Here is a 57,671-nt window from a genome sequence, read left to right as displayed (position 1 = left end):
CAATTTTTACAACCAGGCGCAGGTTGCTTTCGATCATGCGCTTGCGGCCGGCAGGGTCGCCTTTTTGCGACAGGCGCGCGAAGTGCACTTCCTCTTCCGGCGAAAGCAGAGGCGAGAATCCTATCTCGTTGAGATACAGCTGGGTGGCATCGAGCGCCCGGCTGTAATCGATGTACTTGTGTTGCTTGAGTGAAGAGCCTGACTTGGCCCTCGTCCGAACCGAAGATACAGCAGGTTCGTCTGACACCACATCCGTTTCCAAAACGATGCCCGTCTCCATCAGGAGGACGTCATCGTCGATGTCAAACTCCGGCACTTCTTTACTGAGAGCCATTGTTATAGTCCTTTGCTGAGTTCGAACTCAGACTCGAGCGGCACCTATATCCTTGGCAGCGCTGGAGCCTGTCCCCTCTACATCACAGGAACAGACAAGGTACAACGGTCAACGACGTGGCAGGAACTGGAGTGGATCGACGGGTTTACCCTGGCGGCGAATCTCGAAATGCAGCTTCACCCGATCTGTGCCCGTGGACCCCATTTCAGCAATCGACTGCCCTGCCTTGACCTGCTGCCCCTCCCGAACCAACAGCCTGCGGTTATGACCGTAGGCACTGACGTAGGTGTCGCTGTGCTTGATGATGACCAGCTCGCCGTAGCCCCTCAAACCACTCCCGGCGTAAACCACCGCACCATCAGACGCAGCAAAAACAGGCTGTCCCAAATCACCGGCGATATCAATGCCTTTATTCAAACTACCGTTTGAAGCGAATTTTCCAATAACCACGCCGTTGGCAGGCCAAGTCCAGCCGCCCACCGCGCGCTCCGCGGCGGGCACGGTGGCAACCACCGGGGCGCTACTGGAGGCTGTCGGCGTGGCCGGTTTGCCGGGGCTAGCAGGTGCCGTGACGGTGCTCCCCACAGGCCGCCGGATGACCGTGGTCTTGCTCGACGACGAGGGGCTGGACACCACCGTGGTGGTGCCCGTAGCGCCGCTGCTGAAACGAATCGGTTGCCCCGGGCGAATGGTATAAGGCGCCGGGATACCGTTGCGGGCCGCCAGCTCCTTGTAGTCCCAGCCATAGCGGAAGGCGATGGAGAACAACGTATCACCAGGTTTGACGATGTACTGCCCAGAAGTCACCGCCGGCCGCTTGGGCACGGTGGTATTGCGGTCGACCACCCGCGCGCTGTTACTGCTGGTGCTTGAGCAACCCACCAGTATCGTGCCCATGGCCAGTGCAATCACCAGAAGCTTGAAACCCGAGCCGTCCTTGCGCTGCCGAATGACTGTGTGACCCACCCGCGCTCCCCTCATGGTGCCGAAAACGATATGAAGACAAGAAATGCAATAATGTTGCAATTATAACCAAGCCTGGCCGCATTGGCAGGACCGGTAAAAGGCTGCTGTGAAGCCCGGTACAAACTGTGCGCTAGCGCTTGGCCCCGCCAGATAGACAGGGCGATACGGCAGGAATTCGCCACCCGCGGAAAAATACCGCGTGGCTCTTACCCGCACAGCTCAGGCCAACGGACCGTTGAGCAGCGGTACGAAGCGCACGGCCCCCAGTACACGGCGGGAGAACCCATGCTCTTCACGCACGATCAGCATAAGTTGCTGAGTTTCGCCAGCCGGCCCCACGGGGATCACCAGGCGGCCGCCGGGTGCCAGTTGGTCAAGCAGCGCCTGCGGTACTTCCGGTGCCACGGCGGTAACGATGATGCCGTTGTACGGCGCCAGCGCCGGCCAACCCTCGCAACCGTCGCCCCAGCGGAACACCACGTTGCGCAGGTTCAACTCCACCAGGCGTTCCTTGGCCCGGTCCTGCAAAACCTTGATGCGCTCCACCGAGAACACCCGCTCGACCAGTTGCGCCAGGATCGCCGTTTGGTAGCCCGAACCGGTACCGATCTCCAGCACTTTGTCCAGCGGCCCGGCTTCGAGCAGCAGCTCGCTCATGTGGGCGACCATGAACGGTTGTGAAATGGTCTGGTTGTGGCCGATCGGCAGCGCCGTGTCTTCATAGGCACGGTGCGCCAGTGCCTCGTCGACGAACAGATGGCGTGGGGTACGACGGATCACGTCGAGCACCTTGGTATTCGAAACGCCCTCCTCGCACAGACGCTGGATCAGCCGCTCCCGCGTCCGCTGGGAAGTCATACCGATGCCTCGCCGCAGCATATCGTCCTCGCGCATCAGAGCAGGCCCTCCAGCCAACCGTCGAGCTGCTCGAAGGCATCACTGAAGGTGCGATCGAGCTGCAGCGGGGTGATCGATACGTAGCCTTGCATCACCGCGTGGAAGTCGGTGCCCGGGCCGCCATCCTCGGCATCGCCGGCAACGGCGATCCAGTAACCTTCCTTACCCCGCGGGTTGACCACCTTGGTCGGCGCCGCCGCCCGCGCCCGGTGACCCAGGCGGGTGAGCTGGATACCGCGAATGTGCTCCAGCGGCAGGTTGGGGATGTTGACGTTGAGCACGGTGCGGGGCGGCAACGCCAGGCGCGACTGCGCCTCGACCAGGCGGCGGGCGATGTAGGCAGCCGCCGGCAGGTTATCCGGCTGGCGCGACAACAGCGAAAACGCCAGCGAAGTTCCACCGAGGAAACGGCCCTCGAGCGCCGCCGCGACGGTGCCCGAATACAGCACGTCATCGCCCAGGTTGGCCCCGAGGTTGATCCCCGACACGACCATGTCCGGTGCCTGCGGCAACAGCCCATTGAGCCCCAAGTGCACGCAGTCGGTCGGCGTGCCGTTGAGGCTGATGAAGCCATTGGCCAGGGTTTGCGGGTGCAGGGGCCGGTCTAGCGTCAGCGAACTGCTGGCGCCACTCTTGTCTTGATCCGGGGCGATCACCACGCACTCGGCATAATCCGCCAGCGCAGCATGTAGCGCGGCGATGCCGGGAGCGGTAACACCGTCGTCGTTCGAAATCAGAATACGCATGGGCTGTCCGTCTGCCCTACCGACACCAGATCCACGACTTCGCGCACCACCACGGTGGCGAAGCATCCGGCCGGAAGGACGAATTCCAGTTGCAGGATATCAGGCTCCGGATAATGCCACGTCAGGCCGCCAATAGGGAGCCGCAGAATACGCCGTTCGTGATCCATCCCCGCCAGGGCCAACCACTGGCAAAGTGCCGGCTGCTGTGCGGCGATCACGCCCTCTAGTTCCGCGGTGTTGCCCGCAGCCGGCGAATCACCTGCCCCCCACAGTGGGCCGGTCGGATGCAGGTCAAGGATAGCTAGCCGAGGATCGGAACATTCCGACTCCCCTGCTGGAAAGAAGCTACGACTGGTGGTGAATGCCAACAGGTCGCCCACCTGCGCACGCGCCCAGCTACCCTCGGCCACACGGGCGGCCAGCACCTGGTTGAACAGGTAGCTGCGCCCGGCCGAGAGCAACCGCGAACGCACGTTACGCTGTTCGGGCAGGGCCTTGCGTGCAGCCCAATCGAGGGCGTCGTAGACGTTGCCGCCGGCGTGGCCGAAGCGCTGGGTGCCGAAATAGTTGGGCACGCCCTGCTGCTTCAGCTGTTCCAGGCGCGCATCGACGGCCTGGTGATCAGCGGCCAGGGCGGTGAGGCGCAGGGTAAAACCGTTGGCCGAATGCGCGCCGCGCTGCAACTTGCGCTGGTGGCGCAACTGTTTTAGCACGCGCAGGTTGGCGTCCTCGGCTCGCGACAGGTCTGGGTCGGCTTTACCCGGCAGGTGCAGGCTGAACCATTGCCGGGTCAGGGCCTGGCGGTCCTTCAGCCCGGCGTAGCTGATCGCCCGCACCGGCACACCCGCAGCGCGGGCCAGGCGGCGAGCGGCCTCTTCGGTGTTCAGGTCACGCTTCTCGACCCACAGCCACAGGTGTTCGCCCTGGCCGGACAGCGGGATATCCAACACTTCGTCGACTTGGAAGTCTTCAGCCACTGCCTTGAGGACGGCAGTGCCTAGCGGTTCGCCCGATGCGCGCGGGCCCAGCAGTTCCAGTTCGGTCATGCTGGCAGCAGCAGGGCTACCGCATGCACGGCGATACCCTCCTCACGGCCGGCGAAGCCCAGCTTCTCGGTGGTGGTGGCTTTGACGTTGACCTGGTCGAGTTCGACCTGCAGGTCTTCGGCAATCAGCTGGCGCATGGTCTCGATATGTGGGGCCATCTTCGGCGCCTGGGCGACGATGGTGGCGTCGACGTTACCGACCTTCCAGCCCTTGGCCTGGACAATGCTGAGCACATGGCGCAGTAACACACGGCTGTCTGCGCCCTTGAACTGCGGGTCGGTGTCGGGGAAGTGCTTGCCGATATCACCCAGCGCGGCCGCGCCAAGCAAAGCATCGCTCAGGGCGTGCAGCAGCACGTCGCCGTCGGAGTGGGCCAGGAGGCCGTATTTGTGGGGGATACGCACCCCGCCCAGGGTAATGAAATCACCGTCGCAGAAACGGTGCACATCGTAGCCGTGGCCAATACGCATAAAAAAACGCCCTGAATGAGTCAGGGCGTGATTCTACCTGCATTTGGAGCTGCAAGCTGCAAGCTGCAAGCCATAAGCAAAAGCGGACCGGCTTGCAGGCTGCTGTTACTTGACGTTTGCAGCTTGAGCCTCGCAGCTCTGCTTATACCCGCCCCAACGCCATCGCGTGATGGCGCAGGTGTTCCTCGATGAAGCTGGCGATGAAGTAGTAACTGTGGTCATAGCCAGGCTGCAGGCGCAGGGTCAGTTCATGCCCCCCTTTGCGTGCCGCCTGCTCCAGCGCTTCAGGCTTGAGCTGCTTCTCGAGGAAGTCGTCGCGGTCGCCTTGGTCCACCAGCAATGGCGGGCACTCTCCAGCCGGGGTCTCGGCCAGCAGCACGCTGGCATCCCACTCGCGCCAACGCGCACGGTCGTCACCCAGGTAGCGGCTGAAGGCCTTTTCACCCCACGGGCAATCCATCGGGTTGCTGATCGGCGAAAACGCCGACACCGATCGGTAGCGCCCTGGGTTGCGCAAGGCGCACACCAAGGCGCCATGCCCGCCCATGGAATGGCCGCTGATACTGCGCTCGGCCGACGCCGGGAAGTGCGCCTCGATCAGGGCAGGCAACTCCTCCACCACATAGTCATGCATGCGGTAGTGCTGAGCCCAGGGTTGCTGGGTGGCATTGAGGTAAAAGCCGGCACCCAGGCCGAAGTCCCAGGCACCATCGGGGTCGCCAGGCACCTGCTCGCCACGCGGGCTGGTGTCGGGGGCAACGATGATCAGGCCCAGCTCGGCGGCCAGGCGCTGGGCGCCGGCCTTCTGCATGAAGTTCTCGTCGGTGCAGGTGAGACCACTGAGCCAGTACAGCACCGGCAGCTTCTCGCCCTGCTCGGCCTGCGGTGGCAAATAGACCGCGAACACCATGTCGCAACCCAGCACCTTGGAGTGATGCCGGTAACGCTTGTGCCAGCCGCCGAAGCTTTTCTGGCAGGAGATGTTATCCAGGCTCATGGTTAACCTCAGAAGTGGATCACGCTGCGAATGCTCTTGCCTTCGTGCATCAGGTCGAAGGCTTTGTTGATGTCCTCCAGGCCCATGGTATGGGTGATGAAGGTATCCAGCGGGATCTCGCCGTTCTCGGCCATTTCCACATAGCTTGGCAGCTCGCTGCGGCCACGCACGCCACCGAACGCCGAACCGCGCCAGACGCGGCCAGTGACCAGCTGGAACGGACGGGTAGCGATTTCCTGGCCGGCACCGGCCACACCGATAATCACCGACTCACCCCAGCCCTTGTGGCAGCACTCCAGCGCCGCACGCATCAGTTGGACGTTGCCGATGCACTCGAAGGAGAAGTCCACGCCACCGTCGGTGAGGTCGACGATCACTTCCTGGATCGGGCGGTCGTAGTCTTTCGGGTTGATGCAGTCGGTGGCGCCCAGTTGGCGAGCGATCTCGAACTTGGCCGGGTTGATGTCGATGGCAATGATGCGCGAGGCCTTGGCCTTGACCGCACCGATCACCGCCGACAGGCCAATGCCGCCGAGGCCGAAGATAGCCACGGTGTCACCCGCTTTGACCTTGGCGGTGTTGAGCACCGCACCGATACCGGTGGTGACACCACAGCCCAGCAGGCAGACCTTTTCCAGCGGTGCTTCTTTCTGGATCTTGGCCACGGAGATTTCTGGCAGCACGGTGTACTCGGAGAAGGTCGAGGTACCCATGTAGTGGAACAGTTGCTGACCTTTGTAGGAGAAGCGCGTGGTGCCGTCCGGCATCAAGCCCTTGCCCTGGGTGGCACGGATGGCCTGGCACAGGTTGGTCTTGCCCGAGAGGCAGAACTTGCACTTGCCGCACTCCGGGGTATACAGCGGAATGACGTGATCGCCCACGGCAACCGAAGTCACACCCTCGCCCACCGCTTCGACGATCGCGCCACCTTCGTGACCGAGGATCGACGGGAAGATGCCTTCCGGGTCAGCGCCAGACAGGGTGTAAGCGTCGGTGTGGCAGACACCGCTGGCGACCACACGCAGCAGCACCTCGCCTGCCTTGGGCATGGCCACGTCGACTTCGACGATTTCCAGGGGTTTCTTGGCTTCGAAGGCTACGGCAGCACGGGACTTGATCATCAAAGGTCTCCAGACAGAGGGTCGATTCAGTCTGGCAGTGTAATTCACCGCCTTTTGATGAATAATCCGGCCAAAGACAAAACATTATTGCCATGCAGGGATAATCCATGAGTAGCCGGTGGGAAGGCATCGACGAATTCGTCGCCGTGGCTGAGTCGGGCCAGTTCACGGCAGCCGCCGAGCGCCTGGGCGTTTCGTCGTCGCACATCAGCCGGCAGGTCGCCCGGCTGGAAGAGCGGCTGCAAACGCGCCTGCTGTACCGCAGTACTCGCCGGGTGACCTTGAGCGAGGCTGGGCAGACGTTTCTGCAACATTGCCAGCGCCTACTGGATGGCCGCGAGGAAGCCTTGCGCGCCATGGGCGACCTGGCCAGCGAACCCAAGGGGCTGCTGCGCATGACCTGTGCGGTGGCCTATGGCGAGCGCTTCATCGTGCCGCTGGTAACGCGGTTCATGGCCTTGTACCCACAGTTACGGGTGGATGTGGAACTGAGCAACCACAGCCTAGACCTGGTGCACGAGGGGCTGGACCTGGCCATTCGCCTGGGCCGGCTGGCCGACTCTCGGCTGGTGGCCACTCGCCTGGCGCCTCGGCGCATGTACCTGTGTGCCTCACCGGCCTATCTGGAGCGTTATGGCCGGCCGCATAGCCTGTCGGAACTGACGCGGCACAATTGTCTGGTCGGCAGTTCCGACGTGTGGGCGCTGCAGCAGGACGGCCGCGAGATCAGCCAGCGGGTGCAGGGCAACTGGCGCTGTAACAGTGGCCAGGCAGTGCTGGATGCAGCGTTGCAGGGTATGGGCTTGTGCCAGTTGCCGGATTATTACGTGCTGGAGCACCTGAACAGCGGTGCATTGGTGTCGTTGCTGGAGGGGCATCAGCCGCCGAATACCGCGGTGTGGGCGCTGTATCCGCAACAGCGGCATTTGTCGCCGAAGGTGCGGCGGTTGGTGGATTACCTGAAGGACGGGTTGGCAGGGTTGCCGGAGTATTGTTGTGGCTGAAGGGGTGTGTCACCCGTACTGGCCTCTTCACGGGCAAGCCCGCTTCTACAGTGCTAATGCGAACAGGTGTAGGAGCGGGTTTACCCGCGAAGAGGCCGGCCCAGGAATGTGAAACTCAGCGGCGCCCGGCCCAACGTTGGCGCAACCATTCCAGGTCTTCCGGGCGGGTCACCTTGATGTTGTCGCTGCGCCCTTCAACTAGTTTTGGCGCCTGGCCAGACCATTCGATGGCCGAGGCTTCATCAGTTACCACGACATCCGATACCAGGCACTCGGCCAGCGCCCGGTGCAAGGCCCCCAGGCGGAACATCTGCGGCGTATAAGCCTGCCAGATGGTGCTGCGGTCTACGGTAGCGCTCACCCGGCCATTGCCGTCGGCCCGCTTGAGGGTATCGCGCGCCGGCACCGCCAGCAGGCCACCCACCGGGTCGTCCGCCAGCACCGATAACAGCTTGTCCAGGTCGCTACGTGCCAGGTTCGGTCGCGCGGCATCGTGCACCAGCACCCAATCGCTGTCCGCCGCCCCTTGGGCATGCAGCAACAACAAGGCATTGAGCACCGAGTCGGCACGCTCGCGGCCCCCTGTCGCGCGCTGGATGCGCGGGTCACTGGCACAGCGCAAGGCCGGCCAGTACGGGTCATCTTCAGCAATGCTAACCACCACGCCGTCAAGCGTCGGGTGGCCCAGAAAACAGTCGAGACTGTGCTCCAGAATGGTCTTGCCGGCCAGCTCCAGGTACTGCTTGGGGCGGTCGGCAGCCATGCGGGCACCAACGCCTGCGGCAGGAATCACGGCCCAGAAGGCCGGTAACGTTTCGATCATTTTTGTGGCAACTGGAAGAGGGTTTCGCCCTCTTTGACCATTCCCAATTCATGGCGAGCCCGTTCTTCAACGGTCTCCATGCCTTTTTTCAGTTCCAGCACTTCAGCATCCAGCACCCGGTTACGCTCGAGCAAACGCTCGTTTTCGGCATGCTGATCGGCAATCTGCTGCTTCAGCTCGGTCACTTGCGCCAGGCTGCCGTTACCCACCCACAGGCGGTACTGCAGGCCACCGAGCAGCAGGAGCAGGACGAGGAACAACCAATAAGGACTGCGCATCAAGGTATCCAGGTTAAAAAGACCGCCGCACACTGTTCAGTTCTGGGGTTCAGTGCTGGTATTCAGTTCGGGATCTCGAATAGCACGAAGCCTGGCCGAGGCCAGGCTTCGTCGACAGAAACCCGTTGGAACATAGGAAAATTCTGTACGAACGTTCCTACAGCTCCGGCTGCTGTCTTTTTACCATCTCTTGCTTAGCCGCGAAACTCGGCACGACCACGGTAAACCGCTTTGGCGCCCAGTTGCTCTTCGATGCGCAGCAGCTGGTTGTACTTGGAAACGCGGTCGGAACGGCACAGCGAGCCGGTCTTGATCTGGCCAGCAGCGGTACCCACGGCCAGGTCGGCAATGGTCGAGTCTTCGGTTTCACCGGAGCGGTGCGAGATCACTGCGGTGTAGCCAGCAGCCTTGGCCATCTGGATGGCTTCCAGGGTTTCGGTCAGCGAGCCGATCTGGTTGAACTTGATCAGGATCGAGTTACCGATGCCCTTCTCGATGCCTTCCTTGAGGATCTTGGTGTTGGTCACGAACAGGTCGTCGCCAACCAGCTGCACCTTTTCACCGATTTTGTCGGTGAGGATCTTCCAGCCAGCCCAGTCGGACTCGTCCAGGCCGTCTTCGATCGAGATGATCGGGAAGCGCTCGGTCAGGCCCTTCAGGTATTCGGCGAAACCTTCGGCGTCGAACGACTTGCCTTCGCCGGACAGGTTGTACTTGCCGTCTTCGTAAAATTCAGACGCGGCGCAGTCCAGGGCCAGGGTCACGTCGGTGCCCAGCTTGTAGCCGGCTTTCTCGACGGCTTCGGCAATGGCGGCCAGGGCGTCTTCGTTGGAAGCCAGGTTAGGGGCGAAACCACCTTCGTCACCCACGGCGGTGTTCAGGCCACGGGCCTTGAGCACGGCTTTGAGGTGGTGGAAGATCTCGGTGCCCATGCGCAGCCCGTCGGAGAAGGTCTTGGCGCCAACCGGCTGAACCATGAACTCCTGGATGTCGACGTTGTTGTCGGCGTGCTCGCCACCGTTGATGATGTTCATCATTGGGACCGGCATCGAGTACTGGCCCGGGGTGCCGTTCAGGTTGGCGATGTGCGCGTACAACGGCAGGTCCTGGTCCTGAGCAGCAGCCTTGGCAGCAGCCAGGGAAACGGCCAGGATGGCGTTGGCGCCCAGCTTGGCTTTGTTCTCGGTACCGTCCAGTTCGATCATGGCGCGGTCCAAGGCCTTTTGGTCAGCTGGGTCCTTGCCCAGCAGCAGGTCACGGATCGGGCCATTGATGTTGGCGACGGCCTTCAGCACGCCCTTGCCCAGGTAACGGCTCTTGTCGCCATCACGCAGCTCCAGCGCTTCGCGCGAGCCAGTGGAAGCACCGGACGGCGCGCAGGCGCTGCCGATGATGCCGTTGTCGAGCAGTACATCGGCTTCCACGGTGGGGTTGCCACGCGAGTCGAGAACTTCACGACCTTTGATGTCGACGATTTTTGCCATTGTTGTAAGCACTCCAGAATTGACGAAAACAACGCAGCTTTTTAGGAAATCCTTGCCCTTTGCCAGGCAGTCACGCAGTAGGCAGGCCTGGCGCAAGCGCCCCCTGACTGGCAGGTCAGGGTAGAACGGGCGCTACTTTACCCGAGAAATGAGCTTTACGCGGTCTCTACCGTCGGAAAACTTTTCACCAGCTCATCCAATTGCTTGAGCTGGGCCAGGAATGGTTCCAGCTTGTCCAGGCGCAACGCGCATGGGCCATCGCATTTGGCATTATCAGGATCGGGGTGGGCCTCGAGGAACAACCCGGCCAACCCCTGGCTCATACCGGCCTTGGCCAGGTCGGTGACCTGGGCACGGCGGCCGCCTGCAGAATCGCTGCGACCACCCGGCATTTGCAGGGCATGGGTCACATCGAAGAATACGGGGTACTCGAACTGCTTCATGATGCCGAAGCCAAGCATGTCGACTACCAGGTTGTTGTAACCAAAACTTGAACCACGCTCACACAGTATCAAGCGGTCGTTGCCTGCCTCTACGCACTTGGCCAGGATGTGTCGCATTTCCTGGGGCGAAAGAAACTGGGCCTTCTTGATGTTGATCACTGCACCGGTTCGGGCCATCGCCACAACCAGGTCGGTCTGGCGCGACAGGAAGGCCGGCAACTGGATGATGTCGCAGACCTTGGCCACCGGTTCGCATTGGTAGGGTTCGTGCACGTCGGTAATGACCGGCACCTTGAAGGTTTGCTTGATCTCTTCGAAGATCTTCAGGCCTTCTTCCATGCCCGGGCCACGGAACGAATGCACCGACGAACGGTTGGCCTTGTCGAAACTGGCCTTGAACACGTACGGGATACCGAGTTTCTCGGTCACCCGCACGTAGGCTTCGCAGACCTTCAGCGCCAGGTCACGGGACTCCAGGACATTCATGCCGCCGAACAGGACGAACGGCTTGTCGTTGGCGATCTCGATGTTACCGACGCGGAGGGTCTTCTGGCTCATGGCTCAGCCCTTGTTCTTCTGCACCAGGGCCGCCTTGACGAAACCACTGAACAGCGGGTGGCCGTCACGCGGGGTGGAAGTGAATTCCGGGTGGAACTGGCAAGCGACGAACCATGGGTGGTCCTTGGACTCGACCACTTCCACCAGCGCGCCATCTTCGGAGCGGCCCGATACCACCAGGCCAGCTTCGACCAGTTGCGGCAGCAGGTTGTTGTTCACTTCGTAGCGATGGCGGTGGCGCTCGGTGATTACGTCCTTGCCGTAGCAGTCGTGCACCTTGGAGCCGGCGGCCAGCTGGCAGTCCTGTGCACCCAGGCGCATGGTGCCGCCCAGGTCGGAAGCTTCGTTACGGGTCTCTACGGCACCGGTGGCATCGGCCCACTCGGTGATCAGGCCAACGACCGGGTGGCCGCTGCTGCGGTCGAACTCGGTGGAGTTGGCGTCTTTCCAGCCCATCACGTTACGGGCGAATTCGATCACGGCAACCTGCATGCCCAGGCAGATACCCAGGTACGGCACTTTGTTTTCGCGGGCGTATTGCACCGCGGTGATCTTGCCTTCCACGCCGCGCAGGCCGAAACCGCCTGGCACCAGAATGGCATCGGCGCCTTCGAGCAGGCTGGTGCCCTGGTTCTCGATGTCTTCCGAGTCGATGTAACGCAGGTTGACCTTGGTACGGTTGGTGATGCCGGCGTGGCTCATCGCTTCGATCAGCGACTTGTACGCGTCCAGCAGCTCCATGTACTTGCCGACCATGGCGATGGTCACTTCGTGCTCAGGGTTGAGCTTGGCATCGACTACCTTGTCCCACTCGGACAGGTCGGCGCCATTGCACTGCAGGCCGAAGCGCTCGACGACGAAGTCATCCAGGCCCTGTGCGTGCAACACGCCTGGGATCTTGTAGATGGTGTCGACGTCTTCCAGCGAAATCACCGCACGTTCTTCAACGTTGGTGAACAACGCGATCTTGCGACGCGACGAGGCATCGACCGGGTGGTCGGAGCGGCAGATCAGCACGTCAGGCTGCAGGCCGATGGAGCGCAGTTCCTTGACCGAGTGTTGGGTCGGCTTGGTCTTGGTCTCGCCAGCGGTGGCGATGTACGGGACCAGGGTCAGGTGCATCAGCATGGCACGCTTGGAGCCCACTTCGACACGCAGCTGGCGGATAGCCTCGAGGAACGGCTGCGACTCGATGTCACCCACGGTACCGCCAATTTCCACCAGCGCCACGTCGGCATCGCCGGCACCCTTGATGATGCGGCGCTTGATTTCATCGGTGATGTGCGGGATGACCTGAATAGTAGCGCCCAGGTAATCACCACGACGCTCTTTACGCAGCACGTGCTCGTAGATACGGCCGGTGGTGAAGTTGTTGTTCTGGGTCATCGTGGTGCGGATGAACCGCTCGTAGTGGCCCAGGTCGAGGTCGGTCTCGGCGCCATCGTGGGTGACGAACACTTCACCGTGCTGGAACGGGCTCATGGTACCCGGATCGACGTTGATGTACGGATCCAGCTTGAGCATGGTGACCTTCAGGCCCCGCGCTTCCAGGATGGCCGCCAGGGAAGCCGAGGCAATGCCTTTCCCCAATGAAGAAACAACACCGCCCGTGACGAATATGTAGCGCGTCATGAAAAACCCTAGAAGTCTGCGTTAAGGCGGCCAGCGCCGCCGGAGAAAGCGAAGGAAGGCCGAAGCCCCCGATCACCTGCGTCTATCACAGTGCATCTCGAAAAACTGCCGCATGCGTACAGACCAGGGTAATCCCCGGCATGGAGCTCGCTCGTCATTTCCAGAATCAGCCCAGCAAAAAACTGCGTGGTAATCGGCAACTCCTGTGTTTTCGCGGAACCCACAGAAGTTGTATCAAGAAGGGAGGGTAGTCTACCGGAATGTACCCTTCAGCTCAAACCTTGCGCGTTCGTCGGTAACTGCCAGTGCAGCTGGCAATCGGCCTGCACCAGGCTGGGCATGTTGGCCACTGCCAGCAGGCGCTCGCCGCAATATAGCAGCGGCAGGCGCGCACGCACGAAGTGCGGCACCTGCTGCTCGTTGAGCAAGCGCTTGAGGTCGCGCCGGCCACGGCCGGGAAGGTCCAGCACTTCGCCGCCCTGGCGGTAGGCGATATGCAGGCCATCCAACGGTTCGCTGGCAACAAGGCGAACGCTACCGTTACCCGGCAACGCCAAGGGCTCGACGGGATCGACCCAGGCCAGCTGACCAGCGGGTAGCTGCAGCCAGTCACCGCTCAACCACCAGATACGCCCATGGCTGCGCAGCAGCTGCCCATCGGCAAGCTGCCAGACGGGCTGGGCATCGGCAGCGGCATCGCGCAGGCCCGCCCAGCCGGCCCAATGCCGTGTGTCGGGCAGGCGGGTGCGTCGGCTCAGCCAGTACTGCAAGGCATTGCGCTGGCGGGCGGGCGACAGCGCCAACAACACCGCCAGGTCGAGGGAATCCAGCCCAGGCCAGGCCAGCGGGGCGCCTTCCCCAGCCAACGCCAAATCGCCCCGTGCAAGCTCGTCCAACAGGCCGAGAGCCTCGCCCAGGTGCTCGGCGGCGCGGGCCAGGTTCTGCCGGGCCTGCGGCCAACGCTGCTGTAATTGCGGGAACACTTCACCGCGCAGGTAGTTACGGGCGAACTGTGTATCCGCGTTGGACGGGTCTTCGATCCAGGCCAGCCCATGAGCCTCGGCGTAGCCCTGCAACTGCTGACGGGAGCAACCCAGCAAGGGCCTGACCAGGCGGCCCTGCCCTAGCGCCCGTTGCCCCGGCATTGCCGCCAAACCACGCAGGCCGGCGCCGCGCAGCAGGCGAAACAGCAGGGTTTCGGCTTGGTCGTCGCGGTGCTGGCCGGTGAACAGGATGTCGCCTGGGCCTAGGGCTTGCTTGAAGGCTGCATAGCGGGCGTTGCGGGCAGCCTGTTCGAGGCTGGCGCCGGGGGTGACCTGGACGTATATGACCTTAAGTTCGATGCCGAGCTGGTCGCAGACGGCTTGGCAGTGCGCAGGCCAGGCGTCGGCGGCAGGTTGCAGGCCATGGTGGATGTGCAGGGCGCGCAGCGGGGGCGCGGCGTGGTTGCGGCCGTGGTCGGCCAGCAAGTGCAGGAGGACGGTGGAGTCGAGGCCGCCGGAAAAGGCGATGTACCAGTTTGGGGCGTTGAGCCAGGGGGTGAGGTTGATCATCTAGCCCTCGCTCGATTCAATAAAGCATTCGCGGCGGTTCGACGCCTCGACATGCCCGCTCCCACCGGTATGGCGCAAGCCGCGAGGGCAGCGCAATACCGGCGGGAGCGGGCGTGCCCGCGAACACCGGCGAAGCCGGTGCGATTCATTTCGCTATCAGAGGCCGTAGCTCATCAGGCGATCGTAACGACGGGCCAGCAGCGCGTCGTGGTCGAGTTTACCGAGCATGTCCAGCTGCTGCACCAGGTCGGCGCGGATGCTTTCAGACATTTTCGCCGGGTCACGGTGGGCGCCGCCCAGCGGCTCCTGGATCACCTTGTCGACGATGTTCAGGCTTTTCAGGCGCTCGGCGGTAATGCCCATGGCCTCGGCCGCGTCAGCCGCCTTGTCGGCAGTCTTCCACAGGATCGAAGCGCAACCTTCCGGCGAGATCACCGAGTAGGTGGAGTACTGCAGCATGTTCAGTTGGTCGCACACGCCAATGGCCAGTGCACCGCCAGAACCGCCCTCACCGATCACGGTGGCGATGATCGGGGTTTTCAGGCGCGCCATGACGCGTAGGTTCCAGGCAATGGCCTCGCTCTGGTTACGCTCTTCGGCGTCGATGCCTGGGTAGGCACCCGGGGTGTCGATGAAGGTCAGGATCGGCATCTTGAAGCGCTCGGCCATTTCCATCAGGCGGCAGGCCTTGCGGTAGCCTTCTGGGCGCGGCATACCGAAGTTGCGGCGCACCTTCTCGCGCACTTCACGGCCCTTCTGGTGGCCAATGACCATGACTGGCTTGCCATCCAGGCGCGCGGTACCACCCACAATGGCGGCGTCATCGGAGAAGTGGCGGTCACCGTGCAGTTCTTCGAACTCGGTGAAGATGTGCTCCAGGTAGTCCAGGGTGTAGGGACGACGTGGATGACGCGCCAGGCGGGCGATCTGCCAGCTGGTCAGGTTGCTGAAGATGCTTTCGGTCAGGGTACTGCTCTTGTCTTGCAGACGGGCAATTTCATCGCTGATGTTCAGCGAGTTGTCGTTGCCCACCAGGCGCAGGCCTTCGATCTTGGCTTGCAGGTCGGCAATCGGCTGTTCGAAATCGAGAAAATTCGGGTTCATAGTCATCCGTCTTGGGTCTACGGCCAGGCGGCCGGCCGGTTGATCCGTTTGGCGCCATACCTTAAGGGATCAGGCGCATTCAGGTCGAGATTAAATTTTTGGTCGGTTCAACGATATTGCAGGAAGACGTTCTCACGCCCGAACTGGTCACGCAGCGCCTGAATCAGCCCATCGGCTGGGTCGATCGCCCACTGCTCGCCAAACTGCAGCATGGCCTTGGCGTCGCTGCCGGTGTACTCCAGGGTGATCGGGCAAGCGCCACGATGGCGTGTAATCAACTCGCCCAGCCACTTCAGGCGGTCACCCTTGAGCGCTTCGTGCGCCACCTTCAGGCGCAGGCTCTCGGCCAGCTTGGTGCGGGCGTCCTCCATGGTCATCACTTGCTTCACCCGCAGGCGCAAGCCACCGGAGAAGTCGTCATTGCTGACTTCGCCTTCGACCACCACCATGGCATCGGTTTGCAGCAAGGACTGTGCCGCCATGAACGCGTCGGCGAAAAGTGACGCCTCGATGCGCCCAGAGCGGTCGTCCAGGGTGACGAAGCCCATCTTGTCGCCCTTTTTGTTCTTCATTACCCGCAGGGCAATGATCATCCCGGCGATCGTCTGGGTTTCGCGTGACGGCTTGAGGTCGATGATGCGCTGGCGGGCAAAGCGGCGGATCTCGGTCTCGTATTCGTCGATCGGGTGGCCGGTCAGGTACAGGCCAAGGGTGTCCTTTTCGCCCTTCAGGCGCTCCTTCAGGGTCAGCTCGCGCACCTTGCGGTGGTTGGCGTAAACATCAGCATCCACTGCGTCGAACATGCTGCCAAACAGGTCGACGTGGCCACTGTCAGCGGTGTGGGCGGCCTGCTCGGCCGCTTTGACGGCCTCGCCCAGCGCCGAGAGCAGAGTGGCACGGTTTATATCGATGTTGGCCTGGTAGGCTTTGATTTCGTCATGGAAATGCGGGCCGAGGCGGTCCAGTGCACCGCTGCGGATCAGCGCGTCGAGGGTACGCTTGTTGACCCGCTTGAGGTCGATGCGTTCACAGAAATCGAACAGGTCTTTGAACGGGCCGCCTTGAGCGCGGGCTTCGACAATCGCCTCCACCGGGCCCTCGCCAACCCCCTTGATTGCGCCCAGGCCGTAGACGATGCGCCCGTCATTGTTAACGGTGAACTTGAAGTCGGAGAAGTTCACGTCTGGCGCGTCGAGGCGCAGCTTCATGCTGCGCACTTCCTCGACCAGCACCACGACCTTGTCGGTGTTGTGCATATCCGCCGACAGCACCGCCGCCATGAACGGCGCCGGGTAGTGGGTTTTCAGCCAGGCGGTCTGGTACGACACCAGGCCATAGGCGGCGGAGTGGGACTTGTTGAAGCCGTAGCCTGCAAACTTTTCTACCAGGTCGAAAATGTTACCTGCAAGGTCTGCATCGATGTTGTTGGCCACGCAACCTTCGATGAAACCACCGCGCTGCTTGGCCATTTCCTCGGGCTTTTTCTTACCCATCGCCCGGCGCAGCATGTCCGCGCCGCCGAGGGTATAGCCGGCCATGACCTGGGCGATCTGCATCACCTGTTCCTGATACAGGATGATGCCGTAAGTAGGTGCCAGCACTGGCTTGAGGCCTTCGTACTGGTAGTCCGCATGCGGGTAGGCCAGTTCGGCGCGGCCGTGTTTGCGGTTGATGAAGTCGTCCACCATGCCCGATTGCAGCGGGCCCGGGCGGAACAGCGCCACCAGTGCGATGAGGTCTTCCAGGCAGTCGGGCTTGAGCTTCTTGATCAGCTCCTTCATGCCGCGCGATTCAAGCTGGAACACGGCCGTGGTCTCGGCCTTCTGCAGCAGCTCGTAGGTTTTGCGGTCATCCAGTGGGATGAAGTCGATGTTGAGATCTGGCAGGTTTTTCTTGGCCTGCTCGCGGTTGATGATCTCCATCGCCCACTTGATGATGGTCAGGGTGCGCAGGCCGAGGAAGTCGAACTTCACCAGGCCCGCAGCTTCGACGTCATCCTTGTCGAACTGGGTTACCAGGCCGCCGCCCTCTTCGTCACAGGCAATCGGCGAAAAGTCGGTGAGCTTGGTCGGCGCGATAACCACACCACCGGCGTGCTTGCCAGTACCGCGGGTGACGCCCTCCAGCTTCAGCGCCATGTCCCAGATTTCGCGGGCGTCTTCGTCGCCCTTGAGGAAGTCGCGCAGGATCTCTTCCTGCTCGTAGGCCTTCTCCAGGGTCATGCCCACTTCGAACGGGATCATCTTCGACAGGCGGTCGGCCAGGCCGTAGGACTTGCCCTGCACCCGCGCCACGTCACGCACTACTGCTTTGGCGGCCATGGTACCGAAGGTGATGATCTGGCTTACCGCGTTACGCCCGTAGGCTTCGGCCACGTAGTCGATGACCCGGTCGCGGCCGTCCATGCAGAAGTCGACGTCGAAGTCGGGCATGGAAACACGTTCAGGGTTAAGGAAGCGCTCGAACAGCAGGTCATAGGCCAGCGGGTCGAGGTCGGTGATCTTCAGTACGTAGGCCACCAGCGAGCCGGCACCCGAACCCCGGCCCGGGCCAACCGGCACGTCGTTGTTCTTGGCCCACTTGATGAAGTCCATAACGATCAGGAAGTAACCGGGGAAGCCCATCTGGATGATGATGTCCAGCTCGAACTTCAGGCGGTCCAGGTACACCTGGCGCTTTTCTTCGTAATTGGGCGTGGTCTCTTTCGGCCACAGCACCGCCAGGCGCTCTTCCAGGCCTTCATGCGAGACATGCCGCAGGTAGTCGTCGATGCCCATGCCGTTGGGCGTGGGGAAATCGGGCAGGAAGTATTTACCCAACTGCACCTGGATATTGCAGCGCTTGGCAATTTCGACAGTGTTGGCGATGGCGTCGGGCAGGTCGCTGAACAGCTCGGCCATTTCCTCGGCCGACTTCAGGTACTGCTGGTCGCTGTACATCCTTGGACGTCGCGGGTCATCGAGGGTCCAACCCTCGCCGATGCACACGCGGGTTTCGTGGGCGTCGAAGTCGGACTGCTTGATGAAACGTACGTCGTTGGTCGCCACCAACGGCGCCCCGAGCCGGTCGGCCAGGGCCACCGCAGCGTGCACGTATTCTTCGTCACGGGCGCGGTTGGTGCGCTGCACTTCCACGTAGAAGCGCTCGGGGAACATCCCCATCCAGTCCTGCAGCAGCGCCTCGGCCTCGTCGCCCCGGCCAGCCAGCAAGGCCATGCCGATGTCGCCTTCCTTGCCCGCAGACAGGGCAATCAGGCCCTCGCTGGCCGGGGCGATCCAGTCGCGCTGGAGAATGACCAGGCCGTTGCGCTGGCCGTCGGTCCAGCCACGCGAAATCAGCTCGGTGAGGTTGCGGTAGCCTTTGGGGTCCATGGCCAGGAAGCAGATGCGCGACAGCGGCGCTTCCGGGTCGGCACCAGCCAGCCACAGGTCGGCGCCGCAGATCGGCTTGATACCGGCGCCCATGGCAGTCTTGTAGAACTTCACCAACGAGCACATGTTGCTCTGGTCGGTGATTGCCACTGCCGGCATGTTCATCCCCGCCAGCGCCTTGGCCAGCGGTTTGATCCGTACCAGGCCGTCGACCAGCGAGAATTCGGAGTGGACGCGCAGGTGAACGAAGGGAACCGACATGGAAGATCCTGTAGCAGTGCTGAACGACAAGGGCGGGATTGTAGCTTAAAAGGGGACAGGATTTGGTGCTGCGCGGCTAAAGCCGCTCCCACAAAGGATGGCGTGACGCTGCAGTAACGAACTGACAGGTCAGATCAGGGAGTCGGTGACGCCTTCACGCACTTCCCACGCCGCCCGTACCGGGGCGAAGGAGCGCCGATGAATGGGCGTAGGCCCGAGGCGCGCCAAGGCCTCGAGGTGCACCGGCGTGGGGTAGCCCTTATGCCCACCAATGCCATAACCCGGGTAGATCAGCTCGAAAGCGCTCATCTCCCGGTCACGGGTCACCTTGGCCAGGATCGACGCTGCCGCGATGGCCGGTACCTGGCTATCGCCCTTGACCACCGGTGCCGCCGGTACCGCCAGTTTCGGGCAACGGTTGCCATCGATCAGGGCCAGCTTGGGCGTGACGTGCAGGCCTTCCACCGCGCGCTGCATGGCCAGCATGGTGGCTTGCAGGATGTTCAGGCGGTCGATTTCCTCGACCTCGGCGCGGGCAATGCAGAAGCTCAAGGCCTTTTCGCAGATTTCATCGAACAGCGCCTCACGCTTGGCTTCCGTGAGCTTCTTCGAATCGTTCAGCCCGCGGATCGGGCGCGCCGGGTCGAGGATCACCGCCGCCGTCACCACCGCGCCACACAGCGGGCCACGGCCCACTTCGTCGACGCCGGCAACCAGCTCTTCGACCAGGTTGAAGTCCAATCCCATCTGCATGTCAGCGGTCCTTGAGCAAAGCCAGTACCGCCTCGGCTGCCTGGTTGGAGGCATCCCGGCGCAGGGTGCGGTGAATTTCGTCGAAACGCGCGGTCTGCTGGCTGCCGTCGGCTACCAAGGGCGCCAGGGTATTGGCCAAGGCTTCGCTGGTGGCGTCATCCTGCAACAGTTCGGGCACCAGCGCGCACTGAGCGAGCAGGTTAGGCAACGACACGTAGGGGCTCTTTACCAGGCGCTTGAGGATCCAGTAGGTCAACGGTGCCAAGCGGTAGGCTACCACCATCGGCCGCTTGTATAGCAACGCTTCAAGGGTGGCAGTGCCAGAGGCAATCAGCACTGCGTCACAGGCGGCCAAGGCCTGGTGCGACTGACCATCAAGCAGCGTCAGCGGCAGTTCGCGCCCTTCCAGCATTTGCTCGAGCTGGGCACGCCGTGCGGCATTGGCACACGGCAATACAAAGCGCACGCCCGGTACTTGTTGGCGCAGCCGCTCGGCAGCGTCAAGGAACAGCGCCCCCAGGCGCCCTACTTCGCCGCCCCGGCTGCCTGGCATCAACGCCACCACCGGCCCTGCACCCAGGCCCAAGGCGGCACGCGCCACCTGGCGGTCGGCTTGGAGCGGGATGGTGTCGGCCAGCGGGTGGCCGACAAAGCGCACCGGCACGCCCTGCTCTTCGTAGAACCGCGCCTCGAATGGCAACAGCGTGAGCATCAGGTCGCAACCCTCGCGAATCTTCAGCACACGCTTTTGCCGCCACGCCCACACCGACGGGCTGACATAGTGCACAGCCTTGATCCCGGCCTGGCGCAGCTTCAGTTCGATGTTGAGGGTGAAGTCAGGGGCATCGATGCCAATGAACACATCGGGCTTTTCCGCAATCAGGGTCTGGATCAGCAGCTTGCGGCGCTTGAGCAGCTCGCGCAGGCGCCCCAGCACCTCGACCAGGCCCATGACCGCCAGGCGCTCCATAGGGAAATAGGATTGCAGGCCTTCGGCTTCCATCAGGGGGCCGCCAACACCGATGAAACGCACGTCGGGGTGGCGTGCCTTAAGGGCCCGCATCAAGCCCGAGCCTAGAATGTCGCCGCTGGCCTCACCCGCGACCAGGGCTACGCAAAGCTGGGCCATGTCAGCGGGTGATGCCGCGGGCGGAGTCCACGATCGACTGACGGAACAGCGCGACCTCAGGGTACTTCGCGGCAGGTTCGTCCAGCTCCTTGAGCGCGTCTTCGACGGTCAGGCCTTGGCGATAGACAATCTTGTAGCAACGACGCAGCACGTGGATCACCTCATCGCTGAAACCCCGGCGACGCATGCCTTCGAAGTTCATGCTGCGGGCTTCAGCCGGGCTGCCGAACACGGTAACGAAGGCCGGGACATCCTTACCGATTGCCGTGCCCATGCCAGAAAACGCGTGGGCGCCGATATGGCAGTACTGGTGCACCAAGGTATAGCCGGACAGGATCGCCCAGTCGCCTACGTGCACATGGCCCGCCAGGGCCGTGTTGTTGACCAGGATGCAGTGGTTGCCAATGACGCTGTCGTGGCCGATGTGGGCATAGGCCATGATCAGGTTGTGGTCACCCACGGTGGTTTCCGCACGGTCCTGAACGGTGCCGCGGTGAATGGTCACCCCTTCGCGGATCACATTGTGATCGCCAATTACCAGGCGCGTCGGCTCGCCCTTGTACTTCAGGTCGGGGGTATCTTCGCCGATCGAGGAAAACTGAAAAATGCGGTTGTGCTTGCCGATGCGCGTCGGGCCTTTGAGCACCACATGCGGACCGATAACGGTGCCCTCCCCGACTTCCACATCGGGGCCTACGATCGACCAGGGGCCGACCTCGACGCCATCGGCCAGCTTGGCCGACGGATCGATAATGGCCCGAGGATCAATCGAATTCATAGGGAGCGTTCCGCGCAAGTGATCTGTGCCGAGCATACCGGCTTGCCGTCGACCAGCGCACGGCATTCGAACTTCCAGATCATGCTCTTGCGGCTGAGGAACTTGGCTTCCAGCACCAGCTGGTCACCCGGCAGTACCGGCTGGCGGAAACGCAGTTTGTCGGAACCGACAAAGTAGTACAGAGTGCCATCAGCCGGCTTGGCATCGAGCATCTTGAAACCGAGAATGCCGGCCGCCTGGGCCATGGCTTCGATAATCAAGACACCCGGCATGATCGGGTGCGCCGGGAAATGGCCATTGAAGAACGGCTCGTTGATGCTGACATTCTTGTAGGCACGAATGCTCTGGGCCTCGTAGTCCAGATCCGTCACGCGGTCCACCAGCAGGAACGGGTAACGGTGAGGCAGGTATTCGCGAATCTCGTTGATGTCCATCATTTCGGGGGGGAAGCCTGTAATAAGAATAGGGAGCGCAGGTGCTGACCAACGCTCCTTTTGCAATCCAAAGAGGAGCCAGCTAGCGACTGATCACTCTTGCTCAGGGAATGGTATCAGCCTTCTGATGTCGGCAGGCTACCTGAGGTCACGGTATCGACGCGTTTTTCCAGCTGCTGGAGGCGCTTGGCCATGTCGTCCAGGTGGCGGATACGCGCGGCGCTCTTGCGCCATTCAGCCAGTGGCTGCATGGCAGTGCCGGAAGAATAGGCACCCGGCTCGGTGATCGAACGGGTCACCATGGTCATCCCGGACACGAAAACGTTATCACAGACATCGATATGACCCACCATGCCGACCCCGCCGGCGATGGTACAGTGCTTGCCAATGCGCGTGCTGCCGGAAATACCGACGCAGGCAGCCATGGCCGTGTGCTCACCGATCTGCACGTTATGGGCGATTTGGATCTGGTTGTCGAGCTTGACCCCGTCAGCAATCCGCGTGTCCGACAGCGCGCCACGGTCAACCGCCGTGTTGACACCGATTTCCACGTCATCGCCAATGGTCACGCCACCGATCTGGGCGATCTTGCGCCACACGCCCTTCTCGTTGGCAAAGCCAAAGCCTTCGCCACCGATCACCGCACCCGACTGAATGACCACGCGCTTGCCGATGGTCACGTCATGGTACAGGGTGACCCGCGGGGCCAGCCAACCGCCCTCACCGATCACGCAACGGGCACCAACAACGCAGTGCGCACCTACACTGACGTTGGCCGCAATGCGTGCACCGCTTTCGATGACCGCGAACGGCCCGATGCTGGCACTGGCATCCACCTGTGCGTCCTCAGCCACCACGGCGCTGGGATGAATACCCGCCACAGCCTTGGGTTTGGGGTCGAACAGGTGGGAAATGCGCGCGTAAGCCAGGTACGGATCCGCAACGATCAGTGCATTGCCGGCAAAGCCTTCGGCGTCCGCTGCCTTCAGCAGCACCGCAGCCGCCTGGCTGTTATCCAGGTACTTGCGGTACTGCGGGTTGGCGAGGAAGCTCAATTGACCAGGCCCGGCCTCCTGCAAGGTGGCCAGCCCGGTAATCTGCAGCGCCTCGGGGCCCTTGAGGGTCGCCCCGAGGGCCTCGGCCAGCTGGCCAAGCGTCATGGTATCGGTCATATCAACGGGCTTGGTTCATACGCTCGATGACTTGGCGGGTGATGTCGTACTGAGGTTTGACATCGATGACCGCGCCACGCTCGAGAACCAGGTCGTAACCGCCCTTCTTGATCACTTCCTCAACAGCGCCATCCAGCTTCGGCTTCAGTTGCTTGAGCATGTCGCGGTCAGCAACGGCCTTGGCTTCGTTCAGCTCCTTGGACTGGAACTGGAAGTCACGGGCCTTTTGCTTGAACTCGAGCTCCAGGCGCTCACGCTCCTGCTGCTGCATTTTGTCACCGCCCTTGATCAGGCGGTCCTGGATACCCTTGGCGCTGCTTTCCAGGCTCTTCAGCTTGGTCAGTTGCGGGCCGAACTTCTTCTCGGCATCTACCGCGTATTTCTTGGCGGCATCCGATTCAAGCAGGGCCATCTGATAGTTCAGGACGGCAACCTTCATTTCGGCGAAAGCCGGGGTGGCGACCAGCGCCGCGGCCACTACGGCCAATTGAGCCAATTTACGCACGATGCACTCCTGAATAATCCGTTGTCATTAAGCAGGGGCCGACCTTAGAAGGTCTGGCCCAGAGAGAATTGGAACACCTGGGTATCGGCATCGTCCGGTTTCTTCACCGGCATGGCCAGGCTGAAGCTCAGTGGGCCCAGCGCGGTGATCCAGGTCACGCCCAGGCCGACCGAACTGGCCATGCCCGAGAAGCCGACCTTCTCGCAATCAGGCTTGCTACCACAGTTGGTGTCGAACACGTTACCCACGTCCCAGAACACGGAGGTGCGCAGCGAGCGCTGATCCTTGACGAACGGCAGCGGGAACAGCAACTCGACGCCACCTTGCACCAGCACGTTACCACCGAACGGCAACGGATCCTGGTCCGGGTCGGCGATGGTGCCAGGCTTGCCGCCTGGGTTACCTTCACCGCGGCTTGGGGTACTGCGTGGGCCCAGGCTGCTGTCCTTGAAACCACGGACGGAGTTGAAGCCACCGGCAAAGTAGTTCTCGTAGAACGGCAGGCCAGAGGTGCTGCCGTAACCATCACCATAGCCCAGCTCGGTGTGCAGGCGCAGGGTGTACTCGTTGGTAATCGGCTTGAACAGCTGGCCACGGTAGTCGAGCTTGAAGAACGACAGGTCGCTGCCCGGAATGGTGGATTCCAGGGTCAGGCTTTGCGAGTGACCACGGGTCGCCAGCACGCCTTTGTTCAGGGTCGACTCGGACCAGCCGATCGAGGCCTTGTAGTTCAAGAAGCTGTCGCCTTCCTCTTCGAGGAAGTCGAAAATTTCGTCAACGGTGTACTTGCCGGTCTTGATCTTGTCCTGCTGCACGCTCAGGCCGTAGGTCAAGCGCGAGGTTTCGCTGATCGGGTAGCCCAAGCTGACGCCCGCACCGTAGCTGTCTACGGCATAGCTGGCCACGTCGACGTCGAGGTCGTCGTAATCGGTGCTGCGGTAGAAGGCGTTGTAGCCCAGGCTCACGCCATCGGCGGTGAAGTAGGGGTCAACGAAGCCGAAGTTGTAGCGGGTCTGGTATTCCGAACGGGTCAGGCCGATGGACACCTTGTTACCGGTACCCAGGAAGTTGGTCTGGCTGATCGAGCCACCGAGGATCAGGCCGGCACTCTGGGCGAAACCGACGCTGGCGGTGATCGAGCCGGAGGCCTGCTCTTCGACGCTGTAGTTGACATCGACCTGGTCGTCGGTGCCGGGCACCGGCGGGGTCTCGACGTTGACTTCCTTGAAGAAGCCCAGGCGCTCGAGGCGGGTCTTGGACTGGTCGATCAGGTAGGTCGAGGCCCAGCCGCCTTCCATCTGGCGCATCTCGCGACGCAGCACTTCGTCTTCGGTCTTGGTGTTGCCGCGGTAGTTGATGCGGTTGACGTAGGCACGCTTGCCTGGGTCGACCACGAACATGATATCGACCGTATGGTCAGTATCGTTCGGCTGCGGGACGCCGTTGACGTTGGCGAAGGTATAGCCTTCGTTACCCAAGCGGCGGGTGATCAACTCGGAGGTGGTAGTCATCACCTTGCGCGAGAACACCTGGCCCGGCTGCACCAGCAGCAGCGACTTGACCTGGTCTTCCGGCACTTTCAGGTCACCGGACAGCTTCACGTCGCGAACGGTGTACTTCTCGCCTTCGTTGATGTTGACGGTGATGTAAACGTGCTTCTTGTCTGGCGTGATGGACACCTGGGTGGAGGCGATGTCCATGTTGATGTAGCCGCGGTCCAGGTAGTAGGAACGCAGGCGCTCCAGGTCACCGGAGAGCTTTTCGCGGGCATACTTGTCGTCGTTCTTGAAGAACGACAGCCAGTTGGTGGTTTTCAGCTCGAACAGCTGCGACAGGGTCTCGTCGTCGAAGACGTTGTTGCCCACGACGTTGATGTGCTGGATGGCAGCAACGGTGCCTTCGTTGATCTTGATCTTCAACGCCACGCGGTTACGCGGCTGTGGCACCACCTCGGCGTCGACCTCGGCCGAGTAGCGGCCCTGGGCCACGTACTGGCGCTGCAGTTCGTTACGCACGCCTTCGAGGGTGGCACGCTGGAAGATCTCACCTTCGGCCAAGCCCGATTGCTTCAGGCCCTTCATCAGGTCTTCGGTGCTGATCGCCTTGTTGCCTTCAATCTCGATGCTCGATACCGACGGGCGCTCGACCACGTTGATGATCAGGACATTGCCATCGCGGCTCAACTGGATGTCCTGGAAGAAGCCGGTCTTGAACAGGGAACGGGTCGAATCCACCAGGCGGCGGTCATCGGCCTGGTCGCCGACGTTCAGCGGCAAGGCACCGAAGACACTGCCAGCGGAAACCCGCTGCAGGCCGTTGACGCGGATATCGGAGATGGTGAAGGACTCGGCGTGAACTTCAGCGATCATCAGTGCGGAGAGGACCGCAGTTAGCAGCAGACGTTTCATGAAGTCCTTTTATTCCAACTGGCAATAAACAACCCACCGCGACAAAAAACGGCAGGTTCGCAATTGAGCGAAGCTTTTATAGTCGACCCAGATCGTTGATCAGGGCGAGTAGCATCACCCCTATGACCAAACTGATACCGATCTGGACCCCCCAACCTTGCACCCGATCCGACAGAGGGCGACCGCGCACCCACTCGACCAGGTAAAACAGCAAATGCCCCCCATCCAGTACTGGAATGGGCAGCAGGTTAAGAACCCCCAGGCTTATGCTCAGGTAGGCCAGGAAATTCAGGAAATCCCCGACGCCGGACTGGGCCGAAGCGCCCGCCACTTTAGCAATGGTTATCGGTCCGCTCAAGTTTTTTACCGAGAGCTCCCCGAACAGCATTTTCTTCAGCGATTCAAGCGTCAGGACACTCATGTTCCAAGTGCGTGACAAGCCCTCGCCCACCGCATCCAGCGGGCCGTAGCGCACTTCGCGGAGCATGCTGGCAGGCCATTCGCCACCTTTCACACCGGCGCCAAGGTAGCCTCCAACTGCCTTGCCCTCGCCTTTGCGGGCCAGGGTGACCGGTACTTCCAGGGCGGCACCCTCACGCTCGATACGCACCACCACCTTGGCTTGCGGGCGGGCACGTACGGTATCCACCACCTGCTGCCATTCGGTGACCGCCAGGCCATCGAGGGCCAGCAGCTTGTCACCGGTCTTCAGGCCCGCTGCGGCGGCCGGCCCGCTCGGGTCGATCTCGGCCAGCACCGGCACGATGGCTGGGCGCCAAGGGTGCAGCCCCAGGGATTGAATGGGGTCAGGCTCGTCGGCCCCCTTCAGCCAGCTGTCCAGTTTCACCTGCAGCTGCTGCTCGGCGCTGGCGCCTTCGTCACGCACGCCAACCTGCAACGTGCCGCTCTCGCCCAGGCGACGAACCAATTGCAAATTGACCGCAGACCAACCATTGGTCGGCTTGCCATCGATGGAAACGATTTCCTGACCTGCGGTCAGGCCGGCAGAGGCTGCGAGGCTGCCTGCATCGACCGCGCCAATCACCGGGCGGATCTGCTGAGTGCCCAGCATCGCCAACACCCAGAAGAACAGGATGGCCAGCAGGAAGTTGGCAACCGGGCCCGCGGCGACGATCGCGATACGCTGGCGCACCGACTTACGGTTGAACGACTGATCGGCGAGCGCTGGCGGTACATCGCCCTCGCGCTCATCGAGCATCTTGACGTAGCCGCCCAGTGGGATCGCCGCCACAACGAACTCGGTGCCCTGGCGGTCATGCCAGCGCAGCAGCGGCGTACCGAAACCCACCGAGAAGCGCAGCACCTTGACGCCGCAGCGGCGCGCCACCCAGAAGTGGCCGAATTCATGGAAGGTGACCAGCACACCCAACGCGACGAGGGTGCCGATAATCATGTAGAGCGCTGTCATATCCATCTCCGAATGATGTTCAGCGGGCCGGCATCATGCCCGGCCCCCTCATTAACCGTGGCGGGCCTGCATCAGCGACCGTGACGCCTCAGCCACTCACGGGAAAGCTCGCGGGCACGCTGGTCGGCGGCGAACACCGCGTCCAGCGACGGCAGCGGCACGACGGGCTCTTGATCGAGCACCTGTTCGATCATACTCGCGATCTCCGGGAAGCGGATACGCCGCTGGAGAAACGCTTCGACCGCGACCTCGTTGGCCGCGTTGAGCACGGCGGGCGCGCTGTTGCCAGCCTCGGCAGCCTGCCGCGCCAGGCGCAGGCAGGGGAAGCGCTGTTCGTCGGGCGCCTGGAAATCCAGACGGGCGATGGCGAACAGGTCCAGTGGAGCCACCCCGGAATCGATCCGCTCAGGCCAAGCCAGGGCGTTGGCGATGGGCGTGCGCATGTCCGGGTTACCCAGTTGCGCCAGCACCGAACCGTCCACGTAGTCCACCAGCGAGTGGATCACGCTCTGCGGGTGCACCACCACTTCGACCTTGGCCGGCGGGGCATCAAACAACCAGCAGGCTTCGATCAGTTCGAGGCCCTTGTTCATCATGCTGGCCGAATCTACGGAAATCTTGCGCCCCATCGACCAGTTGGGGTGGGCACAGGCTTGTTCTGGGGTCACATCCAGCAGTGCCTCGACCGGCGTCTCGCGGAACGGGCCACCCGAGGCAGTGAGCAGGATCCGGCGCACGCCCACGGCATTCAGGCCGCGCGCGTAGTCGCCGGGCATGCACTGGAAAATCGCGTTGTGCTCGCTGTCGATCGGCAGCAGCACGGCACTACTACGCCGCACCGCGTCGATGAACAGCGCACCGGACATCACCAGGGCTTCCTTGTTGGCCAGCAAGACCTTCTTGCCCGCCTCCACCGCCGCCAGGGTAGGACGCAAGCCAGCGGCACCGACGATGGCCGCCATTACCGCATCCACTTCCGCTGCAGACGCCACCTGGCAAAGCCCGGCCTCGCCTTCTAGCACCTCGGTGGCGCAGCCAGCCGCGGCCAAGCCGTCGCGCAGCCGTGCGGCCGCCTCGGCGCTCGGCACCACGGCGAACGCCGGGCGATGGCGCAGGCACAGGGCCAACAGTTCGTCGACGCGCGAATAGCCGCTCAAGGCAAACACCTGGTAGCGGTCGGGATGGCGGGCGATGACATCCAACGTGCTCAGGCCGATGGAGCCGGTGGCCCCGAGCACGGTAATACGTTGCGGATGACTCACATCACACCCCATTCGGCAGCCCACAGCAGCACAGCGAAGATCGGGATCGCTGCAGTGAGGCTGTCGATGCGATCGAGCACCCCGCCATGACCGGGCAACAGGTTACTGCTGTCCTTGATACCGGCACGGCGCTTGAACATGCTTTCGGTCAGGTCACCCACCACCGAAGACATGACCACCAGCGCGGCGCCCAGCAGGCCCAGCAGGATTTGGCCGAAACCCCAGTCGCGGCTGATGCCGACCCCCAGGGTAATCACCAAGCTGACCACCAGGCCACCATACACGCCTTCCCAGCTTTTGCCCGGGCTGACCTGCGGGGCCAGCTTGCGCTTGCCGAAGGCACGGCCAGAGAAGTAGGCGCCAATATCGGCGGCCCACACCAGCACCATGACCGACAGGATCAACCCGTTACCCAGCGGCCAGTGCTTGAGCAGCACCAACCCTTGCCAGGCCGGCAACAATACCAACAAGCCGATCAGCAGCCGACAGGCGGCACTGGCCCACAGCTCGCTACTGCGCGGGTACGTGAGCACCAGCCAGGTGGCCAACCCCCACCAGATAACCGCAGCGCCCAGCACCCAAGGCGCCAGCTCCGGCAAGATGTAAAGCAACATCAGCGCCCCAGCGACCACCAAGGCATAGGCAATGCGCAATGGCTGGGTCATCAACCCGGCCAGGCGCGCCCACTCCCAGGCTCCAAGAGTCACCACGAAGCCGATGAACAGGGCGAAATCCCCACCGTTGAGCAGGAAGAAGCCACCCAGCGCGACCGGCAGCAGGATCAGCGCGGTAATGATGCGTTGTTTAAGCATTAAGCACGAGCTCCAGCCTCGACCTGCTCGCTGGTCTTACCGAAGCGGCGCTGGCGCGAAGCGAAATCGGCCAGGGCGTTGCGCATGGCCTCGTGTTTGAAGTCCGGCCAGTACAGGTCGGAGAAGTACAACTCGGCGTAGGCCAGCTGCCACAGCAGGAAGTTGCTGATGCGGCGCTCGCCGCCCGTGCGGATGCACAGGTCCGGCAGCGGCAACTCGCCGGTTGCCAGGCAGGTCTGCAGCAGGCCCGGGGTGATGTCTTCTGGGCGCAAATGCCCGGCCTGCACTTCTCGCGCCAGCCGCTGGGCGGCTTGGGCGATGTCCCACTGGCCACCGTAGTTGGCCGCGATCTGCAGGATGAAACGGTTGTTGCCGGCGGTCAGCGCCTCGGCTTCGCGCATGGCGGCCTGCAGCTCGGGATGGAACCGCGAACGGTCACCGATGATGCGCAGGCTGATGTTGTTCTCGTTGAGGCGCTTGGCCTCGCGACGCAGGGCCGAGAAGAACAGCTCCATCAACGCACCGACCTCTTCGGCGGGGCGCTGCCAGTTTTCACTGGAGAAGGCGAACAGGGTCAGTACTTCGACCCCGGACTCGGCACACACCTCGATGACCGCGCGCACGGCGTCGACGCCCGCCTTGTGCCCGGCAACGCCGGGCAGCAGGCGCTTTTTCGCCCAGCGGTTGTTGCCATCCATGATGATCGCGACATGACGCGGCACCGAGGACGGCGCCGTTGGCTTGGTCTTTTCCATTAAAAAACCCCGGCCTTAGACGGCCATCAGGTCCTTTTCCTTGGCTTTGAAGGCAGCATCGACCTCGGCAACGAACTTGTCGGTCAGCTTCTGGATCTCATCAGCGGCACGACGCTCTTCGTCTTCGCTGATTTCCTTGTCCTTGGTCAACTTCTTCAGGTCGGCCAAGGCATCACGACGCACGTTGCGCACAGCCACTTTGGCATCTTCGGCAACGCCGCTGGCCTGCTTGGTGTAGCCCTTGCGGGTTTCCTCGGTCAGGGCTGGCATCGGCACACGAATAGTGGTGCCGGCGCTGGACGGGTTCAGGCCCAGGTCAGAGGTGAGGATGGCCTTCTCGATGGCAGCGCTGAGGTTCTTGTCGTGAGCGACGATCTTCAGGGTGCGGGCATCTTCGACGGTGATCGCGGCGACCTGGTTCAGCGGCATTTCGCTACCCCAGGCAGTGACCTTGACGGTATCCAGGATGCTTGGGTGAGCGCGACCAGTGCGGATTGCCGCCAGGTTGCGGCCCAGGGCCTCAAGGGACTTGGTCATGCGCTCCTGCGCGTCTTTCTTGATGTCGTTGATCATGCTTGGCCTTCCTCGATCAAAGTACCTTCAGCGCCACCCACCACGATGTTCAGCAGGGCGCCAGGCTTGTTCATGTTGAATACCCGCAATGGCATCTTGTGGTCACGGCACAGGCAGATTGCGGTCAGGTCCATCACACCCAGCTTACGATCCAGAACCTCATCGTAGGTCAGGTGATCGAATTTCTCGGCGTGCGGGTCCTTGAATGGATCGGCAGTGTACACACCATCGACCTTGGTCGCCTTCAGCACTACGTCAGCATCGATTTCGATGGCGCGCAGGCAGGCCGCGGAGTCAGTGGTGAAGAACGGGTTGCCGGTACCGGCGGAGAAAATTACCACATCCCCGGAGTTGAGGTGGCGAATAGCTTTGCGACGATCGTAATGATCAGTGACACCGACCATGGAAATAGCCGACATGACCAGGGCCGGGATGTTCGAGCGCTCCAGCGCATCGCGCATGGCCAGCGCGTTCATCACGGTGGCCAGCATACCCATGTGGTCGCCGGTGACGCGGTCCATGCCGGCTGCGCTGAGCGCGGCGCCACGGAACAGGTTGCCGCCACCGATCACCAGGCCGACCTGGACACCGATCCCTACCAGCTGGCCAACTTCAAGGGCCATGCGATCCAGCACCTTCGGGTCGATCCCGAAGTCTTCCGAGCCCATCAGGGCCTCGCCGCTAAGTTTGAGCAAAATGCGTTTATAGCGAGGTTGGCGACCACTCACCTGCTGAGCCATTGCGAGTCTCTCCTGCGGCGTACTTTTAGAAAATTCGTGCGGGCTGTTTTCAGCCTGCTAACTGTAGCGTGGCACCGTTTCGGTGCCAGCGAAGAGGGAGTCGGATAAACCCCTCTCCGTTTTGACAAAGAGGCTGCGCGCGTGAGCGGGCAGCCTCTTTGGGGCGACAGACGGGGCTGTCTTACTGCTTGGCAGCAGCTACCTGAGCGGCAACTTCAGCAGCGAAGTCGTCGACTGGCTTCTCGATGCCTTCGCCCACTTTGAAGTAGGTGAAGGAAACGATTTCAGCACCGGCTTTCTTGGCCAGCTCGCCAACCTTGACTTCCGGGTTCATGACGAAGGCTTGCTCTTTCAGCGAAGCTTCGGCTTTGAACTTGGTGATACGACCGTTGATCATGTTCTCAACGATGTTTTCCGGCTTGCCGGCAATCTTGTCGGCGTTCAGCTGCAGGAACACGCCCTTCTCGCGCTCGATGGCCTCGGCGGAGATTTCCGACGAATCCAGGAACTCAGGGTTCGAAGCTGCAACGTGCATGGCGATGTTCTTGGCCAGCTCGACGTCACCGCCTTTCAGAACGACGACAGCGCCGATCTTGTTGCCGTGCAGGTAGGCACCGACAACATCACCTTCAACACGCACCAGGCGACGGATGTTGACGTTTTCGCCGCACTTGGCGACCAGGGCTTCACGAGCGGCTTCACGCGAGGCGATCAGCGGAGCGGCGTCGGTCAGCTTCTGGGCGAAGGCTTCTTCGAGGCTTTCGGCAACGAAGTTTTTGAAGTCGTCTTGCAGGGCCAGGAAGTCGGTCTGCGAGTTCACTTCCAGCAGAACGGCGGATTTACCGTCGGTCTTGACAGCGATAGCGCCTTCAGCAGCGACGTTACCAGCCTTTTTAGCGGCCTTGATGGCGCCCGAGGCACGCATGTCGTCAATGGCTTTTTCGATGTCGCCGCCGGCCTTTTCCAAGGCCTTTTTGCAATCCATCATGCCTTCGCCGGTACGCTCGCGCAGTTCTTTAACCAGCGCTGCAGTAATTGCTGCCATTTCAAAATCCTCTTGGAAAGTTTTTCAACCATTCCACCCGCTCGTCACGGGCGTTCAATTCTGCAAATCCGCTGATTTCATTCAGCAGGCCCAGGATGCAGGGCGGGTGCTGACAGCAGGATTTCAAGGTGGCAAAAAGGGGGCAAAGCCCCCTTTTTGCGTGCCAAGTCGACGCTAGCGTCAATTACTCAGCAGCAGGTGCAGCCGCTTCTTCTACGTAGACTTCGGTGCCGCCGGCAACATTGTTGCGGCCGCGGATGATGGCGTCAGCCATCGAAGTCATGTACAGCTCGATAGCGCGAATGGCGTCATCGTTACCTGGGATGATGTAGTCAACACCTTCTGGGCTGCTGTTGGTATCGACAACGCCGATAACCGGGATGCCCAGCTTGTTGGCTTCAGTGATAGCAATGCGCTCGTGGTCAACGTCGATCACGAACAGGGCATCAGGCAGGCCGCCCATGTCCTTGATACCACCCAGGCTGCGGTCCAGCTTTTCCAGATCGCGCGAACGCATCAGGGCTTCTTTTTTGGTCAGCTTGGCAAAGGTGCCATCTTCGGCCTGAGTTTCCAGGTCGCGCAGACGCTTGATCGAAGCACGGATGGTTTTGTAGTTGGTCAGCATGCCGCCCAACCAGCGGTGGTCAACGTATGGCGAACCAGCACGAGCAGCTTGCTCGGCAACGATCTTGCCGGCGGAACGCTTGGTGCCGACGAACATGATCTTGTTCTTGCCCTGAGCCAGACGCTCTACGAACGCCAGAGCGTCGTTGAACATTGGCAGGGTTTTTTCCAGGTTGATAATGTGGATCTTGTTGCGCGCGCCGAAAATGTACTTGCCCATTTTCGGGTTCCAGTAACGGGTCTGGTGGCCGAAGTGCACACCGGCCTTCAGCATATCGCGCATGTTGACTTGGGACATGATAGTTCCTTGGTAAGTCGGGTTGGGCCTCCACGCATCCCAATGACCAACCCACGCCTGCGAACAGGTCGGGGCACCCAGGTCATCGTGTCGACACGTGTGTGGGTTTAGTACTTCCGGGGTCGTCCCCGAAAGCGGCGCATTTTATACCACAGACCGCGACCAAACGGAACCCGAATACTGTTGCGTCCGTCAGCGGTTTTTGCAGCACCCCGGCTTTCGCGCCAGAATGCCAGCTATAGACAGCATCATGACCGCCTTTATCCCGACCGATCGGCGCCCTGCTCTGCTAGAATTCGGCCTTTCCCGTTTGTTCGCGCCGCCTGCGGCGCCGTAGAGAGCCTGTAATGACCGTCACCATCAAGACCGCAGAAGACATCGAGAAAATGCGCATCGCTGGCCGCCTGGCCGCCGACGTGCTGGAAATGATCGAAGAACACGTCAAGCCCGGTGTCACCACCGAAGAGCTGGACCGCCTGTGCCACGACTACATCGTCAACGTCCAGCAGGCCATCCCCGCGCCGCTCAACTACAAGGGCTACCCGAAGTCGATCTGCACCTCGATCAACCATGTGGTCTGCCATGGCATCCCCAACGACAAGCCGCTCAAGGACGGTGACACGCTGAACATCGACGTCACCGTGATCAAGGACGGCTACCACGGCGACACCAGCCGCATGTTCCACGTCGGCACCGTGCCGGTGTGGGCCGAGCGCCTGTCCAAGGTTACCCAGGAGTGCATGTACAAGGCCATCGAGCTGGTCAAACCGGGCTGCCGCCTGGGCGACATCGGCGAAGTGATCCAGAAGCACGCGGAAAAGAACGGTTTCTCGGTGGTACGCGAGTTCTGCGGCCACGGCATCGGCAAGGTGTTCCACGAAGAGCCACAAATCCTGCACTACGGCCGCGCCGGCACCGGCATGGAACTGAAGGAAGGCATGACCTTCACCATCGAACCGATGATCAACCAGGGCAAGGCCGACACCAAGGTGCTGGGCGACGGCTGGACCGCCATCACCAAGGACCGCAAGCTCTCGGCGCAGTGGGAGCACACCCTGGTGGTGACCGCGACCGGCTACGAAATCTTCACCTTGCGCAAGGACGACACCATCCCGCGCACTTCGGCCTGACGCCCTCCCCCAGGCCACCCCTCGACAGGAACGTGACGCGATGCCCCAGGTGGACCCCGAGCTGTTCGACCGCGGCCAGTTCCAGGCGGAACTGGCCCTCAAGGCGAGCCCCATCGCCGCCTTCAAAAAAGCCATCCGCCAGGCCGGCGAGGTGCTCGACAAGCGTTTTCGCAGCGGCGCTGAAATCCGCCCGCTGATCGAGGCCCGCGCTTGGCTCGTCGACAACATCCTGCAACAGGCCTGGAACCAGTTCGACTGGGGCGACCAGTGTGGCATCGCCCTGGTCGCAGTGGGTGGCTATGGGCGCGGTGAGCTGCACCCGCATTCGGACATCGACCTGCTGATTTTGCTGGGGGCTGCCGAACACGAGCAATACCGCGACGCGATCGAGCGTTTTCTCACCCTGCTGTGGGACATCGGCCTGGAAGTGGGCCAGAGCGTGCGCACCGTCGACGAGTGCGCCGAGCAGGCCCGCGCCGACCTGACGGTGATCACCAACCTGATGGAAAGCCGCACTGTTGCCGGCCCCGAGGCCCTGCGCCAGCGCATGCTCGAAGTGACCAGCACCGCGCACATGTGGCCGAGCAAAGACTTCTTCCTGGCCAAGCGCGCCGAGCTCAAGGCCCGCCACCACAAGTACAACGACACCGAGTACAACCTCGAACCCAACGTCAAGGGCTCACCAGGCGGCCTGCGCGATATCCAGACGGTGCTATGGGTGGCCCGCCGCCAATATGGCACCCTCAACCTGCACGCACTGGCCGGCGAAGGCTTCTTGTTGGAAAGCGAGAACGAGTTGCTGGCCTCGTCCCAGGACTTTTTATGGAAGGTGCGCTATGCCCTGCACATGCTGGCCGGGCGCGCCGAGGACCGCCTGCTGTTCGACCACCAGCGCAGCATCGCTGCGCTGCTGGGTTACAGCGACGACAACCCGAAGCGGGCGATCGAGCAGTTCATGCAGCAGTACTACCGGGTGGTGATGAGCATCAGCCAGCTGTGCGACCTGATTATCCAGCACTTCGAGGAGGTCATCCTTGCCGATGACGACAGCGGCACCACCCAGCCGCTGAACGCGCGCTTCCGCCTGCATGACGGCTATATAGAAGCCACCCGGCCGAACGTGTTCAAGCGCACGCCATTCGCCATGCTGGAAATCTTCGTGCTGATGGCCCAGCACCCCGAGATCAAGGGCGTACGGGCCGATACCGTGCGCCTGCTGCGCGAACACCGGCACCTGATCGACGACACCTTCCGCACCGATATCCGCAACACCAGCCTGTTCATCGAGCTGTTCAAGTGCGAAATCGGCATCCACCGCAACCTGCGGCGCATGAACCGCTACGGCATCCTTGGCCGCTACCTGCCGGAATTCGGCCTGATCGTCGGGCAAATGCAGCACGACCTGTTCCATATCTATACGGTCGATGCGCACACCCTCAACCTCATCAAGCACCTGCGCAAACTGCAATACACACCGGTGTCCGAAAAATTCCCGCTGGCCAGCAAGCTCATGGGGCGCCTGCCCAAGCCCGAGTTGATCTACCTGGCCGGCCTGTACCACGACATCGGCAAAGGCCGCCAAGGTGACCATTCCGAGCTGGGCGCAGTGGATGCGCAAAAGTTTTGCGAGCGCCACCAGTTGCCGGCCTGGGATAGCCGGCTGATCGTCTGGCTGGTGCAGAACCACCTGGTGATGTCGACCACCGCCCAGCGCAAGGACTTGTCCGACCCGCAGGTGATCAACGATTTTGCCCTGCATGTGGGCGACGAGACGCGCCTGGACTACCTGTACGTGCTGACCGTGGCCGACATCAACGCCACCAACCCCAGCCTGTGGAATTCGTGGCGGGCCAGCCTGCTGCGCCAGCTCTACACCGAAACCAAGCGCGCCCTGCGCCGCGGCCTGGAAAACCCGCTGGACCGCGAAGAGCAGATTCGCCAGACCCAGTCCGCCGCACTGGACATCCTCGTGCGCGAGGGCACCGACCCGGACGACGTCGAGCAACTGTGGTCGCAGCTGGGCGATGACTACTTCCTCAAGCACAACGCCGCCGACGTCGCCTGGCACAGCGACGCGATCCTTCAGCAGCCAGCCGATGGCGGGCCGCTGGTGCTGATCAAGGAAACCACCCAGCGCGAGTTCGAGGGGGGCACGCAAATCTTCATCTATGCCCCCGACCAGCACGATTTCTTCGCCGTGACGGTGGCCGCCATGTCACAGCTGAACCTGAACATTCATGACGCGCGGATCATTACCTCAAGCAGCCAGTTCACCCTCGACACCTACATCGTGTTGGACAACGACGGCGGCTCGATCGGCGACAACCCGCAACGGGTCAGGCAGATTCGCGATGGCCTTACCGAAGCACTGCGCACCCCCGAGGACTACCCGGCCATCATTCAACGGCGGGTACCGCGCCAGCTGAAGCACTTCGACTTCCCGCCGCAGGTGACCATCCTCAACGACGCCCAGCGGCCGGTGACCATCCTCGAAATCACCGCACCGGATCGCCCTGGCCTGTTGGCCCGGCTCGGGCGCATCTTCCTGGAGTTCGACCTGTCGCTGCAGAACGCCAAGATCGCCACCCTTGGCGAGCGGGTGGAAGACGTGTTCTTCATTACCGATGCCGACAACCAGCCGCTGTCCGACCCGCAGCTGTGCAGCCGCCTGCAGGAGGCCATCGTCCAGCAGCTTCAGGCCGGCCAGGCCAACGATGCCAGCCCTACCCGCGTGACCTTTTAACGACTAGACGATTGACGAGACCTTGCGCCGATGAACCATGCCTTGACCCAGCTTCAGCCCTACCCGTTCGAGAAACTCCGCGCCCTGCTAGGCAGCGTGAAGCCGGCGGCGGACAAACGCGCCATTGCCCTGTCGATCGGTGAGCCGAAGCACGAATCGCCGGCGTTCGTCGCCCAGGCCTTGGCCGACAACCTCGACAAGCTGGCGGTATACCCCAGCACCATCGGCCTGCCAGCCCTGCGCCAGGCCATCGGCCAGTGGTGCGAGCAGCGCTTTGGCGTGCCGGCCGGCTGGCTGGACGCCGATCGCCACATCCTGCCGGTAAACGGCACCCGTGAAGCACTGTTCGCCTTCACTCAGGCCGTGGTCAACCGTGCCGAGGATGGCCTGGTAGTCAGCCCGAACCCGTTCTACCAAATCTACGAAGGCGCAGCGCTGCTGGCCGGCGCCACCCCGCACTACCTGCCGTGCCTGGAAGACAACGGCTTCAACCCCGACTTCGACAGCGTGCCAGCCGAGGTGTGGAAACGTTGCCAGATTCTGTTCCTGTGCTCACCAGGCAACCCCACTGGCGCGCTGGTGCCGATGGCCACCCTGAAGCAGCTGATTGCCCTGGCTGACGAGCACGACTTCGTGATCGCCGCCGACGAGTGCTACAGCGAGCTGTACTTCGACGAAGACGCCCCGCCACCGGGCCTGCTGACCGCCTGTGCCGAACTGGGCCGCAGCGACTTCAAGCGCTGCGTGGTGTTCCATAGCCTGTCCAAGCGCTCCAACCTGCCAGGCCTGCGCTCGGGCTTCGTGGCCGGTGACGCCGACATCATCAAGCCGTTCCTGCTGTACCGCACCTACCATGGCTGTGCCATGCCGGTACAAACCCAGCTGGCCAGCATCGCCGCCTGGCAGGACGAGGCACATGTGCGCGAGAACCGTGACCAGTACCGCGCCAAGTACGCTGCCGTGCTGGATATCCTGCAGCCGGTGCTGGATGTGCAGCGCCCGGATGGCAGCTTCTACCTGTGGGCCAAGGTGCCGGGCGGTGATGCCGAATTCACCCGCGACCTGTTCGAGGCCCAACATGTGACGGTTGTGCCGGGGTCGTACCTGTCGCGTGAAGTGGATGGCGTGAACCCCGGTGCCGGGCGTGTGCGCATGGCCCTGGTGGCACCGCTGGCCGAATGCATCGAGGCGGCGGAGCGGATTCGCGCATTCCTGCAGAATCGCTGATCGCCCAATTCGCGGGCATGCCCGCTCCCGCCAGTACAGCGCAAGCCGAGAAAGCAGCGCAGTACCCGTGGGAGCGGGCAAGCCCGCGAAGGGCTGCAGAGCAGGCCCTGGGTGCTACTTGACAGCCCCCAGGTTCGCCTCACTCATATCCAGCTCCCCCAGCACCTGCCGCACCACTTCATCCCCAACCTGATGCTGGCGATGCAGGTTGTACAGCTCCAGCCGCTGCGCCCGCAGCGCCCGCAAGCGCAAACGCCGCTCCAGCAAATCCATCTGTTCAGCCAGGGCCTTGGCCTCTGCACTGTCGTTGTAACTGTCCAGTTCATCCCGATACTCCGCCATAAGCCGCGCCTTGAGTTCGGCCGCCAGGGTCGCCTGGGCCGCATCCTGTGGCGCGTTGGCATCGATCAGTTCTTCAGCCTCCAGCGCATGGATAGCCGCTTCGGCGGTGCGCCGCCACGCCTCCTGCACCTCCTGATGCAGCCGCTCGTCCGGGCTTTTGGTAATGCCGCGCAGCAAGATCGGCAGGGCAATGCAGGCACTGATCAGCGATAAGAGGATGACCCCGGCAGCAATGAAGATCAGCAAGTCTCGCTCTGGGAAGGCCTTGCCCGCCCCCATCAGCAACGGCACCGACATCACACCCGCCAAGGTGACCGCACCGCGCACGCCGCCCAAGGTCAACAGCCAGCAGGAGCGCGCCGTAGGCATCAGCACCAGCGCCGGTTTGCCCCGCCAGCGGCGCACCCAGGCAATCGAGCGCCAGATGCTCTGTACCCAAATGAACCGCAGCAGGATCAGCGCGGCAAAGATCGCCAGTACATCCAGGCAGCGGTAGGCCAGCGTCGGCCAAACGGTTGCTTCATGGCTGACCACGGCCTTGATGATGTCTGGTAGTTGCAGGCCCAACAGCAGGAAGATCAGGCCATTGAAGGCAAACTCCAGCAACGACCAGACGCTGCGGTTGAGCAGGCGGGTACTGGTCTGCCGTGGCAGTAGGTCCAGCCAGCTTTGCATCATGCCGGCCGCTACCGCCGAGAGGATGCCCGACACGCCCAGGCGCTCGGCCAGCACATAGGCAGCGAACGGCAACAGCAGCATGAACACCACGTGGGTAGCCGGGTCATCCCAGCCGCGAGCGATCATCCAGGCACGCAAGCGGCCGATCAGCCAGCTGAGTGCCACGCCCACCGCGAGGCCGCCAAGGGCAACCAGGACGAAGCTGAAACTGGCGTCAGCCAGCGAGAACCCCCCGGTGATCGCCGCCGCCAAGGCGAACTTGAAGGTCACCAGGCCCGTGGCATCGTTCATCAAGGCCTCGCCCTGCAGCATGTGCATCAGCGGGGTAGGCAGCCGGTCCTGGGCAATGGCCGAGACCGCCACGGCGTCAGTCGGCGATAGTACCGCTGCCAAGGCAAAGGCCACCGGCAGCGGGATGCTCGGCAGCAGCCAGTGAATGAAGTAGCCGGCCCCGACCACGGTGAACAGCACCAGGCCCACGGCCAACGCCACTACTGGCCCACGAATGCGCCACAACTCGCGCTTGGGAATACGCCAGCCGTCAGCGAACAGCAGCGGCGGCAGGAACAGGAACAGGAACAGCTCAGGGTCAAGGGCCACATGCAGGCCCAGCGTCGGCCACGCCAGCAAGGCGCCGGCGGCAATCTGCACCAGCGGCAAGGGCAGCGGAATCATACGGCCGACCAGCTTCGACAGGCTGACCAGGGTCAGCAGGATGAGGACGGTGTAGGCGGACTGCATCCGGTAAGGCTTCCTTTGTGAACCAGAAACGACAACAGGGCGAAACATCGCCATTGAAACAATATGTTAGCGGCGATCGGCGATTCGGGGCCGCTGCACGATAGTCGCAGGTGGCGGGGGAATATGTAACATGATGATACCCAGCAATCGCGACTGACGCTGGTGCGCACCATGCGCCGAATCTGGCTCAACCTGCAGACCACCTTCGATCTACGCACCGCCGAACAGCAACATGGTGATGAGATCATTGGGTCGGTACAACGCCTGGTTGCTTGAACACACCTTGACCAATAGACATGGGCGCCATAGGCGTGGCGTCGCGAGGATCGTTCCCGCATAATCCCGCGACTGACATCGAAAAATGGAGAGATTGGGGCAACCTGTGACCCCAATGCACACAATGACCTACACGCTCTACGGCATCAAAGCCTGCGACACCATGAAAAAGGCACGTACCTGGCTCGAAGACCAGGCCATCGCCTACGAATTCCACGATTACAAAACCCAAGGCATCGACCGTGACAGCCTGAACCGTTGGTGCGACGAACACGGCTGGGAAGTCATCCTCAACCGTGCCGGCACCACCTTCCGCAAGCTGGACGACGCCAGCAAGGCCGACCTCGACCAGGCCAAGGCCGTTGAGTTGATGCTGGCCCAGCCGTCGATGATCAAGCGCCCAGTGCTCGACCTTGGCGCGCGTACACTGGTGGGCTTCAAGCCCGACCTGTACGCCGCTGCCCTGGCCTGAGCCCCTACCCTATTTCGCACGAGGTAATCACATGTCCAATACCCTGTTCAGCCTGGCCTTCGGCGTCGGCTCCCAGAACCGCCAGGGCGCCTGGCTGGAAGTGTTCTACGCACAACCGCTGCTCAACCCGAGCGCCGAAGTGGTTGCCGCTGTAGCCCCTGTTCTCGGTTACCAAGGTGGCAACCAGGCCATCGCCTTCAGCAACGCCCAGGCCGCCCAACTGGCCGAAGCCCTGAAAGGCGTGGACGCCGCCCAGGCCGCCCTGCTGACCCGCCTGGCCGAAAGCCACAAGCCGCTGGTTGCCACCCTGCTGGCCGAAGATGCCGCGCTGACCTCGACCCCAGAGGCTTACCTCAAGCTGCACCTGCTGTCGCACCGCCTGGTCAAGCCACACGGCGTAAGCCTGGCGGGTATCTTCCCGCTGCTGCCGAACGTGGCCTGGACCAACCGCGGCGCGGTCGACCTGGCCGAGCTTGCCGAGCTGCAACTGGAAGCGCGCCTGAAAGGCGAGCTGCTGGAAGTATTCTCGGTGGACAAGTTCCCGAAAATGACCGACTACGTGGTGCCAGCCGGCGTGCGTATCGCCGACACCGCCCGTGTGCGCCTGGGCGCCTACATCGGCGAAGGCACCACCATCATGCACGAAGGCTTCGTCAACTTTAACGCCGGCACCGAAGGCCCGGGCATGATCGAAGGCCGCGTGTCCGCTGGCGTGTTCGTCGGCAAGGGCTCGGACCTGGGCGGCGGCTGCTCGACCATGGGCACCCTGTCCGGTGGCGGCAACATCGTCATCAAGGTCGGCGAAGGCTGCCTGATCGGCGCCAACGCCGGTATCGGTATCCCACTGGGCGACCGCAACACCGTCGAAGCCGGCCTGTACATCACCGCCGGCACCAAGGTGAACCTGCTGGACGAAAACAACGAGCTGGTCAAGGTGGTGAAGGCCCGCGACCTGGCTGGCCAGACCGACCTGCTGTTCCGCCGCAACTCGCTGAACGGTGCGGTGGAGTGCAAGACCCACAAGTCGGCCATCGAGCTGAACGAGGCGCTGCACGCGCACAACTGAGAATCCTTCAGGCCCTGTACACGCGAGCTTGCTCGCGAACAGCGCATTCTCAGCGTTTGAAATGTTAAGATCGGGTCTGGCACCACGCCAGACCCGATTTTCATTCCAGGCCCCGCGACCATGTTCCAGCCCTCCCCCTGGCGTGCCGATTTCCCCGCCATCGCCGCCTTGCAACGGCAGCACCAGACCTACCTGGACAGCGCCGCAACCACTCAGAAACCTCAAGCCCTGCTCGATGCCCTGAGCCATTACTACGGCCATGGTGCAGCCAACGTGCACCGTGCCCAGCACCTGCCCGGCGCACTGGCGACCCAGGCCTTCGAAACCAGCCGCGACAAGGTCGCCGCCTGGCTCAATGCCGCAGACTCACGGCAGATCATCTTCACCCACGGCGCTACCTCGGCGCTAAACCTGCTGGCCTATGGGCTGGAACACCGCTACGAGGCCGGTGACGAAATTGCCGTCAGCGCCCTGGAGCACCATGCCAACCTGCTGCCCTGGCAACAGCTGGCGCGCCGGCGCAACCTGCGTCTGGTGGTACTGCCTGTGGATGCCCACGGCCACATCGACCTAGACCAGGCACTGCAACTGATCGGCCCACGCACCCGGGTGCTGGCGGTAAGCCAGCTGTCCAACGTGCTGGGTACCTGGCAGCCGCTGCCGGCGCTGCTGGCTCACGCCCGCGCCCAAGGCGCACTGACCGTGGTCGACGGCGCCCAGGGCGTGGTGCATGGCCGCCATGATGTGCAGCAACTGGGCTGCGACTTCTATGTATTCTCTAGCCACAAACTGTACGGCCCGGAAGGCGTCGGCGTGCTGTACGGCCGCAGTCAGGCACTGGAACTGTTGCGCCATTGGCAGTTTGGCGGCGAAATGGTGCAGTTGGCCGAGTACCAAAGCGCCAGCTTCCGCCCGGCGCCACTGGGGTTCGAGGCGGGCACCCCGCCGATCGCCGGGGTAATTGGCCTGGGCGCGACCCTGGACTACCTGGCCAGCCTTGATGCCCAGGCGCTCGCAGCCCATGAAACCAGCTTGCACCAGCACCTGCTGCGTGGCTTGGCGGACCGGGATGGTGTGCGCATCCTCGGCACGCCACAGGCGGCCCTTGCCAGTTTTGTCATCGACGGCGTGCACAACGCCGACATCGGCCATTTGCTAACCGAGCAAGGTATTGCCGTGCGGGCCGGGCACCACTGTGCCATGCCGCTGCTCAAGGGGTTGGGGTTGGAGGGCGCAATTCGGGTATCGCTGGGGCTGTACAACGACAGCGACGACTTGCAGCGTTTCTTCGACGCGCTGGACCAGGGCCTGGAGCTGTTGCGATGAGCCTGCCGGAACAGGCGCGCCAGGCGCTGGAAGCGTTTGCGCAGGCCAAGGGCTGGGAACAGCGTGCGCGGCTGCTGATGCAGTGGGGCGACCGGTTGGAGCCGCTGGCGGACAGCGAAAAGACCGAGGCCAACCGGGTGCATGGCTGCGAAAGCCTGGTATGGCTGGTGGCCGAGCAGATCGTGGGGGTGTGGCGGTTCAAGGCCAGCAGCGATGCGCGCTTGTTGCGGGGGCTGCTGGCGTTGTTGCTGGTGCGGGTGCAGGGATTAAACCGTAAAGAACTGGCCGGGGTTGATCTGCGTGAGTGGTTCACTCAGCTGGGGCTGGAGCGCCAACTGTCGCCTTCGCGCAGCAATGGCCTGCATGCGGTGTTGCAGCGGATGGCGGAGTTGGCGTCCAGCCGCTGAATCGGTGCTGGCTTCTTCGCGGGCTTGCCCGCGAAAAAGCCCACGCAGTCTATTCAGGCTTGACCCGCTCCGAGGGCCGCCGCGCCCCGGCCACCAGCTTTTCCACCGCCTTGCTCGCCGCCACCATGCCAAAGGTCGCGGTCACCATCATCACCGCGCCAAAGCCCCCCGAGCAGTCCAGCCGCACACCTTCACCGACAAAGCTCTTTTGCAGGCAAACGCTGCCGTCCCCCTTGGGATAACGCAGCTGTTCACTGGAGAACACGCACGGCACGCCATAGTTGCGGCTGACATTGCGCGAGAAGTTGTAGTCGCGGCGCAGGGTGGAACGCACCCGTGAGGCCAGCGGGTCGTTGAAGGTTTTGTTCAGGTCGGCGACCTGGATCTGCGTCGGGTCGATCTGCCCTCCGGCACCACCGGTGGTGACGATGGCGATCTTGCGCCGCCGGCACCAGGCAATCAGCGCGGCCTTGGCCATGACGCTGTCGATGCAGTCGATCACGCAGTCGAGGTTTTCAGTGATGTATTCGACCATGGTGTCGCGGGTGACGAAGTCGGCCACCGCATGCACCGTGCAAGCCGGGTTGATCGCCCGCAGGCGCTCGGCCATGACCTCGACCTTGGCCCGCCCCACTTGCCCTTCCAGGGCATGGGCCTGGCGGTTGGTGTTGCTGACGCAGACATCGTCGAGGTCGAACAGGGTGATCTCGCCCACGCCACTGCGGGCCAGCGCTTCGGCCGCCCAGGAACCTACCCCGCCAATACCGACCACCGCCACATGGGCCTGGCCCAGGCGGTGCAGCCCCTGGTCGCCGTACAGCCGGGCAACGCCGGCGAAGCGTGGATCTTCTGTGCTCATGTTCATACCCCAAAAAACCGGCGCGCATTATATGCCAGTGGGCCCTTGGCCTGCATCGTTAGGAAAGAGACTACTAACCCTGCTTTAATGTCCTACCACTTCGACACATATGGACGACAATGTCTTCACGTAAATTCGGCTTGAACCTGGTCGTGGTCCTGGCCATTGCCGCGTTGTTCACCGGGTTCTGGGCACTGATCAATCGCCCGGTTTCCGCGCCTGCCTGGCCAGAGCAGATCTCTGGCTTTTCGTATTCGCCGTTCCGCCTGGGTGAAAGCCCGCAGAAGGGCCAGTACCCCACTGACGACGAGATGCGCCAAGACCTGGAGCAGTTGAGCAAACTGACCGACAGCGTGCGTATCTACACCGTGGAGGGCACCCAGGCGGATATCCCGCGCCTGGCCGAAGAATTCGGCCTGCGGGTGACCCTGGGGATCTGGATCAGCCCGGACCTGGAGCGCAACGAGCGCGAAATCGCCACGGCCATCCAGCTGGCCAACACCTCGCGCAGCGTGGTGCGGGTAGTGGTTGGCAACGAGGCACTGTTCCGTGAAGAAGTCACGCCGGAAAACCTGATCAAATACCTGGACCGAGTACGCGCAGCGGTCAAGGTGCCGGTGACCACCAGTGAGCAGTGGCACATCTGGAAGGAAAACCCAGAGCTGGCCAAGCACGTCGACTTGATTGCCGCGCACATCCTGCCGTACTGGGAGTTCGTGCCGATGAAGGATTCGGTCGAATTCGTGCTCGACCGCGCCCGCGAGCTGAAGCACCAGTTCCCGCGCAAACCGCTGCTGCTCTCGGAAGTCGGCTGGCCGAGTAACGGGCGCATGCGCGGTGGTGCCGACGCCACCCAGGCCGACCAGGCCATTTACTTGCGTACCCTGGTCAACACCCTCAACCGGCGTGGCTACAATTATTTTGTCATCGAAGCCTATGACCAGCCATGGAAGGCCAGCGACGAAGGCTCGGTGGGCGCCTACTGGGGCGTGTACAACGCCGAGCGCCAGCAAAAATTCAACTTCGACGGCCCGGTAGTGGCGATCCCACAGTGGCGGGCCCTGGCGGTGGCCTCGGTGGTGCTGGCGATGATTGCCCTGATGGTGCTGTTCATCGACGGCTCAGCCCTGCGCCAGCGCGGCCGCACCTTCCTGACCTTCATCACGTTCCTGTGTGGGTCGGTGCTGGTGTGGATCGCCTACGACTACAGCCAGCAATACAGCACCTGGTTCAGCCTGACCGTGGGCGTGCTGCTGGCCCTCGGCGCGCTGGGGGTGTTCATCGTGCTGCTCACCGAGGCCCACGAGCTGGCCGAAGCGGTGTGGATACACAAGCGCCGCCGCGAGTTCTTGCCGGTGCAGGCCGACAGTGCCTACCGGCCCAAGGTGTCAGTGCATGTACCGTGCTACAACGAGCCACCGGAGATGGTGAAACAGACCCTCGACGCCCTGGCCACGCTGGACTACCCCGACTACGAAGTGCTGGTGATCGACAACAACACCAAGGACCCGGCCGTGTGGGAGCCGCTCAAGGCGCATTGCGAGAAACTCGGCGAGCGCTTCAAGTTCTTCCACGTCGCGCCCCTGGCCGGTTTCAAGGGCGGTGCCCTCAACTACCTGCTCCCGCACACCGCCAAGGACGCCGAAGTGATTGCAGTGATCGACTCGGACTACTGCGTCGACCGCAACTGGCTCAAGCACATGGTGCCGCACTTCGCCGACCCGAAAATTGCCGTGGTGCAGTCGCCGCAGGACTACCGCGACCAGCACGAAAGCGCCTTCAAAAAGCTGTGTTACAGCGAATACAAGGGCTTCTTCCACATCGGCATGGTCACCCGCAACGACCGTGACGCGATCATCCAACACGGCACCATGACCATGACCCGGCGCAGCGTGCTGGAAGAGCTGGGCTGGGCCGAGTGGTGCATCTGCGAGGACGCCGAACTGGGCCTGCGCGTGTTCGAGAAGGGCCTGTCGGCCGCCTACGCCCACAACAGTTACGGCAAGGGCCTGATGCCCGACACCTTCATCGACTTCAAGAAGCAACGCTTCCGCTGGGCGTACGGCGCCATCCAGATCATCAAGCACCACGCCAGCGCCCTGCTGCGCGGCAAGGGCAGCGAGCTGACCCGTGGCCAGCGCTACCACTTCCTGGCCGGCTGGCTGCCGTGGATCGCCGATGGCATGAACATCTTCTTCACGGTCGGCGCGCTGCTGTGGTCGGCGGCGATGATCATCGTGCCGCACCGGGTCGACCCGCCGCTGATGATCTTCGCCATCCCGCCGCTGGCACTGTTCTTCTTCAAGGTCGGCAAGATCATCTTCCTCTACCGCCGCGCAGTAGGGGTGAACCTGAAGGATGCCTTTGCCGCGGCGCTAGCGGGGCTGGCGCTGTCGCACACCATTGCCAAGGCAGTGCTGTATGGGTTCTTTACCAGCAGCATGCCGTTCTTCCGCACGCCCAAGAACGCCGACAGCCATGGCCTGCTGGTGGCGATTGCCGAAGCGCGCGAAGAGCTGTTCATCATGTTGCTGCTGTGGGGTGCGGCGCTGGGCATCTTCCTGGTACAAGGGCTGCCGAGCTCGGACATGCGCTTCTGGGTGGCGATGCTGCTGGTGCAGTCGTTGCCGTACCTGGCGGCGTTGGTGATGGCTTTGCTGTCGTCACTGCCCAAGCCCGGGGAAAAGGCCGCCGAGGCGCAGCAGGCTTGAGATTTGGGGGCTGCTTTGCAGCCCATTCGCGGGCACGCCCGCTCCCACAGGTCCGTCACAGACATTCAGAGCTGTTAAGTACCTGTGGAAGCGGGCGTGCCGGCGAATGGGCCGTGCCGCCTGAAACCATTTGATATAAGATAACGCCCCTCAGATTTCCCCGCCTTGCCTTGCCCCGGAGTTCCCCATGACGGCCCCTGCCGAGCTCTCGCCTACCCTTCAACTGGCCTGCGACCTGATCCGTCGCCCCTCGGTCACCCCCGTCGACGCCGACTGCCAGGCGCAGATGATGAACCGCCTGGGCGCGGTGGGCTTCCAGCTGGAGCCGATGCGCATTGAAGATGTCGACAACTTCTGGGCCAGCCACGGCACCCAGGACGGCCCGGTACTGTGCTTCGCCGGCCACACCGACGTGGTGCCCACCGGCCCGGTGCAGCAATGGCAGCATGAACCGTTCGAAGCGCTGATCGACGCCGATGGCATGCTCTGCGGCCGTGGCGCCGCCGACATGAAAGGCAGCCTGGCGTGCATGGTGGTCGCCAGCGAGCGCTTCGTGCAGGACTACCCGAACCACCGCGGCAAGGTCGCCTTCCTGATTACCAGCGACGAGGAAGGCCCGGCTCACCACGGTACCAAGGCCGTGGTCGAGCGCCTGAAGGCGCGCAACCAGCGCCTGGACTGGTGCATCGTCGGCGAGCCATCCAGCACCACCCTGCTGGGTGACGTGGTCAAGAACGGCCGCCGTGGCTCGCTGGGTGCCAAGCTGACCGTGCGCGGCAAGCAGGGCCATGTGGCTTACCCGCACCTGGCGCGCAACCCGATCCACCTGGCCGCCCCGGCCCTGGCGGAGCTGGCAGCCGAACACTGGGATGAAGGCAACGCGTTCTTCCCTCCGACCAGCTTCCAGATCTCCAACCTCAATTCTGGCACTGGCGCCACCAACGTGGTCCCGGGCGAGCTGACCGCACTGTTCAACTTCCGTTTCTCCACCGAGTCGACCGTCGAAGGCCTGCAGGCGCGGGTATCGGCCATTCTCAACAAGCATGAACTGGACTGGTCGATCGACTGGGCCTTGTCGGGCCTGCCGTTCCTCACCGAACCGGGCGAACTGCTGGACGCCGTTTCGGCCAGCATCAAGGGCGTCACCGGCCGCGACACCCAGCCGTCCACCAGCGGTGGCACCTCCGATGGCCGCTTCATCGCCACCATGGGCACCCAGGTGGTCGAGCTTGGCCCGGTCAACGCCACCATCCACCAGGTCGACGAGCGGATCCTGGCCAGCGACCTCGACCTGCTGACCGAAATCTACTACCAGACCCTGGTCCGGTTGCTCGCCTGATGCTCGCCTGCCCTCTTTGCCAGGCGCCCCTGAGCCGGCTCGACAACGGTGTGGCCTGCCCAGCCGGCCACCGCTTCGACCGCGCCCGCCAGGGTTACCTGAACCTGCTGCCAGTGCAGCACAAGAACAGCCGCGACCCGGGTGACAACCAAGCCATGGTCGAGGCCCGTCGCGACTTCCTCGAGGGTGGCTACTACGCGCCGGTCGCTAGCCGCCTGGCCGAACTTGCCGCCGAGCGCCAACCCGGCGCCTGGCTGGACATTGGTTGCGGCGAAGGTTACTACACCGCGCAACTCGCCCAAGCGCTGCCGAACGCCGACGGCTACGCGTTGGACATTTCCCGCGAAGCGGTGAAGCGCGCTTGCCGCCGGGCACCGGACGTAACCTGGATGGTCGCCAGCATGGCCCGTGTGCCGTTGGCCGACGCCAGCTGCCAGTTCATCGCCAGCGTGTTCAGCCCGCTGGACTGGGCCGAGGCCAAACGCCTGCTCAGCCCTGGCGGCGGGCTGATGCGTGTAGGGCCGACCAGCGGCCACCTGATGGAATTGCGCGAGGTGCTCTACGATGAAGTGCGCCCTTACGCCGACGACAAGCACTTGGCCCTGGTCCCTGAAGGCATGGTCCATGCCCACAGCGAAACCCTCGCGTTCCGCCTGAGCCTGGCCGCGCCCAAGGCCCGCGCCGACTTGCTGGCCATGACTCCGCACGGCTGGCGCGCCAGCGCCGAAAAACGTGCCCGGGTAATCGACCAGCCCGAACCGTTCGACGTCACGGTTTCCATGCGTTATGACTATTTCGTGCGCCAAGACTGAGCACACCCGGAGCCCTTATGCGCCAACCTGATATCGAGATTTACCTGAAGGACGCCGACGTCGACCACAAGCAAGTTGCCGAGTGGCTCGCCCAGGCGATCGGCCCGTGCAGCGAGTGGAAGCAGAGAGGCCAGACGTTCAAATGCCAGGCCGGTAACATTCCGGTCACTTGGTTACCCAAGGCTGTAGGGAAATGGAACAGCCTGTACCTGGAAAGCGACCAGACGCCGTGGGCCGATGACGTCGCCTGCGCCCGTGCCGCCTTCGCCGCACTGGGTGTGGAAGTGCGCTGCGCGCCGGGTGGCTGGGTGGAGGAAGATGGGGAAGAAGATGCCGACCGCTGGGTCCGCATCAGCGCCGACGGTGAAGAGGAAATCACCTGGCGTACATGAAGCTGCACGTTGCTGGTTTCTGTAGGAGCGGGCTTGCCTGTACCATCCACCGTGGTGGCTGCTTCGCGGGCAAGCCCGCTCCTACGGCTTGAAACTAGAGGTTCAGAGGCCCACTACGTCTTCGGCTTGCAGGCCTTTCTGGCCTTGCACGCAGGCGTATTCCACCCGCTGCCCTTCGACCAGGGTACGATGCCCCTCACCGCGGATCGCCCGATAGTGGACGAACACATCCGCACCACCTTCGCGCTGAATGAAGCCATAACCCTTGGCATCGTTGAACCACTTTACATTCCCAGTCTCACGAGACGACATCTGAACTACTCCGGTTTTTTTATTGTGAAGATCGCCTTGCAGACACGAGGTCACCGCCCCGTGCCGACGCCGCTTGCTGAAATATCCTGCAAGTGGCAGGCCGAGTATATGACACAGAACAAAAAAGATTGATGACGGACACGCTGTTGGCCGATTTTTGCTGAACTTACGCCGATACGGCAGACTAATGCCCTGGATACTCACCTGAACATCACACCCAGGGCACACACCCCATGACCCGTTCCCCCCTGCGCCGCCTGATCTTCGGCGCCCTGCGTCGCCTGTTGTACCTGTGGGTGCGCTCCGAAACCATCAACCAATCTTCGCTCACCCTCAAGCTCGACCGCAGCCGCCCAGTGTTCTATGCCCTGCCGTCGCCCGCGCTTACCGACCTGGCCGTGCTTGACCATGAATGCACCAAAGCGGGGCTGCCACGCCCAGTGCTGCCAGTAGCGGTCGGCCCGCTGCAGGAGCCTGCCGCATTCTTCTACCTCACCCCCGACCCGGACTGGCTCGGCCGCCACGACAAACGCGGCGCCCCGCCCACGCTCGAACGCCTGGTCGCTGCCATTAGCCAACATGCCGAGGAAGATGCGCAGATTATCCCGGTCAGCGTGTTCTGGGGCCAAACCCCGGCCAGTGAATCCAGCCCCTGGAAGCTGCTGTTCGCCGACAGCTGGGCGGTTACTGGGCGCCTGCGCCGGTTGCTGACCGTGCTGATACTAGGGCGCAAGACCCGCGTGCAGTTCTCCGCACCAATTCACCTGCGCGAACTGGTGCAGCACAACAAAGGCCACGAGCGCACCGTGCGCATGGCCCAGCGCCTGATGCGCGTGCATTTTCGCAACCTCAAAACTGCCGTCATCGGCCCCGACATCTCGCACCGGCGCATCCTGGTCAAGGGCTTGGTCCACGCGCCCCAGGTACGCCAGGCCATCGTCGACGAAGCGCAGCGCGAGAGCCTGCCGCTGGCCAAGGTCGAAGCCCAGGCACTGCGCTATGGTAACGAGATCGCCTCGGACTACACCTACACCGCCATCCGCTTCCTCGAAGTGGTACTGAGTTGGTTCTGGAACAAGATCTACGACGGCATCAAGGTCAACCATATCGAGCAAGTACAGGGCATCGCCCCCGGCCACGAAGTGATCTACGTGCCGTGCCACCGCAGCCACATCGACTACCTGCTGCTGTCTTACCTACTGTTCCGCAACGGCCTGACCCCGCCGCATGTGGCCGCGGGCATCAACCTCAACATGCCCGTGGTGGGCAACCTGCTGCGCCGCGGTGGCGCATTCTTCATGCGCCGCACGTTCAAGGGCAACCCGCTGTACACCGCAGTGTTCAACGAATACCTGCACACGCTGTACACCAAGGGCTTTCCGGTCGAGTACTTTGTCGAAGGCGGCCGCTCGCGCACCGGGCGCATGCTGCAACCGCGCACCGGGATGCTGGCCATCACCCTGCGCAGCTTCCTGCGCTCGTCGCGCACGCCGATCGTCTTCGTGCCGGTGTATATCGGCTACGAGCGCGTGCTCGAAGGCCGCACCTACCTGGGCGAGCTGCGCGGTGCCAGCAAAAAGAAAGAATCGGTCTTCGACATCTTCAAGGTGTTCGGCGCGCTCAAGCAGCGCTTTGGCCAGGTCTACGTCAACTTCGGCGAGCCGATCCGCCTGGCCGGCTTCCTCGACGAACAGCAGCCCGGCTGGCGTGAGCAGGACCACGGCCCGCAGTACCGCCCGGCCTGGCTCAACGCCACCACCACCCGCCTGGGCGAAACCGTGGCCCGCCACCTCAACGAGGCGGCCGCGATCAACCCGGTCAACCTGGTGGCCCTGGCGTTGCTGTCCACCAGCCGCCTGGCCCTGGACGAACGCGCCCTGACCCGAGTGCTGGACCTGTACCTGGCGCTGTTGCGCCAGGTGCCCTACTCTCCCCACATCACCCTGCCCGACGGCAACGGCCAGGCGCTGATCGAACATGTGCGCAGCATGAACCTGGTGGCCGAGCAGAAGGACGCCTTAGGCCGCATCCTGTACCTGGATGAAGGCAACGCGGTACTGATGACCTATTACCGCAACAACGTGATGCACATCTTCGCCCTGCCGGCGCTGCTGGCCAGCTTCTTCCACAGCAGCTCACGCATGAGCCGCGAACTGCTGGGCCAGTATGTGCACGCGCTGTACCCCTACCTGCAGGCCGAACTGTTCCTGCGCTGGTCGCCAGAGCAGCTGGACGCGGTGATCGACCAGTGGCTGGCCGCGTTGGTCGAGCAGGGGCTGCTGCGCCAGGACCATGACGTGTATATCCGCCCGGCGCCCAGCTCGCGGCAGTTCGTGTTGCTGACCTTGCTCGCTCGCACCATCACCCAAACCCTGCAGCGCTTCTACATGGCGACTTCGCTGCTGCTCAACAGCGGGCAGAACAGCCTCAGCGCCGAAGCGCTGGAAGACCTGTGCGTGATGATGGCGCAGCGCCTGTCGATCCTGCATGGCCTGAACGCCCCGGAGTTCTTCGACAAAACGTTGTTCCGCCATTTCATCCAGACGTTGCTTCAGCAAGGCGTAGTGCACGCCGACGCGCAAGGCAAACTGGGGTACCGCGACAAGCTTGGCGAACTGGCCGAAGGCGTGGCCAAGCGCGTGCTGTCGGCCGAGCTGCGCCTGTCGATTCGCCAGGTGGCGCTGCACCGTGAAGAGGGGATGGAGACCACTTAACCCGGGGGAGACCATGCGAGCTCGCCATGGCATATTCGATCTCACAGGTGCTGCAATTGCAGCGGCAAGCAAGGTTGACAAGCCTTCATCAGCCGGAAAAATCCGGAAACTTATCTGTTTACAAGGAAAGCTTCATGATCCGCACTTCCCTGCGCTTCACCACCCTGTGTGCCGGCCTGCTGCTGTCGGCCAGCGCCCTGGCCCTGTCGCTGGGCGACCTGAGCCAGAAAGACGCCACCGGCGGCCTGAAAGATGCCCTGACCCAAGGTGCACAACTGGCCGTCAAGCAACTGAGCACCCCTGGCGGTTTCAGCAACAACCCGGACGTGCGCATCGAACTGCCGGGCAACCTCGGCAAGGCCGCCAAGGCAATGAAAATGTTCGGCAAGGGTGAACAGGTCGAAGCCCTGGAAACCAGCATGAACAAGGCCGCCGAAGCTGCCGTGCCGCAAGCCCAGGCAATTTTGCTGGATGCCGTGAAGAACATGAGCGTGACCGATGCCAAAGGCATCCTCAGCGGCGGTGACGACTCGGCCACCCAGTACCTGAACAAGAGCAGCCGCGAGCAGATCCGCGCCAAGTTCCTGCCGATCGTCAAGCAGGCCACCGACAAGGTTGGCGTGGCTCAGCAGTACAATGCCTTCGCGGCCCAGGCCAAAGGCTTGGGGCTGGTCAAGGATGACGCCAATATCGAGAACTACGTGACCGAGAAGGCACTGGATGGCCTGTTCGAGATGATTGGCAAGCAGGAGCAGAGCATTCGCCAGAACCCGGCGCAGGCGGCTACCAGCCTGGCCAAGAAGGTGTTTGGCGCCCTCTGAGGCAGATGGGGCCGCTGTGCGGCCCCTTTTTGTGTAGGAGCGGGCTTGCCCGCGAATGGCGGGCCACGCCCTCCCCCGAGCTCCTCAGCCCTTCTTCACCCTGAACCACGCCGCATACAGCGCTGGCAGGAACAACAGGGTCAACACCGTGGCCACGATCAACCCACCCATGATCGCCACTGCCATCGGCCCGTAGAACACGCTGCGCGACAACGGGATCATCGCCAGCACCGCCGCCAGCGCGGTCAGCACGATCGGCCGGAAGCGCCGCACCGTGGCCTCGATGATCGCCTGCCAACGCTCCATCCCCGCCGCAATGTCCTGCTCGATCTGGTCCACCAGGATCACCGAGTTGCGCATGATCATCCCCGCCAGGGCGATGGTACCCAGCATCGCGACAAAGCCGAATGGCTGGCGGAACATCAGCAGGAACAAGGTCACGCCAATCAGCCCCAGCGGCGCAGTGAGGAACACCATCACCGTGCGCGAGAAGCTGCGCAGCTGGATCATCAGCAAGCTCAGCACCACCACCACGAACAGCGGCATGCCAGCATTCACCGACTTCTGCCCGCGCTCAGAGTCCTCTACCGTGCCGCCCACTTGCAGCAGGTAGCCATCTGGCAACTTGGCGCGAATCGACTGCAGGGTCGGCTCGATCTGCTTCACCAGTGTCGCCGGCTGCTCGTTGTCATAGATATCGGCGCGCACGGTCACCGTCGGCAAGCGGTCACGGTGCCAAATAATGCCTTCCTCGAAACCGTACTGTAGGGTCGCCACCTGCGACAGCGCGACGCTCTGGCCGTTATCGGTGGGCAGCGCCAGGCTGCCAAGGTTGCTCAGCTCGCTACGTTCCTGTTGGGTGCCGCGCAGCAGGATTTCGATCAGTTCGTTGTCCTCACGGTACTGGCTGACCGTAGTACCGGTCAGCGAGCTTTGCAGGAAACTCGCCAGATGCGCGGTGCTCACACCCAGGGCACGGGCCCGGTCCTGGTCAATCTCGAGGAACACCGCTTTGCTCGGCTCTTCCCAGTCCAGGTGTACGTTCACCACATGCGGGTTTTCGCGCACCTTGTCGGCCACTTCACGGGCCAGTGCACGGGCCTTCTCGATGTGCTCGCCAGTCACCCTGAACTGCACTGGGTAACCTACGGGCGGGCCGTTTTCCAGGCGGGTGACCCGCGCGCGCAGGTCGGGGAACTGCTGGTCCACGGTGCTGATCAGCCAACTGCGCAAGCGCTCGCGATCTTCCATGGACTGCGCCAGCACGACGAACTGGGCGAAGCTGGCCGCCGGCAATTGCTGGTCCAGCGGTAGGTAGAAGCGCGGCGAACCGGTACCCACGTAAGCCACGTAGTTATCGATGCCCTCCTGCTGCTTGAGCAGGGCCTCCAGTTTTTTGACCTGCGCGGCGGTGTTGGCCAACGAAGCGCCTTCGGCCAGTTTCAGGTCAACCATCAGCTCTGGGCGCCCGGAGGCCGGGAAGAACTGCTGCGGCACGAAGCGGAACAACAGGATGCTGCCGACAAAGGCGGCAATGGTCAGCAAAATTACCGTCTTGCGCCGCCGCACACACCACTCCACCACCCGCCGCACGCGCTGGTAGAACGGTGTGGCGTAGGGGTCTGGCGCATGGCCGCCGTTGCCATGGCGCGCGGCATGCAGCTTGGCCAGGTCGGGCAGCAGGCGCTCGCCCAAGTAGGGCACGAATACCACGGCGGCCACCCACGACGTCAGCAGCGCAATGGTGACCACCTGAAAGATCGAGCGGGTGTATTCACCGGTACTGGAGGCTGCCGTGGCAATCGGAAGGAAGCCCGCCGCCGTGATCAGGGTGCCGGTGAGCATCGGGAAGGCGGTGCTGCTCCAGGCATAACTGGCTGCCTTGAGCCGGTCGTAACCCTGCTCCATCTTGATCGCCATCATCTCTACGGCAATGATCGCGTCATCCACCAACAGCCCCAAAGCCAATACCAGCGCGCCGAGGGAGATCTTGTGCAGGCCGATGCCGAAGTAGTGCATGGCGGCGAAGGTCATGGCCAGCACCAAGGGGATGGCCAGTGCCACCACCAGGCCCGTACGCAGGCCCAGCGAGAAGAAGCTCACCAGCAGCACAATGACCAGCGCCTCGGCCAGTACCTGGACGAACTCGCCGACGCCGGCCTTGACCGCCGCGGGCTGGTCAGAGACCTTGCGCAGCTCCATGCCGGCCGGCAGGCTGCCTGCCAGGCGCTCGAACTCGCCCTCCAAGGCCTTGCCCAGCACCAGGATGTCGCCGCCATCCTTCATTGACACCGCCAGGCCAATGGCGTCCTCGCCCATGAAGCGCATGCGCGGTGCGGGTGGGTCATTGAAGCCGCGGTGCACATCGGCGACATCGCCGATACGGAAAGTGCGGTCACCCACGCGAATGGGGAACTGGCGAATTTGCTCGACGCTGTCGAAACGCCCGCTCACCCGCAACCGCAGGCGCTCGCTGGGCGTTTCGAAAAAGCCTGCGGTGCTGACGGCGTTCTGCTCCTGCAGGGCTTGCTGCACGGCCTCTAGCGGCACACCGAGAGTGGCCAACTTGAGGTTGGACAGCTCGATCCAGACTTTTTCATCCTGCAAGCCGATCAGCTCGACCTTGCCGACGTCCTTGGTCCGCTGCAACTGGATCTGAATACGGTCGGCATAGTCCTTGAGTACCGCGTAGTCGAAGCCCTCACCGGTCAGCGCGTAGATATTGCCGAAGGTGGTGCCGAACTCGTCGTTGAAGAACGGGCCCTGGATTTCCGGCGGCAGGGTGTGGCGGATGTCCGCGACCTTCTTGCGGATCTGGTACCACAGCTGGGGAATGTCCTTGGAATGCAGCGAGTCGCGGGCCATGAAGGTGACCTGGGACTCGCCGGGGCGGGAGAACGAGACGATCCGCTCGTACTCGCCGGTTTCCATCAGCTTTTTCTCGATGCGCTCGGTGACCTGGCGCGACACTTCCTCGGCGGTGGCGCCGGGCCACAAGGTGCGAATGACCATGGCTTTGAAGGTGAACGGCGGATCCTCGCTTTGGCCCAACTTGGTGTAGGACATGGCGCCAATGGCTGCCAGCAGGATCATCAGGAACAGGACGATCTGGCGGTTGCGCAGCGCCCAGGCAGAAAGGTTGAAACCCATCGGGACTTACTCCTTGACCGTCAGGTTCACTACACGGTTGGTGCGGTCCACGGGGCGTACTTCCTGGCCCTCGCGCAAAACATGGCCACCGGCGGCGACCACCCAGTCGCCCGGGGCAAGGCCTTCTAGCACCGGCACGCTGTCGGCGCCATACGCCCCCAAACGCACCACCGCCCGCTCCAGGCGGCTGTCCTTGTTCACCCGCCAAACGTAAGCCTGGCCGTTCTCTGCACTAACCGCCGACAGTGGCACCGCCAACGGAATCAGCCCTTCATGGGCGATGAACACCCGGGCGCTCTGGCCCAGCTCTGCCGGCGTAGCGGCGGTAGTGAATGCGATGCGCGCCGC

Annotated in this window: 50 protein-coding genes and 1 pseudogene (2 of these 51 running past the window's edge); 15 read left to right on the top strand and 36 right to left on the bottom strand. The window is 62.8% G+C overall.

The window, feature by feature from the left end:
* The 8 genes from rpoS to DV532_RS05845 all read right to left on the bottom strand — a co-directional run.
* Positions 1-334, bottom strand: the 5' portion of a protein-coding gene (gene rpoS, locus DV532_RS05880) for an RNA polymerase sigma factor RpoS (protein WP_003252351.1). Its footprint begins 674 nt before the window's first position; 334 of the gene's 1,008 nt are visible here — the first part of the coding sequence; the start codon lies at positions 332-334; its stop codon lies beyond the left edge, outside the window.
* Positions 335-442: 108 nt separating this feature from the next.
* The gene (locus DV532_RS05875) at positions 443-1,300 is read right to left on the bottom strand and encodes a peptidoglycan DD-metalloendopeptidase family protein (protein ID WP_056796468.1); all 858 of its coding nucleotides are present in this window, start codon (positions 1,298-1,300) and stop codon (positions 443-445) included.
* A 219-nt stretch (positions 1,301-1,519) separates the two neighbouring features.
* Positions 1,520-2,158, bottom strand: a complete 639-nt coding sequence (locus tag DV532_RS05870; protein ID WP_162241111.1) for a protein-L-isoaspartate(D-aspartate) O-methyltransferase — start codon at positions 2,156-2,158, stop codon at positions 1,520-1,522.
* A gap of 35 nt (positions 2,159-2,193) precedes the next feature.
* Positions 2,194-2,943, bottom strand: a complete 750-nt coding sequence (gene surE, locus DV532_RS05865) for a 5'/3'-nucleotidase SurE (RefSeq protein WP_056796463.1) — start codon at positions 2,941-2,943, stop codon at positions 2,194-2,196.
* The gene (gene truD / locus DV532_RS05860; protein ID WP_056796460.1) at positions 2,931-3,989 is read right to left on the bottom strand and encodes a tRNA pseudouridine(13) synthase TruD; all 1,059 of its coding nucleotides are present in this window, start codon (positions 3,987-3,989) and stop codon (positions 2,931-2,933) included. Before truD ends, surE begins: the two co-directional genes overlap by 13 nt.
* The gene (gene ispF, locus DV532_RS05855) at positions 3,986-4,459 is read right to left on the bottom strand and encodes a 2-C-methyl-D-erythritol 2,4-cyclodiphosphate synthase (protein ID WP_056796457.1); all 474 of its coding nucleotides are present in this window, start codon (positions 4,457-4,459) and stop codon (positions 3,986-3,988) included. Before ispF ends, truD begins: the two co-directional genes overlap by 4 nt.
* A 142-nt stretch (positions 4,460-4,601) precedes the next feature.
* Positions 4,602-5,456 (bottom strand): S-formylglutathione hydrolase, encoded by an 855-nt coding sequence (fghA, locus tag DV532_RS05850; protein ID WP_056796455.1) that lies wholly within the window; start codon positions 5,454-5,456, stop codon positions 4,602-4,604.
* A gap of 8 nt (positions 5,457-5,464) precedes the next feature.
* Positions 5,465-6,577: an S-(hydroxymethyl)glutathione dehydrogenase/class III alcohol dehydrogenase gene (locus DV532_RS05845; protein WP_056796452.1), complete on the bottom strand. Its 1,113-nt coding sequence runs from the start codon at positions 6,575-6,577 to the stop codon at positions 5,465-5,467.
* Positions 6,578-6,684: 107 nt separating this feature from the next.
* On the opposite strand from DV532_RS05845, the gene DV532_RS05840 reads away from it, so the two are divergent.
* Positions 6,685-7,581 carry a LysR substrate-binding domain-containing protein gene (locus tag DV532_RS05840; RefSeq protein ID WP_056796450.1) on the top strand — a complete coding sequence of 299 codons (897 nt, stop codon included), beginning with the start codon at positions 6,685-6,687 and terminating at the stop codon, positions 7,579-7,581.
* A 115-nt stretch (positions 7,582-7,696) separates the two neighbouring features.
* On the opposite strand, the gene ispD is transcribed toward DV532_RS05840, so the two are convergent.
* From ispD to rpsB, 23 genes are all read right to left on the bottom strand, one after another.
* Entirely contained in the window at positions 7,697-8,404 is a 708-nt protein-coding gene (ispD, locus tag DV532_RS05835) for a 2-C-methyl-D-erythritol 4-phosphate cytidylyltransferase (RefSeq protein ID WP_056796447.1), read from the bottom strand.
* Positions 8,401-8,682, bottom strand: coding sequence for a cell division protein FtsB (ftsB, locus tag DV532_RS05830; protein WP_004576849.1), 282 nt, complete (start codon positions 8,680-8,682; stop codon positions 8,401-8,403). The genes ispD and ftsB overlap by 4 nt, the downstream gene beginning before the upstream one ends.
* Before the next feature lie 194 nt (positions 8,683-8,876).
* Positions 8,877-10,166: a phosphopyruvate hydratase gene (gene eno, locus DV532_RS05825; RefSeq protein ID WP_056796445.1), complete on the bottom strand. Its 1,290-nt coding sequence runs from the start codon at positions 10,164-10,166 to the stop codon at positions 8,877-8,879.
* Between the two features lie 155 nt (positions 10,167-10,321).
* Complete coding sequence (gene kdsA / locus DV532_RS05820; RefSeq protein WP_056796442.1) at positions 10,322-11,167, bottom strand: 3-deoxy-8-phosphooctulonate synthase; 846 nt, start codon at positions 11,165-11,167, stop codon at positions 10,322-10,324.
* Positions 11,168-11,170: 3 nt separating this feature from the next.
* On the bottom strand, positions 11,171-12,799 hold the full coding sequence (locus tag DV532_RS05815) for a CTP synthase (protein ID WP_056796439.1): 1,629 nt from the start codon (positions 12,797-12,799) through the stop codon (positions 11,171-11,173).
* Positions 12,800-13,068: 269 nt separating this feature from the next.
* Positions 13,069-14,352 carry a tRNA lysidine(34) synthetase TilS gene (tilS, locus tag DV532_RS05810; RefSeq protein WP_056796436.1) on the bottom strand — a complete coding sequence of 428 codons (1,284 nt, stop codon included), beginning with the start codon at positions 14,350-14,352 and terminating at the stop codon, positions 13,069-13,071.
* 156 nt (positions 14,353-14,508) lie between these two features.
* Positions 14,509-15,456 carry an acetyl-CoA carboxylase carboxyl transferase subunit alpha gene (accA, locus tag DV532_RS05805; protein WP_056796433.1) on the bottom strand — a complete coding sequence of 316 codons (948 nt, stop codon included), beginning with the start codon at positions 15,454-15,456 and terminating at the stop codon, positions 14,509-14,511.
* Positions 15,457-15,563: 107 nt separating this feature from the next.
* Positions 15,564-19,088 carry a DNA polymerase III subunit alpha gene (dnaE, locus tag DV532_RS05800; RefSeq protein ID WP_056796430.1) on the bottom strand — a complete coding sequence of 1,175 codons (3,525 nt, stop codon included), beginning with the start codon at positions 19,086-19,088 and terminating at the stop codon, positions 15,564-15,566.
* Positions 19,089-19,217: 129 nt separating this feature from the next.
* Positions 19,218-19,841: a ribonuclease HII gene (gene rnhB, locus DV532_RS05795; RefSeq protein WP_056796427.1), complete on the bottom strand. Its 624-nt coding sequence runs from the start codon at positions 19,839-19,841 to the stop codon at positions 19,218-19,220.
* 1 nt (position 19,842) lies between these two features.
* Positions 19,843-20,970: a lipid-A-disaccharide synthase gene (gene lpxB, locus DV532_RS05790; RefSeq protein WP_056796424.1), complete on the bottom strand. Its 1,128-nt coding sequence runs from the start codon at positions 20,968-20,970 to the stop codon at positions 19,843-19,845.
* Between the two features lies 1 nt (position 20,971).
* Positions 20,972-21,748, bottom strand: coding sequence for an acyl-ACP--UDP-N-acetylglucosamine O-acyltransferase (gene lpxA, locus DV532_RS05785; RefSeq protein ID WP_056796420.1), 777 nt, complete (start codon positions 21,746-21,748; stop codon positions 20,972-20,974).
* Complete coding sequence (fabZ, locus tag DV532_RS05780) at positions 21,745-22,185, bottom strand: 3-hydroxyacyl-ACP dehydratase FabZ (protein ID WP_056796416.1); 441 nt, start codon at positions 22,183-22,185, stop codon at positions 21,745-21,747. The genes lpxA and fabZ overlap by 4 nt, the downstream gene beginning before the upstream one ends.
* A 113-nt stretch (positions 22,186-22,298) precedes the next feature.
* Positions 22,299-23,354, bottom strand: a complete 1,056-nt coding sequence (gene lpxD / locus DV532_RS05775) for a UDP-3-O-(3-hydroxymyristoyl)glucosamine N-acyltransferase (protein WP_056796414.1) — start codon at positions 23,352-23,354, stop codon at positions 22,299-22,301.
* A 1-nt stretch (position 23,355) separates the two neighbouring features.
* A complete protein-coding gene (locus DV532_RS05770) occupies positions 23,356-23,859 on the bottom strand; it encodes an OmpH family outer membrane protein (protein ID WP_003252311.1) in 504 nt (167 codons plus the stop codon).
* Between the two features lie 44 nt (positions 23,860-23,903).
* Positions 23,904-26,267 carry an outer membrane protein assembly factor BamA gene (bamA, locus tag DV532_RS05765; RefSeq protein ID WP_056796411.1) on the bottom strand — a complete coding sequence of 788 codons (2,364 nt, stop codon included), beginning with the start codon at positions 26,265-26,267 and terminating at the stop codon, positions 23,904-23,906.
* A 76-nt stretch (positions 26,268-26,343) separates the two neighbouring features.
* On the bottom strand, positions 26,344-27,696 hold the full coding sequence (gene rseP, locus DV532_RS05760; protein WP_056796409.1) for an RIP metalloprotease RseP: 1,353 nt from the start codon (positions 27,694-27,696) through the stop codon (positions 26,344-26,346).
* 71 nt (positions 27,697-27,767) lie between these two features.
* Complete coding sequence (gene ispC, locus DV532_RS05755; protein WP_056796406.1) at positions 27,768-28,958, bottom strand: 1-deoxy-D-xylulose-5-phosphate reductoisomerase; 1,191 nt, start codon at positions 28,956-28,958, stop codon at positions 27,768-27,770.
* A complete protein-coding gene (locus DV532_RS05750) occupies positions 28,955-29,770 on the bottom strand; it encodes a phosphatidate cytidylyltransferase (RefSeq protein WP_056796403.1) in 816 nt (271 codons plus the stop codon). Before DV532_RS05750 ends, ispC begins: the two co-directional genes overlap by 4 nt.
* On the bottom strand, positions 29,770-30,525 hold the full coding sequence (gene uppS, locus DV532_RS05745; RefSeq protein WP_056796401.1) for a polyprenyl diphosphate synthase: 756 nt from the start codon (positions 30,523-30,525) through the stop codon (positions 29,770-29,772). Before uppS ends, DV532_RS05750 begins: the two co-directional genes overlap by 1 nt.
* Positions 30,526-30,540: 15 nt before the next feature.
* On the bottom strand, positions 30,541-31,098 hold the full coding sequence (gene frr / locus DV532_RS05740) for a ribosome recycling factor (RefSeq protein ID WP_012270837.1): 558 nt from the start codon (positions 31,096-31,098) through the stop codon (positions 30,541-30,543).
* Positions 31,095-31,838 (bottom strand): UMP kinase, encoded by a 744-nt coding sequence (pyrH, locus tag DV532_RS05735; RefSeq protein ID WP_056796398.1) that lies wholly within the window; start codon positions 31,836-31,838, stop codon positions 31,095-31,097. Before pyrH ends, frr begins: the two co-directional genes overlap by 4 nt.
* Positions 31,839-32,019: 181 nt before the next feature.
* Positions 32,020-32,883 carry a translation elongation factor Ts gene (gene tsf / locus DV532_RS05730; RefSeq protein ID WP_012270835.1) on the bottom strand — a complete coding sequence of 288 codons (864 nt, stop codon included), beginning with the start codon at positions 32,881-32,883 and terminating at the stop codon, positions 32,020-32,022.
* Between the two features lie 184 nt (positions 32,884-33,067).
* On the bottom strand, positions 33,068-33,805 hold the full coding sequence (rpsB, locus tag DV532_RS05725; RefSeq protein WP_012270834.1) for a 30S ribosomal protein S2: 738 nt from the start codon (positions 33,803-33,805) through the stop codon (positions 33,068-33,070).
* Between the two features lie 347 nt (positions 33,806-34,152).
* On the opposite strand from rpsB, the gene map reads away from it, so the two are divergent.
* Genes map through dapC form a run of 3 tightly spaced genes read left to right on the top strand, consistent with a single transcriptional unit; the run spans position 34,153 to position 38,905 of the window.
* Positions 34,153-34,935, top strand: coding sequence for a type I methionyl aminopeptidase (gene map / locus DV532_RS05720; RefSeq protein WP_025337973.1), 783 nt, complete (start codon positions 34,153-34,155; stop codon positions 34,933-34,935).
* Positions 34,936-34,975: 40 nt separating this feature from the next.
* On the top strand, positions 34,976-37,678 hold the full coding sequence (locus DV532_RS05715; protein ID WP_056796396.1) for a [protein-PII] uridylyltransferase: 2,703 nt from the start codon (positions 34,976-34,978) through the stop codon (positions 37,676-37,678).
* 30 nt (positions 37,679-37,708) lie between these two features.
* Positions 37,709-38,905 carry a succinyldiaminopimelate transaminase gene (gene dapC, locus DV532_RS05710; protein ID WP_056796393.1) on the top strand — a complete coding sequence of 399 codons (1,197 nt, stop codon included), beginning with the start codon at positions 37,709-37,711 and terminating at the stop codon, positions 38,903-38,905.
* Positions 38,906-39,019: 114 nt separating this feature from the next.
* On the opposite strand, the gene DV532_RS05700 is transcribed toward dapC, so the two are convergent.
* Positions 39,020-40,666, bottom strand: coding sequence for a Na+/H+ antiporter (locus DV532_RS05700; protein WP_056796390.1), 1,647 nt, complete (start codon positions 40,664-40,666; stop codon positions 39,020-39,022).
* Positions 40,667-40,834: 168 nt separating this feature from the next.
* Between DV532_RS05700 and DV532_RS31145 the strand changes: the two are divergent.
* The 5 genes and pseudogenes from DV532_RS31145 to DV532_RS05680 all read left to right on the top strand — a co-directional run.
* Positions 40,835-40,942 (top strand): annotated as a pseudogene (locus tag DV532_RS31145) (addiction module antidote protein, HigA family); the annotation flags it as partial.
* Positions 40,943-41,066: 124 nt separating this feature from the next.
* A complete protein-coding gene (locus DV532_RS05695) occupies positions 41,067-41,414 on the top strand; it encodes an ArsC family reductase (protein ID WP_075043977.1) in 348 nt (115 codons plus the stop codon).
* A 31-nt stretch (positions 41,415-41,445) separates the two neighbouring features.
* On the top strand, positions 41,446-42,480 hold the full coding sequence (gene dapD / locus DV532_RS05690; RefSeq protein ID WP_056796388.1) for a 2,3,4,5-tetrahydropyridine-2,6-dicarboxylate N-succinyltransferase: 1,035 nt from the start codon (positions 41,446-41,448) through the stop codon (positions 42,478-42,480).
* A 120-nt stretch (positions 42,481-42,600) separates the two neighbouring features.
* A complete protein-coding gene (locus tag DV532_RS05685) occupies positions 42,601-43,806 on the top strand; it encodes a cysteine desulfurase (protein WP_056796385.1) in 1,206 nt (401 codons plus the stop codon).
* The gene (locus DV532_RS05680) at positions 43,803-44,213 is read left to right on the top strand and encodes a SufE family protein (RefSeq protein WP_056796382.1); all 411 of its coding nucleotides are present in this window, start codon (positions 43,803-43,805) and stop codon (positions 44,211-44,213) included. Before DV532_RS05685 ends, DV532_RS05680 begins: the two co-directional genes overlap by 4 nt.
* 49 nt (positions 44,214-44,262) lie before the next feature.
* On the opposite strand, the gene tcdA is transcribed toward DV532_RS05680, so the two are convergent.
* Positions 44,263-45,072, bottom strand: a complete 810-nt coding sequence (gene tcdA / locus DV532_RS05675) for a tRNA cyclic N6-threonylcarbamoyladenosine(37) synthase TcdA (RefSeq protein ID WP_162241105.1) — start codon at positions 45,070-45,072, stop codon at positions 44,263-44,265.
* A 119-nt stretch (positions 45,073-45,191) separates the two neighbouring features.
* On the opposite strand from tcdA, the gene DV532_RS05670 reads away from it, so the two are divergent.
* The 4 genes from DV532_RS05670 to DV532_RS05655 all read left to right on the top strand — a co-directional run bounded on the left by DV532_RS05670 (position 45,192) and on the right by DV532_RS05655 (position 50,326).
* Positions 45,192-47,783, top strand: a complete 2,592-nt coding sequence (locus DV532_RS05670) for a glycosyltransferase (RefSeq protein ID WP_056796376.1) — start codon at positions 45,192-45,194, stop codon at positions 47,781-47,783.
* Between the two features lie 187 nt (positions 47,784-47,970).
* Positions 47,971-49,122: a succinyl-diaminopimelate desuccinylase gene (gene dapE / locus DV532_RS05665; RefSeq protein WP_056796374.1), complete on the top strand. Its 1,152-nt coding sequence runs from the start codon at positions 47,971-47,973 to the stop codon at positions 49,120-49,122.
* Entirely contained in the window at positions 49,122-49,934 is an 813-nt protein-coding gene (locus DV532_RS05660; protein ID WP_056796371.1) for a putative RNA methyltransferase, read from the top strand. The genes dapE and DV532_RS05660 overlap by 1 nt, the downstream gene beginning before the upstream one ends.
* Positions 49,935-49,951: 17 nt before the next feature.
* Positions 49,952-50,326 carry a hypothetical protein gene (locus tag DV532_RS05655; protein WP_056796367.1) on the top strand — a complete coding sequence of 125 codons (375 nt, stop codon included), beginning with the start codon at positions 49,952-49,954 and terminating at the stop codon, positions 50,324-50,326.
* A 102-nt stretch (positions 50,327-50,428) separates the two neighbouring features.
* On the opposite strand, the gene DV532_RS05650 is transcribed toward DV532_RS05655, so the two are convergent.
* Complete coding sequence (locus DV532_RS05650; RefSeq protein WP_003252255.1) at positions 50,429-50,638, bottom strand: cold-shock protein; 210 nt, start codon at positions 50,636-50,638, stop codon at positions 50,429-50,431.
* Between the two features lie 233 nt (positions 50,639-50,871).
* Between DV532_RS05650 and plsB the strand changes: the two genes are divergently transcribed.
* Positions 50,872-53,352 carry a glycerol-3-phosphate 1-O-acyltransferase PlsB gene (plsB, locus tag DV532_RS05645; RefSeq protein ID WP_056796364.1) on the top strand — a complete coding sequence of 827 codons (2,481 nt, stop codon included), beginning with the start codon at positions 50,872-50,874 and terminating at the stop codon, positions 53,350-53,352.
* 134 nt (positions 53,353-53,486) lie between these two features.
* A complete protein-coding gene (locus DV532_RS05640) occupies positions 53,487-54,173 on the top strand; it encodes a DUF4197 domain-containing protein (protein ID WP_056796361.1) in 687 nt (228 codons plus the stop codon).
* A gap of 84 nt (positions 54,174-54,257) precedes the next feature.
* On the opposite strand, the gene DV532_RS05635 is transcribed toward DV532_RS05640, so the two are convergent.
* Together DV532_RS05635 and DV532_RS05630 are read right to left on the bottom strand one after the other, a co-directional pair.
* Entirely contained in the window at positions 54,258-57,323 is a 3,066-nt protein-coding gene (locus tag DV532_RS05635; protein WP_056796359.1) for an efflux RND transporter permease subunit, read from the bottom strand.
* Between the two features lie 6 nt (positions 57,324-57,329).
* Positions 57,330-57,671 carry the final stretch of an efflux RND transporter periplasmic adaptor subunit gene (locus DV532_RS05630; protein ID WP_056796356.1) on the bottom strand. 759 nt of this gene lie beyond the right edge of the window, so 342 of the gene's 1,101 nt are visible here — the last part of the coding sequence; its start codon lies off the right edge, out of view; its stop codon occupies positions 57,330-57,332.

The sequence above is a fragment of the Pseudomonas sp. Leaf58 genome, assembly GCF_003627215.1.
In the GTDB taxonomy this organism is placed as follows: domain Bacteria; phylum Pseudomonadota; class Gammaproteobacteria; order Pseudomonadales; family Pseudomonadaceae; genus Aquipseudomonas.
This window is presented reverse-complemented; position numbering and strand designations above follow the sequence as displayed.

Bases quoted from the DNA above. Each gene is read 5' to 3' on its own strand.
- DV532_RS05870 (WP_162241111.1), bottom strand. From the start codon at position 2,158: ATGACTTCCCAGCGGACGCGGGAGCGGCTGATCCAGCGTCTGTGCGAG.
- surE (WP_056796463.1), bottom strand. From the start codon at position 2,943: ATGCGTATTCTGATTTCGAACGACGACGGTGTTACCGCTCCCGGCATC.
- truD (WP_056796460.1), bottom strand. From the start codon at position 3,989: ATGACCGAACTGGAACTGCTGGGCCCGCGCGCATCGGGCGAACCGCTA.
- ispF (WP_056796457.1), bottom strand. From the start codon at position 4,459: ATGCGTATTGGCCACGGCTACGATGTGCACCGTTTCTGCGACGGTGAT.
- fghA (WP_056796455.1), bottom strand. From the start codon at position 5,456: ATGAGCCTGGATAACATCTCCTGCCAGAAAAGCTTCGGCGGCTGGCAC.
- DV532_RS05845 (WP_056796452.1), bottom strand. From the start codon at position 6,577: ATGATCAAGTCCCGTGCTGCCGTAGCCTTCGAAGCCAAGAAACCCCTG.
- DV532_RS05840 (WP_056796450.1), top strand. From the start codon at position 6,685: ATGAGTAGCCGGTGGGAAGGCATCGACGAATTCGTCGCCGTGGCTGAG.
- ispD (WP_056796447.1), bottom strand. From the start codon at position 8,404: ATGATCGAAACGTTACCGGCCTTCTGGGCCGTGATTCCTGCCGCAGGC.
- ftsB (WP_004576849.1), bottom strand. From the start codon at position 8,682: ATGCGCAGTCCTTATTGGTTGTTCCTCGTCCTGCTCCTGCTGCTCGGT.
- eno (WP_056796445.1), bottom strand. From the start codon at position 10,166: ATGGCAAAAATCGTCGACATCAAAGGTCGTGAAGTTCTCGACTCGCGT.
- kdsA (WP_056796442.1), bottom strand. From the start codon at position 11,167: ATGAGCCAGAAGACCCTCCGCGTCGGTAACATCGAGATCGCCAACGAC.
- DV532_RS05815 (WP_056796439.1), bottom strand. From the start codon at position 12,799: ATGACGCGCTACATATTCGTCACGGGCGGTGTTGTTTCTTCATTGGGG.
- tilS (WP_056796436.1), bottom strand. From the start codon at position 14,352: ATGATCAACCTCACCCCCTGGCTCAACGCCCCAAACTGGTACATCGCC.
- accA (WP_056796433.1), bottom strand. From the start codon at position 15,456: ATGAACCCGAATTTTCTCGATTTCGAACAGCCGATTGCCGACCTGCAA.
- dnaE (WP_056796430.1), bottom strand. From the start codon at position 19,088: ATGTCGGTTCCCTTCGTTCACCTGCGCGTCCACTCCGAATTCTCGCTG.
- rnhB (WP_056796427.1), bottom strand. From the start codon at position 19,841: ATGCAGATGGGATTGGACTTCAACCTGGTCGAAGAGCTGGTTGCCGGC.
- lpxB (WP_056796424.1), bottom strand. From the start codon at position 20,970: ATGGCCCAGCTTTGCGTAGCCCTGGTCGCGGGTGAGGCCAGCGGCGAC.
- lpxA (WP_056796420.1), bottom strand. From the start codon at position 21,748: ATGAATTCGATTGATCCTCGGGCCATTATCGATCCGTCGGCCAAGCTG.
- fabZ (WP_056796416.1), bottom strand. From the start codon at position 22,185: ATGATGGACATCAACGAGATTCGCGAATACCTGCCTCACCGTTACCCG.
- lpxD (WP_056796414.1), bottom strand. From the start codon at position 23,354: ATGACCGATACCATGACGCTTGGCCAGCTGGCCGAGGCCCTCGGGGCG.
- bamA (WP_056796411.1), bottom strand. From the start codon at position 26,267: ATGAAACGTCTGCTGCTAACTGCGGTCCTCTCCGCACTGATGATCGCT.
- rseP (WP_056796409.1), bottom strand. From the start codon at position 27,696: ATGACAGCGCTCTACATGATTATCGGCACCCTCGTCGCGTTGGGTGTG.
- DV532_RS05750 (WP_056796403.1), bottom strand. From the start codon at position 29,770: ATGCTTAAACAACGCATCATTACCGCGCTGATCCTGCTGCCGGTCGCG.
- uppS (WP_056796401.1), bottom strand. From the start codon at position 30,525: ATGGAAAAGACCAAGCCAACGGCGCCGTCCTCGGTGCCGCGTCATGTC.
- frr (WP_012270837.1), bottom strand. From the start codon at position 31,098: ATGATCAACGACATCAAGAAAGACGCGCAGGAGCGCATGACCAAGTCC.
- pyrH (WP_056796398.1), bottom strand. From the start codon at position 31,838: ATGGCTCAGCAGGTGAGTGGTCGCCAACCTCGCTATAAACGCATTTTG.
- tsf (WP_012270835.1), bottom strand. From the start codon at position 32,883: ATGGCAGCAATTACTGCAGCGCTGGTTAAAGAACTGCGCGAGCGTACC.
- rpsB (WP_012270834.1), bottom strand. From the start codon at position 33,805: ATGTCCCAAGTCAACATGCGCGATATGCTGAAGGCCGGTGTGCACTTC.
- map (WP_025337973.1), top strand. From the start codon at position 34,153: ATGACCGTCACCATCAAGACCGCAGAAGACATCGAGAAAATGCGCATC.
- DV532_RS05715 (WP_056796396.1), top strand. From the start codon at position 34,976: ATGCCCCAGGTGGACCCCGAGCTGTTCGACCGCGGCCAGTTCCAGGCG.
- dapC (WP_056796393.1), top strand. From the start codon at position 37,709: ATGAACCATGCCTTGACCCAGCTTCAGCCCTACCCGTTCGAGAAACTC.
- DV532_RS05700 (WP_056796390.1), bottom strand. From the start codon at position 40,666: ATGCAGTCCGCCTACACCGTCCTCATCCTGCTGACCCTGGTCAGCCTG.
- DV532_RS05695 (WP_075043977.1), top strand. From the start codon at position 41,067: ATGACCTACACGCTCTACGGCATCAAAGCCTGCGACACCATGAAAAAG.
- dapD (WP_056796388.1), top strand. From the start codon at position 41,446: ATGTCCAATACCCTGTTCAGCCTGGCCTTCGGCGTCGGCTCCCAGAAC.
- DV532_RS05685 (WP_056796385.1), top strand. From the start codon at position 42,601: ATGTTCCAGCCCTCCCCCTGGCGTGCCGATTTCCCCGCCATCGCCGCC.
- DV532_RS05680 (WP_056796382.1), top strand. From the start codon at position 43,803: ATGAGCCTGCCGGAACAGGCGCGCCAGGCGCTGGAAGCGTTTGCGCAG.
- tcdA (WP_162241105.1), bottom strand. From the start codon at position 45,072: ATGAGCACAGAAGATCCACGCTTCGCCGGCGTTGCCCGGCTGTACGGC.
- DV532_RS05670 (WP_056796376.1), top strand. From the start codon at position 45,192: ATGTCTTCACGTAAATTCGGCTTGAACCTGGTCGTGGTCCTGGCCATT.
- dapE (WP_056796374.1), top strand. From the start codon at position 47,971: ATGACGGCCCCTGCCGAGCTCTCGCCTACCCTTCAACTGGCCTGCGAC.
- DV532_RS05660 (WP_056796371.1), top strand. From the start codon at position 49,122: ATGCTCGCCTGCCCTCTTTGCCAGGCGCCCCTGAGCCGGCTCGACAAC.
- DV532_RS05655 (WP_056796367.1), top strand. From the start codon at position 49,952: ATGCGCCAACCTGATATCGAGATTTACCTGAAGGACGCCGACGTCGAC.
- DV532_RS05650 (WP_003252255.1), bottom strand. From the start codon at position 50,638: ATGTCGTCTCGTGAGACTGGGAATGTAAAGTGGTTCAACGATGCCAAG.
- plsB (WP_056796364.1), top strand. From the start codon at position 50,872: ATGACCCGTTCCCCCCTGCGCCGCCTGATCTTCGGCGCCCTGCGTCGC.
- DV532_RS05640 (WP_056796361.1), top strand. From the start codon at position 53,487: ATGATCCGCACTTCCCTGCGCTTCACCACCCTGTGTGCCGGCCTGCTG.
- DV532_RS05635 (WP_056796359.1), bottom strand. From the start codon at position 57,323: ATGGGTTTCAACCTTTCTGCCTGGGCGCTGCGCAACCGCCAGATCGTC.